The organism is Algoriphagus kandeliae, from assembly GCF_004571135.1.
Taxonomy (GTDB): domain Bacteria; phylum Bacteroidota; class Bacteroidia; order Cytophagales; family Cyclobacteriaceae; genus Algoriphagus; species Algoriphagus kandeliae.
The window spans coordinates 1-57,671 of record NZ_SPSB01000004.1 but is presented as its reverse complement, the minus strand read 5'-3'; the positions used below and the strand labels follow the sequence as shown (position 1 = coordinate 57,671).

Annotated in this window: 52 protein-coding genes, 1 tRNA gene and 1 riboswitch (1 of these 54 running past the window's edge); of the genes, 35 read left to right on the top strand and 18 right to left on the bottom strand. The window is 40.2% G+C overall.

From position 1 onward, the window contains the following. The 5 genes in view from E4S40_RS12470 to E4S40_RS12450 are tightly spaced (at most 45 nt apart) and all read left to right on the top strand, a layout consistent with a single transcriptional unit that may run on beyond the window. Positions 1–1,148, top strand: the 3' portion of a protein-coding gene (locus tag E4S40_RS12470; RefSeq protein ID WP_135074599.1) for an ATP-binding protein. 2,287 nt of this gene lie to the left of the window's left edge; 1,148 of the gene's 3,435 nt are visible here — the last part of the coding sequence; its start codon lies off the left edge, out of view; its stop codon occupies positions 1,146–1,148. A gap of 45 nt (positions 1,149–1,193) precedes the next feature. Next, positions 1,194–2,369 (top strand): hybrid sensor histidine kinase/response regulator, encoded by a 1,176-nt coding sequence (locus E4S40_RS12465; protein WP_135074597.1) that lies wholly within the window; start codon positions 1,194–1,196, stop codon positions 2,367–2,369. A 4-nt stretch (positions 2,370–2,373) separates the two neighbouring features. Further along, positions 2,374–3,006 carry an ABC transporter ATP-binding protein gene (locus tag E4S40_RS12460; protein ID WP_135074595.1) on the top strand — a complete coding sequence of 211 codons (633 nt, stop codon included), beginning with the start codon at positions 2,374–2,376 and terminating at the stop codon, positions 3,004–3,006. After that, positions 3,003–4,262 (top strand): ABC transporter permease, encoded by a 1,260-nt coding sequence (locus tag E4S40_RS12455; RefSeq protein ID WP_135074593.1) that lies wholly within the window; start codon positions 3,003–3,005, stop codon positions 4,260–4,262. The genes E4S40_RS12460 and E4S40_RS12455 overlap by 4 nt, the downstream gene beginning before the upstream one ends. Positions 4,263–4,273: 11 nt before the next feature. Beyond that, positions 4,274–4,717 carry a hypothetical protein gene (locus E4S40_RS12450; protein WP_135074591.1) on the top strand — a complete coding sequence of 148 codons (444 nt, stop codon included), beginning with the start codon at positions 4,274–4,276 and terminating at the stop codon, positions 4,715–4,717. 2 nt (positions 4,718–4,719) lie between these two features. Here E4S40_RS12450 and E4S40_RS12445 read toward each other — a convergent pair whose 3' ends face one another. Continuing rightward, a complete protein-coding gene (locus tag E4S40_RS12445) occupies positions 4,720–5,541 on the bottom strand; it encodes an aminotransferase class IV (RefSeq protein WP_135074589.1) in 822 nt (273 codons plus the stop codon). A 125-nt stretch (positions 5,542–5,666) separates the two neighbouring features. Here E4S40_RS12445 and E4S40_RS12440 point away from each other — a divergent pair, with 125 nt between their 5' ends. Continuing rightward, the gene (locus tag E4S40_RS12440; RefSeq protein ID WP_135074588.1) at positions 5,667–6,092 is read left to right on the top strand and encodes a hypothetical protein; all 426 of its coding nucleotides are present in this window, start codon (positions 5,667–5,669) and stop codon (positions 6,090–6,092) included. Between the two features lies 1 nt (position 6,093). On the opposite strand, the gene E4S40_RS12435 is transcribed toward E4S40_RS12440, so the two are convergent. From E4S40_RS12435 to E4S40_RS12425, 3 genes are read right to left on the bottom strand one after another with little or no spacing between them, the layout of a single operon-like run. Next, on the bottom strand, positions 6,094–6,543 hold the full coding sequence (locus E4S40_RS12435) for a c-type cytochrome (RefSeq protein ID WP_135074586.1): 450 nt from the start codon (positions 6,541–6,543) through the stop codon (positions 6,094–6,096). Further along, positions 6,540–7,196, bottom strand: coding sequence for an SCO family protein (locus E4S40_RS12430; RefSeq protein WP_135074584.1), 657 nt, complete (start codon positions 7,194–7,196; stop codon positions 6,540–6,542). The genes E4S40_RS12435 and E4S40_RS12430 overlap by 4 nt, the downstream gene beginning before the upstream one ends. Before the next feature lie 8 nt (positions 7,197–7,204). Continuing rightward, positions 7,205–7,738, bottom strand: a complete 534-nt coding sequence (locus E4S40_RS12425) for a CopD family protein (RefSeq protein ID WP_135074582.1) — start codon at positions 7,736–7,738, stop codon at positions 7,205–7,207. 105 nt (positions 7,739–7,843) lie between these two features. On the opposite strand from E4S40_RS12425, the gene E4S40_RS12420 reads away from it, so the two are divergent. Both E4S40_RS12420 and meaB read left to right on the top strand, forming a co-directional pair. Beyond that, positions 7,844–8,197: a hypothetical protein gene (locus E4S40_RS12420; RefSeq protein ID WP_135074580.1), complete on the top strand. Its 354-nt coding sequence runs from the start codon at positions 7,844–7,846 to the stop codon at positions 8,195–8,197. Continuing rightward, positions 8,190–9,197, top strand: coding sequence for a methylmalonyl Co-A mutase-associated GTPase MeaB (gene meaB, locus E4S40_RS12415; protein WP_135074578.1), 1,008 nt, complete (start codon positions 8,190–8,192; stop codon positions 9,195–9,197). The genes E4S40_RS12420 and meaB overlap by 8 nt, the downstream gene beginning before the upstream one ends. A 79-nt stretch (positions 9,198–9,276) precedes the next feature. Here meaB and E4S40_RS12410 read toward each other — a convergent pair whose 3' ends face one another. Then, a complete protein-coding gene (locus E4S40_RS12410; protein WP_135074576.1) occupies positions 9,277–10,329 on the bottom strand; it encodes a YncE family protein in 1,053 nt (350 codons plus the stop codon). Next, positions 10,326–12,164 (bottom strand): TonB-dependent receptor, encoded by a 1,839-nt coding sequence (locus tag E4S40_RS12405; protein ID WP_135074574.1) that lies wholly within the window; start codon positions 12,162–12,164, stop codon positions 10,326–10,328. Before E4S40_RS12405 ends, E4S40_RS12410 begins: the two co-directional genes overlap by 4 nt. Between E4S40_RS12405 and E4S40_RS17105 the strand changes: the two genes are divergently transcribed. From E4S40_RS17105 to E4S40_RS12375, 7 genes are all read left to right on the top strand, one after another. Continuing rightward, positions 12,163–12,327 carry a hypothetical protein gene (locus E4S40_RS17105; RefSeq protein ID WP_161971805.1) on the top strand — a complete coding sequence of 55 codons (165 nt, stop codon included), beginning with the start codon at positions 12,163–12,165 and terminating at the stop codon, positions 12,325–12,327. The two genes, E4S40_RS12405 and E4S40_RS17105, sit on opposite strands and share 2 nt — an antisense overlap. Next, positions 12,288–12,491: riboswitch (cobalamin riboswitch) on the bottom strand. It overlaps the preceding gene by 40 nt. 95 nt (positions 12,492–12,586) lie before the next feature. Further along, positions 12,587–13,723, top strand: a complete 1,137-nt coding sequence (locus E4S40_RS12400; protein WP_135074572.1) for an ABC transporter substrate-binding protein — start codon at positions 12,587–12,589, stop codon at positions 13,721–13,723. Next, a complete protein-coding gene (locus E4S40_RS12395; RefSeq protein WP_135074570.1) occupies positions 13,713–14,738 on the top strand; it encodes an iron ABC transporter permease in 1,026 nt (341 codons plus the stop codon). Before E4S40_RS12400 ends, E4S40_RS12395 begins: the two co-directional genes overlap by 11 nt. Next, positions 14,739–15,701, top strand: a complete 963-nt coding sequence (locus E4S40_RS12390; protein WP_135074568.1) for an ABC transporter ATP-binding protein — start codon at positions 14,739–14,741, stop codon at positions 15,699–15,701. Between the two features lie 81 nt (positions 15,702–15,782). Further along, positions 15,783–16,229, top strand: coding sequence for a MarR family winged helix-turn-helix transcriptional regulator (locus tag E4S40_RS12385; RefSeq protein WP_135074566.1), 447 nt, complete (start codon positions 15,783–15,785; stop codon positions 16,227–16,229). Between the two features lie 77 nt (positions 16,230–16,306). After that, on the top strand, positions 16,307–17,311 hold the full coding sequence (locus E4S40_RS12380) for an NAD(P)/FAD-dependent oxidoreductase (RefSeq protein WP_135074564.1): 1,005 nt from the start codon (positions 16,307–16,309) through the stop codon (positions 17,309–17,311). 15 nt (positions 17,312–17,326) lie between these two features. Continuing rightward, on the top strand, positions 17,327–17,650 hold the full coding sequence (locus tag E4S40_RS12375; RefSeq protein WP_135074562.1) for a 2Fe-2S iron-sulfur cluster-binding protein: 324 nt from the start codon (positions 17,327–17,329) through the stop codon (positions 17,648–17,650). A gap of 63 nt (positions 17,651–17,713) precedes the next feature. On the opposite strand, the gene E4S40_RS12370 is transcribed toward E4S40_RS12375, so the two are convergent. Next, on the bottom strand, positions 17,714–18,286 hold the full coding sequence (locus E4S40_RS12370; RefSeq protein WP_135074560.1) for a hypothetical protein: 573 nt from the start codon (positions 18,284–18,286) through the stop codon (positions 17,714–17,716). Between the two features lie 154 nt (positions 18,287–18,440). Between E4S40_RS12370 and E4S40_RS12365 the strand changes: the two genes are divergently transcribed. The 5 genes from E4S40_RS12365 to E4S40_RS12345 all read left to right on the top strand — a co-directional run bounded on the left by E4S40_RS12365 (position 18,441) and on the right by E4S40_RS12345 (position 23,329). Next, on the top strand, positions 18,441–18,821 hold the full coding sequence (locus E4S40_RS12365) for a hypothetical protein (RefSeq protein ID WP_135074558.1): 381 nt from the start codon (positions 18,441–18,443) through the stop codon (positions 18,819–18,821). A 62-nt stretch (positions 18,822–18,883) separates the two neighbouring features. Beyond that, positions 18,884–20,410, top strand: coding sequence for a carboxylesterase/lipase family protein (locus E4S40_RS12360; protein WP_135074556.1), 1,527 nt, complete (start codon positions 18,884–18,886; stop codon positions 20,408–20,410). Positions 20,411–20,422: 12 nt separating this feature from the next. Then, positions 20,423–21,706: a CitMHS family transporter gene (locus E4S40_RS12355; RefSeq protein WP_135074554.1), complete on the top strand. Its 1,284-nt coding sequence runs from the start codon at positions 20,423–20,425 to the stop codon at positions 21,704–21,706. 1 nt (position 21,707) lies between these two features. Then, complete coding sequence (locus E4S40_RS12350) at positions 21,708–23,030, top strand: acyclic terpene utilization AtuA family protein (protein ID WP_135074552.1); 1,323 nt, start codon at positions 21,708–21,710, stop codon at positions 23,028–23,030. Continuing rightward, positions 23,027–23,329 (top strand): AtuA-related protein, encoded by a 303-nt coding sequence (locus tag E4S40_RS12345; protein ID WP_135074550.1) that lies wholly within the window; start codon positions 23,027–23,029, stop codon positions 23,327–23,329. The genes E4S40_RS12350 and E4S40_RS12345 overlap by 4 nt, the downstream gene beginning before the upstream one ends. Here E4S40_RS12345 and E4S40_RS12340 read toward each other — a convergent pair whose 3' ends face one another. The 3 genes from E4S40_RS12340 to E4S40_RS12330 form a co-directional block, all read right to left on the bottom strand. Then, positions 23,330–25,213: a DUF389 domain-containing protein gene (locus tag E4S40_RS12340; protein WP_135074548.1), complete on the bottom strand. Its 1,884-nt coding sequence runs from the start codon at positions 25,211–25,213 to the stop codon at positions 23,330–23,332. 80 nt (positions 25,214–25,293) lie between these two features. Continuing rightward, entirely contained in the window at positions 25,294–27,414 is a 2,121-nt protein-coding gene (scpA, locus tag E4S40_RS12335) for a methylmalonyl-CoA mutase (protein ID WP_135074546.1), read from the bottom strand. Continuing rightward, positions 27,411–28,814, bottom strand: coding sequence for a methylmalonyl-CoA mutase family protein (locus tag E4S40_RS12330; RefSeq protein ID WP_135074544.1), 1,404 nt, complete (start codon positions 28,812–28,814; stop codon positions 27,411–27,413). The genes scpA and E4S40_RS12330 overlap by 4 nt, the downstream gene beginning before the upstream one ends. 377 nt (positions 28,815–29,191) lie before the next feature. Here E4S40_RS12330 and dnaA point away from each other — a divergent pair, with 377 nt between their 5' ends. Beyond that, a complete protein-coding gene (gene dnaA / locus E4S40_RS12325; protein WP_135074542.1) occupies positions 29,192–30,622 on the top strand; it encodes a chromosomal replication initiator protein DnaA in 1,431 nt (476 codons plus the stop codon). 3 nt (positions 30,623–30,625) lie between these two features. On the opposite strand, the gene E4S40_RS12320 is transcribed toward dnaA, so the two are convergent. Together E4S40_RS12320 and E4S40_RS12315 are read right to left on the bottom strand one after the other, a co-directional pair. Further along, a complete protein-coding gene (locus E4S40_RS12320) occupies positions 30,626–31,039 on the bottom strand; it encodes an HI0074 family nucleotidyltransferase substrate-binding subunit (protein ID WP_135074540.1) in 414 nt (137 codons plus the stop codon). 75 nt (positions 31,040–31,114) lie between these two features. Then, positions 31,115–32,563 carry a S1C family serine protease gene (locus tag E4S40_RS12315; RefSeq protein ID WP_135074538.1) on the bottom strand — a complete coding sequence of 483 codons (1,449 nt, stop codon included), beginning with the start codon at positions 32,561–32,563 and terminating at the stop codon, positions 31,115–31,117. A 204-nt stretch (positions 32,564–32,767) separates the two neighbouring features. Here E4S40_RS12315 and E4S40_RS12310 point away from each other — a divergent pair, with 204 nt between their 5' ends. The 5 genes from E4S40_RS12310 (at position 32,768) to E4S40_RS12290 (ending at position 40,234) form a co-directional block, all read left to right on the top strand. Further along, the gene (locus tag E4S40_RS12310; protein ID WP_135074536.1) at positions 32,768–33,934 is read left to right on the top strand and encodes a 1-deoxy-D-xylulose-5-phosphate reductoisomerase; all 1,167 of its coding nucleotides are present in this window, start codon (positions 32,768–32,770) and stop codon (positions 33,932–33,934) included. Then, positions 33,934–35,250: an RIP metalloprotease RseP gene (gene rseP / locus E4S40_RS12305; RefSeq protein ID WP_135074534.1), complete on the top strand. Its 1,317-nt coding sequence runs from the start codon at positions 33,934–33,936 to the stop codon at positions 35,248–35,250. The genes E4S40_RS12310 and rseP overlap by 1 nt, the downstream gene beginning before the upstream one ends. Before the next feature lie 182 nt (positions 35,251–35,432). Beyond that, on the top strand, positions 35,433–37,907 hold the full coding sequence (lon, locus tag E4S40_RS12300; protein ID WP_135074532.1) for an endopeptidase La: 2,475 nt from the start codon (positions 35,433–35,435) through the stop codon (positions 37,905–37,907). 72 nt (positions 37,908–37,979) lie between these two features. Continuing rightward, complete coding sequence (hslU, locus tag E4S40_RS12295) at positions 37,980–39,371, top strand: ATP-dependent protease ATPase subunit HslU (RefSeq protein ID WP_135074530.1); 1,392 nt, start codon at positions 37,980–37,982, stop codon at positions 39,369–39,371. A 128-nt stretch (positions 39,372–39,499) separates the two neighbouring features. Then, positions 39,500–40,234, top strand: coding sequence for an SDR family NAD(P)-dependent oxidoreductase (locus tag E4S40_RS12290; protein WP_135074528.1), 735 nt, complete (start codon positions 39,500–39,502; stop codon positions 40,232–40,234). Here E4S40_RS12290 and E4S40_RS12285 read toward each other — a convergent pair. After that, a complete protein-coding gene (locus tag E4S40_RS12285; protein WP_135074526.1) occupies positions 40,231–40,722 on the bottom strand; it encodes a SixA phosphatase family protein in 492 nt (163 codons plus the stop codon). The genes E4S40_RS12290 and E4S40_RS12285 overlap by 4 nt on opposite strands. A 90-nt stretch (positions 40,723–40,812) precedes the next feature. Here E4S40_RS12285 and E4S40_RS12280 point away from each other — a divergent pair, with 90 nt between their 5' ends. Beyond that, complete coding sequence (locus tag E4S40_RS12280) at positions 40,813–41,004, top strand: cold-shock protein (RefSeq protein ID WP_135074524.1); 192 nt, start codon at positions 40,813–40,815, stop codon at positions 41,002–41,004. Positions 41,005–41,054: 50 nt separating this feature from the next. Here the strand turns inward: E4S40_RS12280 and E4S40_RS12275 are convergent, their stop codons facing one another. Next, on the bottom strand, positions 41,055–43,310 hold the full coding sequence (locus tag E4S40_RS12275; protein ID WP_161971804.1) for a mechanosensitive ion channel family protein: 2,256 nt from the start codon (positions 43,308–43,310) through the stop codon (positions 41,055–41,057). 485 nt (positions 43,311–43,795) lie between these two features. Here E4S40_RS12275 and E4S40_RS12270 point away from each other — a divergent pair, with 485 nt between their 5' ends. Together E4S40_RS12270 and E4S40_RS12265 are read left to right on the top strand one after the other, a co-directional pair. After that, positions 43,796–44,224 carry an Hsp20/alpha crystallin family protein gene (locus tag E4S40_RS12270; protein WP_135074520.1) on the top strand — a complete coding sequence of 143 codons (429 nt, stop codon included), beginning with the start codon at positions 43,796–43,798 and terminating at the stop codon, positions 44,222–44,224. Between the two features lie 141 nt (positions 44,225–44,365). Beyond that, complete coding sequence (locus E4S40_RS12265; protein ID WP_135074518.1) at positions 44,366–45,856, top strand: S1C family serine protease; 1,491 nt, start codon at positions 44,366–44,368, stop codon at positions 45,854–45,856. A gap of 52 nt (positions 45,857–45,908) precedes the next feature. Here the strand turns inward: E4S40_RS12265 and clpX are convergent, their stop codons facing one another. From clpX to E4S40_RS12245, 4 genes are all read right to left on the bottom strand, one after another. Beyond that, the gene (gene clpX, locus E4S40_RS12260) at positions 45,909–47,135 is read right to left on the bottom strand and encodes an ATP-dependent Clp protease ATP-binding subunit ClpX (RefSeq protein WP_135074516.1); all 1,227 of its coding nucleotides are present in this window, start codon (positions 47,133–47,135) and stop codon (positions 45,909–45,911) included. Further along, entirely contained in the window at positions 47,135–47,809 is a 675-nt protein-coding gene (locus E4S40_RS12255) for an ATP-dependent Clp protease proteolytic subunit (protein ID WP_135074514.1), read from the bottom strand. Before E4S40_RS12255 ends, clpX begins: the two co-directional genes overlap by 1 nt. Positions 47,810–47,880: 71 nt before the next feature. Further along, the gene (tig, locus tag E4S40_RS12250; RefSeq protein ID WP_135074512.1) at positions 47,881–49,209 is read right to left on the bottom strand and encodes a trigger factor; all 1,329 of its coding nucleotides are present in this window, start codon (positions 49,207–49,209) and stop codon (positions 47,881–47,883) included. Between the two features lie 91 nt (positions 49,210–49,300). After that, positions 49,301–49,382: transfer RNA gene (locus E4S40_RS12245), tRNA-Leu, on the bottom strand. Positions 49,383–49,536: 154 nt separating this feature from the next. Here E4S40_RS12245 and E4S40_RS12240 point away from each other — a divergent pair. The 6 genes from E4S40_RS12240 to E4S40_RS12215 all read left to right on the top strand — a co-directional run bounded on the left by E4S40_RS12240 (position 49,537) and on the right by E4S40_RS12215 (position 57,475). Continuing rightward, positions 49,537–51,756 carry a RelA/SpoT family protein gene (locus E4S40_RS12240; protein ID WP_135076444.1) on the top strand — a complete coding sequence of 740 codons (2,220 nt, stop codon included), beginning with the start codon at positions 49,537–49,539 and terminating at the stop codon, positions 51,754–51,756. 53 nt (positions 51,757–51,809) lie between these two features. Further along, a complete protein-coding gene (locus E4S40_RS12235) occupies positions 51,810–52,289 on the top strand; it encodes a Fur family transcriptional regulator (protein ID WP_135074510.1) in 480 nt (159 codons plus the stop codon). Further along, a complete protein-coding gene (locus E4S40_RS12230; protein WP_135074508.1) occupies positions 52,286–52,627 on the top strand; it encodes an STAS domain-containing protein in 342 nt (113 codons plus the stop codon). The genes E4S40_RS12235 and E4S40_RS12230 overlap by 4 nt, the downstream gene beginning before the upstream one ends. A gap of 124 nt (positions 52,628–52,751) precedes the next feature. Further along, positions 52,752–54,023 carry an adenylosuccinate synthase gene (locus tag E4S40_RS12225; RefSeq protein WP_135074506.1) on the top strand — a complete coding sequence of 424 codons (1,272 nt, stop codon included), beginning with the start codon at positions 52,752–52,754 and terminating at the stop codon, positions 54,021–54,023. 96 nt (positions 54,024–54,119) lie between these two features. Further along, positions 54,120–56,456, top strand: coding sequence for a PKD domain-containing protein (locus E4S40_RS12220; RefSeq protein ID WP_237563191.1), 2,337 nt, complete (start codon positions 54,120–54,122; stop codon positions 56,454–56,456). Then, a complete protein-coding gene (locus E4S40_RS12215) occupies positions 56,456–57,475 on the top strand; it encodes a PorP/SprF family type IX secretion system membrane protein (RefSeq protein ID WP_135074504.1) in 1,020 nt (339 codons plus the stop codon). The genes E4S40_RS12220 and E4S40_RS12215 overlap by 1 nt, the downstream gene beginning before the upstream one ends. Positions 57,476–57,671 lie beyond the last annotated feature (196 nt).

Sequence of the window (57,671 nt, the reverse complement as noted above, 5' to 3'; positions counted from 1 at the left end):
ATGCTCAGCTTCGAAAATTGGGAATCCTAAGGACGGTCGTAGATCGGAAAGATCAGGAGAAAAGTAGAGCTGAAGAACAATTCAAAAATGTATGGGACAGCTCAAAAGATGCCCTTTTATTAACTATTGATGGGGAAAAGATCATTGCTGCAAATCCTGTCTTCACCAATTGGGTTCTCCGAAAAGGTGAAAATCTGGAGGGCGAAAATTTCCCAGAACTTTTGAATGATTCTACGTTTTATCAAACCTTCCAAGGTATATTGAAAGATCTACCTGAATCGGGGGCGACAATTGAAAGAGAAATTTATTGGCCCTTAGGAAATATGGAGATGGAGATTTATACCAAACGTATTCCATCGAAGTTGGAAAGTGGGCAGTTGCTTCTGACAGTTTTTAGGGATGTGACGGCAGAAAAGGAGATTGAAAAGAACCTTCGTGAGGCAAAGGAAAAAGCAGAAGAGGCAAACCGCTTTAAAACAAGTCTCTTATCCAATGTGAGTCATGAAATCCGTACGCCACTCAATGTTATTTTGGGAGGTACGGAGCATGTGATGATGACTCGTCAAAATGATCCCAAGTTGCTTTCTGAATTGGATATTATTCTTCAGAGCGGAGAGCGATTGTTGGCTACCATTACCTCCATTTTGGATATGGCTAAAATCGAGGCCAAGAAAATGGAAGTTATCCGGACGGAAACTGATATCAATTCATTTATAGAAAAAATAATTCGACCCTTGGATTCGCTCGCATCCAAAAAAGGTCTAAAAATTCAGAGGAGATTTTTGACGAAAAATCTCAAGGGTAAAATCGATCAGCGGTTCACGGAGATGATTCTCAATAATTTGATAGGTAATGCAATTAAATACTCTCATCAAGGAGAAATCACGGTTACGGTTTCCAAAGAGGATGGGAATTTAATTTTGGAAGTTGCAGATCGTGGAGTTGGGATTTCGGAAGATTTTTTACCCAAGGTTTTTCAGCCATTTGAGCAAGAAAGTACTGGCAACCAACGACGGTTTGAAGGTACAGGTTTGGGAATGACCATTACGGAAAATCTAGTGAAAATCCTTGGAGGGACGATTCAATTATCCAGTAAAAAAGGTCAGGGGACAATAGCCCGAGTTGAAATTCCTTTGTCGGATTCATAATTTTTGTATTTTCCCATTGACATTCATTTTGACTTAATCGCGTACATGTTTAGCCTCAAAATCCTCATCGTAGAAGATGACTCTGTTTCCGCACTATTACTTCAGCGAGCATTAGAAAAAAATAACCACGAAATCATCGGTATTGCCGATACAGGGGAAAAGGCTTTAGATATTCTGGAAGAGCAGCAGTCTGATATCGTGATGATGGATATCAATTTGGCTGGAGATCTAGATGGAATCAAAACGACGGAAATCATCAATGAGAAATATGATATACCTGTCGTTTATCTCAGTGCCAGTTCGGATGCTGAGACTTTAAATAAAGTAGTGGGTACCAATCCGAGTGCCTACGTTATCAAGCCTTTCAACATACGCGAACTCAACATGGTGATTGAGTTGGCGATTTTTAAGGATAGAAAGGAAAAAGAACTTCAAAAGTTAAATAACGAGCTAGAGGAAAAAGTACGGATCAGAACTGCCGAATTGTATGAGGCCAATAAAGAATTGACCAAGGCTTTGGAAAAAGAACGGGAAATCAATGAATTGAAATCCCGAATTGTTTTAAACGTTTCTCATGGTTTTAAGACTCCACTGACTTCGATTTTGAGCTCGGCCCAATTGCTTCAGATGTATGCAGAGAAAGACCATCCTTTCAAGCAAAAAATTACCAAGCATGCCTTCAAGATCGAGAATGCCGTCAGGACACTGAACAACTTGCTTACAAGTGTGCTATTTTTCGGAAAAGCGGATGCCAACCAAATGGAATTCAAGCCAAAGAAAATGTTTTTGGGTGCATTCGTGAAGGAATTATTGGATACGGTGAAGGCTGGGGTGGAAAATGGAGTGAAAATCACCACCAATTTGGGAAAGCTCCCCAAGACCATTACTTCTGATTCTGAACTTCTTTATCAAGTTTTTGAAAACTTGCTTTCCAATGCCATCAAGTATTCAAAAGAAGATGGGGACGTAATTTTTTCACTAGACTTTGAAGAAGGTTTCCTAAAGGGAAAAGTGGAAGATTTTGGAATCGGAATTCCAAAGTCAGAACAAAGTCAGCTTTTCGATCGTTTTTTCCGGGCAAAGAATGTTGGAATTGTAGAAGGTTCAGGCCTTGGACTTTCCATCGTCAAAAAGTGTTTGGAAGTGATGGACGGAGATATCACTTTTACGAGTGAAGTAGGAAAGGGAACGACATTCGTGGTTTCCATTCCTGTAAAATAAATCTATGCTTTTCTTTACGAAGAATCTTCAATTTGCCTATCCGGGTCAGACCCGCTATTATTTTCCGGATATCTCTCTGGATTCGGGAGATTCTCTATTGGTTTTGGGCAAATCGGGAAGTGGAAAAACAACCCTATTAAATCTGCTTTCGGGTCTTTTGGTTCCTGATTCTGGTGAGGTTGTCCTAAATGGAGTGATTGTCAATTCCTTAAAAGGAGTCAATGCTGATCGATTTCGAGGGGAAAACATTGGGATTGTATTTCAAAAACCCCATTTGTTGGCTCCTTTGACTGTAAAGGAAAATCTTCAAATGGCCAGACATTTTTCCAAAAGTGAGGGGCTTGATTTAGATAACCTTCTTTCCGAACTCAACCTTTCGCATAAATCAAATTCATCCATTGCCAAATTGAGTGAGGGAGAGGCCCAGCGAGTGTCAATAGCAAGAGCTTTGGTGAATAAACCCCGATTGATTTTAGCGGATGAGCCAACTTCCAGTTTGGATGATGAAAATGCTCATAAAGTGATTTCACTTCTTCAAAATCAAGCTTCGAAAATTGAAGCGGCACTGATTATTGTGACGCATGATCAGCGCGTAAAAGATCAAATTTCAAACTTCATTCAAGTGCAGGCCCCATGAATTTACTGAAGCTTAGTTGGAAATATCTGACCTTTAAGCCTCTGTCCACTGGGCTGAATGTACTGCTACTTGCCTTGGGGTTAGCCATCATTACTGTGTTGCTCTTGGTTCAGGATCAGTTTGAAAAAAAGATGACCCAAGATGCCGCAGGGATTGATTTGGTCGTGGGCGCAAAAGGAAGTCCTCTTCAATTGATTCTTTCCAGTGTCTATCATATTGATTTTCCTACCGGAAACATCCCAATGAATGAGGCGATTCGCTTATCTAGAAATCGACTTGTCAAACAGACCATTCCCTTGGCTTTGGGGGATAATTATCAAGGTTACCGTATTGTTGGTACCAACCATGATTATTTGAAACTTTACGACGCTGGCTTTTTGGCTGGAAATGCTTGGAATGAACCTTTTGAAGTTGTTCTAGGAGCGACTGTTGCTGAAAAATCAGGAATGAAGCTTGGAGAAACTTTTTCCGGAAGCCATGGAATCAGTCAGGGAAGCCATGATCACGATGAGCATGCATTTAAAGTTGTCGGTATCCTAGAGCCTCAAGGAAATGTGTTGGATCGATTGGTTCTTACTTCCATCGAATCGGTCTGGTATACCCATGATGAAAAAGGCGAAGAAACCGAAGAATCAGAAGCCCAGATTGAGGATCATGAAGAGCATTTTCATCATGAAGTTGCAAAAACAGGCTTTCCTCAGACCGATGAAGAACGGGAAGTGACTTCTTTATTAATCCAGTATCGAAGCCCAATGGCGGCTGTTCAATTGCCCCGCATGATCAACTCCAATACTTCCATGCAGGCTGCTTCTCCTTCTTTTGAAATATCCCGTTTATTTGAACTGCTGGGAATTGGAGTAACAATCTTGGAGGGATTGGCTTATGTCCTAATCGTGATTTCTGGTTTGGGAATATTTATCGCGCTTTACAATTCTCTTAAGGAGAGAAGATATGATTTAGCGGTGTTGCGAGCTATAGGTGCCAGTCGAATTGATTTGTTGCTTTTGATCCTACTGGAGGGAATTAGTCTGACTTTCCTTGGGTCAATTTTAGGGATATTATTGGGTCATAGCTTTCTATCGGTGCTAGCATCCCAAAATGAAACAGGTGTTGGGGCTGGATTGGAAGCTTGGATTTTCTTGCCTGCCGAACTTTGGATAGTAATTTATGCGTTATGTGTGGGTCTTTTGGCTTCTTTGATTCCGGCTTGGTCCGCGTACCGAACCAGTATTGCAGATCAATTGACTAGAAAATAATTGAAATGAAAATGAATAGAAAATACCCGTTCTTGATAAGTGCTTTTGCTCTTTTGCTACTTGTTTTTAGCTCTGCAAAAGCTCAGGACACGAATGTCTGGAGGAGTTTAGCTGAGGTGAGTTACAAAATCAGCGAGGATGAATTTGGGGAACTTTATGTTCCTGTTTTTTCTGATAAAATCAAAAAATTAGAAGGGACGGTCGTGGAGGCTGACGGCTATATTATTCCTTTCGAGGGAATGTTTAAACCAGAGCATATTATTTTGTCCAGTTTGCCGCTTGCTGAATGTTTCTTTTGTGGCTCTGGAGGTCCTGAAACAGTAATGGAGGTGATGCTCCGAGATCCGATTAAATACACATCAAAGCGAGTTCGGGTCAGAGGCAAATTGACTTTAAATGCCAAAGACCCAGAAAAGCTCATGTATATCTTACAGGATGCAGAGCTGATTCAATAGCATTACTGTAATTCACTTTCCAATTTCTTGAAACGGTCAAGCAAGTCCATTGAAATAGGACCTGGTTGGCCGTTTCCTATTTTTTGCTCATCGATTTGAGTGACGGGAAGAAGGATCTTGGTAGTGGAGGTGATAAATGCTTCATCCGCCTCCAAAGCTTCAATTAAAGTCAGTGGACGGATATGAACTGGTACTGGAGCTAAGTTGATGATGTTTTTCCGAGTGATTCCCAAAAGAATGTTTTCTGAAGGGGTGATGATTTCTCCATTTTTCACTATAAAGAAATTGCTTCGGGAGCTTTCGCTCACATACTTATTTTGGTGATACAATACATCTTCAGCTCTTTGCTCTTTCCAAATATGGGAATGCCATACTGCTAAGGCATAATTGGTAGTTTTGATCGAAGCTATAGGTCGCACATGCTCCAAGGATAGGAGCTTGATGCCTTTTTCATACTTTTCCTGCGAAGGAAAAATCAGATCTTCGGCAAAGATGAAAAGCTTGCCTTGGGCCGGTGAGAAATGATTTTCTGAAACCCCTCCGCTCAAAACCATTCGGATTCCTCCTTGCTTCAGGTCATTTTTTTCAATTAACTCCCTGATTATAGCACGCAGCTGTTCTCTAGAATAAGGAAGGGGCAAATAGGTTTTCGCAGCAGAATTAATGAAGCGATCCAGATAATCTTCCAAGAAAAGCGGTTGATAATTCACAGTCCGGAAGAAGTCAAAAATCCCATATCCACGAATCAATCCAAGGTCAGTAGGATGGATGGTAGCATCTACTGTCGGGACAAATTTCCCGTCTGCAAAACAAAAAGCCTTCATTTTATTCTCAATTTTTGGTTAAAAATAGCACTAGGAATTTATATTTGCTTCATCAATTTTTATCTCTAAAAAATTTAATTAAAAAAAGAAATAATTGTAAATTACCAGTATAAAAACTCTTAGACATGAAGCGATACACATTCATTTTTACTTTATTGTTTATTTCATTGTTAGTGGCTTGTGGTTCAAGTCTTTCGGAGGAGAATAAAAATCTTAGAGCAGAAGTGATTGCTGTTCATGACGAAGTGATGCCTTTGATGGGGAAATTGAAAAATTTGGAGCGGGAGGCATTGAATCGGGCAGAGGAGTTGGAATCCAATCCCGAAGTAGATTCTGTCCAAGTAGATGAATTGAAAGCTTTGGCTTATGATTTATCACAAGCGCATGAAGGGATGTTTGTATGGATGCGTCAATACGATACTGAGGATGGCGAGCGAACTCCTGAAGAAGTAAAAGCTTATCTAGAGGAACAGATGTCAATGGTTCAGAAGGTTAACGAAGACATCAAAGCAGCTTTGGCAAGAGCTGATGTATTACTAGGAACTGAATAACTCAATAATTATCCGGTTTCGATTTTAGAAATTCTTCCACTTGTGAAGAAGTAATTACACCTTCTTCCATTCCCCAAATATTATAGAGATAGGTGGTGATTTGAGCAATATCCAATGGCTTCAAAGCTGTATTTGGAGGCATCGCTTGATCATATTTTTCCCCATTTACTGTGATTTCTCCGGTTTGGCCATGTCTCATAATCCAGACGGTGCGATGCATGCTTTCTCGGAAATAGTCTGCATCGCGCAGTGGAGGAATCAATTTCCCTAAACCTTTGCCGTCATTTTGATGGCAATTTCCACAGTAATTCTCATAGAGGGTTTTACCATGAATGGCGTATTTCATAACCTCAGGATCAGAAATTTCCGATAGGTAATTTTCCTCTTGGGTACTTTTTGGGGTACATGCCACTATCAAAGCTAGAATAAAGCCCCAAAGGCAATGTTTCATGGCTTAAGCAATTTGGGAATATCTCTCATCAATCGATCGACTTGATCACTTTTTGTGCCGTCATAGACTCCTCGGATGTGACCTTCCCCATCCACAAGGACGAAAGCTCCACTATGCAAGAACCCGCCGGGTTCATTTTGATCTTCCATTGCAGTCGTTAGGTAACTTGTTTGACCGATCTCATAAATCTTTTCTGCATCTCCAGTTAGGAAATTCCAGGTACTAGCATCTTCCACCCCAAGCTTTTCTGCATAGGTTTTTAAAACCTCCTGGGTGTCATGAGTAGGATCGATTGTATGACTTAAGATGAGGAAATTCGGATTGTCCTTATAGGTCTCATAGACGCGAAGCATTTCCTTTTTCATGATAGGGCAAATGGTCGGGCAAGTGGTAAAAAAGAAATCAGCCACGTAGATTTTACCTTGAACATCCTCCTTGGAGATGGTGTCTCCTAGTTGGTTGATGAACTCGAAATCCGCTATTTCATGGTAAACGGTATCGTATAGCATTTTTCCTTCAATCTCAATTTCATTCACATGCCAATTTCCCAAAATGGGAAGCTTTGAATTTTCTTCCTCCTGTGTTGCTCCCTGGCATTGCCAAAATAGAGTTGAAATCAGGGCGATTCCCAAAAAGCGAAATGTATTACTCATAATCCCTGTTATTTTGTTCTGTATTTTTTATAAATCTTGATGCCTGCCATCAAGAGTACCCCTAATCCAATCAGTCCCACGATTCCCCATACCATACTGAGGGTATTTTTTAAAACTATGAGGAAAACAATGGCAAAAAGAAGAAGGGTGGATGCTTCATTCCAAATTCGTAACTGTGTCGAAGTCCAACGAGTTCGTCCTTTTTGAATTTCTTTGAAAAGAAAATGACAGCCCAAGTGGTATGCATATAATAGGACAACAAATCCCAATTTGGCATGCATAAAACCTAATTGCAGGTAGCCCATGCGATAGCTCAAAACCCACAAGCCGAAAATTAAAGTTAGGATAGCAGATGGCCAGGTAATAATGTACCAAAGTCGCGAAGCCATCAAATCCAATTGGGGCTTCAGAATTGCCCGCTCGGATTCTGGTCGCTCCATAGCCTCTGTTTGGTAGATAAATAGCCGAACGATGTAAAAAAGGCCTGCAAACCAGGTGACTACAAAAATGATGTGAAGTGCTTTGATATATTCAAATCCCATTTTCAGAATTTTGGGCTAAATTAAGGCCAATTGTGCTGAACCCCTAATGATTTGAACAAGTCGAGACTTATATTTCTGCTAATCGGATTTTTAATTTTTGCTCTGGTGATTTACATCGGAAAGGAAAGCCTCACTCAGCCGGGTTTGGAGCGCTTTGAAGGCAAGTATGAGGAAATTGGTTTTTACCGAAATGAAAATAATACTGGACCTGTAAAAAGGATTTATGCCATTCACATCCTAGACGAGGACCCAAATTGGATGAAGGAATTTGGAGAGGCTTTGCCACATACTAAATATGGGACTACTTCTGTGTATTTCTTTTCTGAAAAACTTCAAGATGAGATAGCTTTGTCTCCTTCTGAACCTCATTTTCCACAAGAATGGCAACCCTATTTAAAGGCAACTTTTGAAAAAACACCAATGGGTGAAGTCCGATTTACCTTTCAAGATCATGATTAAAAACCGGAAATCTTTAGAAGAGTATAAGGCTGGTATTTTGGAAGAAAATCGAGCGATTTTGGCCCAGGCAATCACCTTGGTTGAAAGTAATCTTTCCACAGATTCGGAGTTGGCCAGTTCGTTGGTTCAAGAAATTTTACCTTTTTCTGGAAATTCAATTCGGATTGGAATTACTGGAGTCCCGGGAGTGGGAAAAAGTACATTCATAGAGGCTTTTGGGAAAATGCTCTTAGAGAAGGGTAAAAAAGTGGCTGTTTTGGCGGTCGATCCTTCCAGTCAGAAGACCAAAGGAAGTATTTTGGGTGATAAAACCCGGATGGAAAAATTAGCTGCTGATCGTCGGGCTTTCATTCGGCCTAGTCCTTCCGGTTCTACTTTGGGTGGTGTCAGTGCCAAAACACGAGAAGCCATGCTTCTTTGTGAGGCGGCTGGTTATGATGTGATATTGGTGGAAACCGTAGGAGTGGGACAGTCAGAAACAGCTGTCAAAGGGATGGTCGACTTTTTCCTTTTGTTAATGCTACCTGGGGCCGGAGATGAGCTTCAGGGTATCAAAAAAGGCATTATGGAGATGGCTGATGGAGTTTTGATCAATAAGGCAGACGGAGAAAATATTCAAGCTGCTAAAAAGGCCAAAACTCAATATCGGAATGCACTTCATTTATTCCCCCCATCAGAAAATGGTTGGTATCCTTCTGTGATTACGGGTTCATCTTTGACAGGAGAAGGACTTGATGAGTGTTGGGAAATGGTTGAAAAATATCAAGAGAAAATGCTTGATTCCGGATATTTTGAATTAAACCGAGCTGAGCAAAGGCTAAGATGGCTGGATGAATATGTGCAATATTTATTGGGGAAGGCTTTCCATGAACAGGCAAAAGTCCAAAACTTATTAGCTTCAGAAAGGGAACATGTCAAAGAAGGTAAGATCAGTCCTTTAACCTTTGCTCGAAAGCTAGTGAATGTGTTTTTTGAAAACTTTCAAATCAAGAATTCTTAGAATTTAATTCTTGACTTATGCCTATCAAGGATATTAAAAAAGCCTCTTTTCTAGTTAAAAAGAGGCTTTTTGTTTAAAGTTATCTCATCAAGAATCCAGAAGGTCCCCTTCCTGATTCAAAGCTTCGAAGTTCGGTTCCATTTTCATCCAAAACAGTAATAGTTCCGTTGCCTTGAAATCCATTCGTGTTAGCTAAGTATAATTCCCCTCTTTCTTTATCAAATCCGATTCCGTAAAAGCCAGAGCCGCTGTACCAGTTTGGATTCAATTCTGGACCTAAAACAGAAACTTGGGCGATTCCATCTCTGTATTCTGGCCATCCTGAACTAGTCAAAAGATACATGATGTCGTTATTTCCAAAGGCTATTTTTCCTGTTGCATTTGGAATAGGGTAAATATTGGTCGTCGCTAAAGTAAAATTGTCCAAGTGAAAGCTGTAAAAATAAACTTCATCGGATCCGGTTGAATAAAGCCAAATCTTTCCGGCTGCTTCATAAAAAACAGCCGGGCTTCCTTCTACCTCTATTGTCTTAATAACTTCTTCCTTTTCTGCGTCAATTACTTCAACTTTTCCTTCTTCCGAACCTGCGACTAGAATATAATTCCCAAAAGAAATCACATCCTCAGGTTTCCTTGAGACAGGAATTTTTTTAGCTACAACTCCTCCTAAGCTATTTCTTACCACTGCAATGTACGAGCTAGGGGTGCCATAGCTTTGATCGTAAGGGCCATAGTCAGAGATAAAGAGCTTGCCGGAATTTACGGTCAAGGATCGCGGTTGATCTAAATCGGAGGTGATAGCACCCAAACTTGTAAAATCTCCTGGATTGACGATCTCAATCTTTCCTGTATTGGCTACTAGGTATAAGTTGTCATTTTCGTAGATTATATCTTCCAGAAGACCTGCAAAAGGCCTTGCGTTGGCAGATTCGAAAATATTTGTTTTGAGAGTTCCTGTGGAAGGGTTAAGGTGAAAAACTTCTCCGTCGTTAGCCCCAAAAGCTCCTTCGTTCATAATTAAAATTCCCGAATCAAATTCTCCCAAGGGCCTTTCGGGATCATTTTCTATACAGGAAAACAAAAGGAGGGAAAGACTCAAGGATTTTCCGAGTCGAATTAAATTAAACTTCATAGTTGTATGGATAAATTGAGATGAAATGATCTTCTTGGCATGGGGCGCAGATAAAGTACTTGATACTCTTCATTGAAGAGGTTTTGAATCCGAAACTGAAAACTGGTTATAAATGACCCTAACTTGATATTTTCATAACCCAGATACATTTGAGCTAGGAAATATCCCTTCATAAGTCGCGCATGATCTAGGGTAGTTGCTCGTGTTCCTATATATTGAGAACTTAGCTGAAGCGAGATTTTTGATCTCGAAAGTCTCAGGGAACCTTGAGCCTGATGTTGGGGAGTGTAGGGAAGTTGCTTGTCCCAAAAAGAAGCTGGTTCTTCGGAATTTGGCAAGTTCACCGAATGGGTAAAAGTGTAAGCCCAATTCATGTGAAGTTCATATTGTCCTAAAGTAGTATTCAGTTTACTTTCCCACTCAATTCCTTGATTTTGAACTTCCCTGAGGTTTTTTGGAATCCAAATAGATCCTTCTGGCAGCCAGATGATCCAATTGTTTACCTTCATCTTATAATAGGTGAGCTGGGAATTAAAATTTCCTTTTTGCCACAGAAATCCCATTTCTCCTTGCCAGCTTTCTTCAGGAAGTAGGCTGGGATTGCCTCCTGGCTCCCAAAATCGATCATTAAGTGTCGGGATTTTAAAACCTTTTCCTACCGATGTTTTAAATAAAAATTCATCGGATACCCTCCAATCCACTCCAAGGGATGGGATAAATGGAACGAGCTTATCACGGTATTTCAGTTGACGTAAATTGAATGAGAAATCCAGTTTATTTACCCCGGAAAAGTTGAGGAATTGATATGTTTCTATTCGAGTTTCTTCTGCCGAATAGGTCGATAGATTTCCGGAAAAAAAAGACCCTCTGCTTCCCACTCGAACTTCCCAGTTGGGAGATTGAGTAAAAGTCCAATCTGCATTGAGAAAAAAACTTGAAGTCTCATTTCTTATTTGGTTAAAAAACTGAAGATCCTTTACCCAGCCTGAGCGAATCTCAACTATTCCTTTCCTGCGAAGTAGCAAATATTGAAGTGAAATGCGATGACTCTTATCTGATTGAGAGTCCCGAATAGAAGAACCCATGACAGGTTGGATTTCACGATTTGCTTTATTCCACCAATAGGAAGCTTTAAGTTGTTGATTGGGGTCAATTTTCCATTGAAAATCTTGCTGAAAACCCTTCTGTTGAAAGGCTGCATGATCCTGTTTTTTTATTGGGGAGCCTACTTCCGAAAAATCCCGGTAAGTATATTCGTTGGGATTATTTTGATAATAAACTTTGTTTTGGAAGCCCAGCTTTTCAGTAGAATATCCTCCTTTTAGGCCTACATGATATTGGCCAAAACTTCCGATTTCCTGTTGTAGGGTTATGTTCGGTGATTGATTGAAAATAGGAGCGCTTTCTAAATGAATGGCTCCTCCCAATGACTCATTTCCCAAAAGTGCCCCTTCTGACCCAAAAGTAAGATCGACTTGATCGGCCACGATCAAAGGGAGAATTGATAAATCACTTTGTCCTAAAGAAGGACTGTTGAGCGGGATTCCATTCCAGAAAATTGCCGTGTGTCCAGCTGATGTTCCTCTAAAATTGGGAGAAGCCAACATTCCCGGTCCATATTGACGGATAAAGACCGGGCTTTTTTCTGCTAAAAGCTCAGCCAGAGATCGACTTGAATAACTCTTTACTATTTCTTTATTCCAAGAAACACGCTTTTTCCCCCGCCCATATTCTTGGTAAGCCGGGGCCTCAATTTGTATTTCCTGCAAACCTAAAGTGTCTGACTTTTCGACTTCTTGGCCGAAAAACATCATGACCCAAACAACTAACATCATGCCTGATCGAATGAATGTGGTTCATTTCGATTCGGGCTTGAAAGAAATGGGAAGAAATGGAACGTGGAAGAAACTCAGGGAGTCTTCTTTGGCATGTCTTCTCAGCTTTTCCTCCGAAAGCACAGAATCTATCGGAATTAGGCAGGTCTCCTGGCTCGTTTGACTTTTGCTGCCTTCTCAAGCCGATCGCTAACGGCTCAATGGCTTTGCTTGCAAAAGCTTTTTTCAAACTTACAGTTGCGGGGACAGCTCCGGTTTTTCACCGGATTCCCTTTTAATCCATGACTTTTATGGAAAAAGTCAGGAACCTATTTCCATATCAAACATACGTTCATTTCTGATTCTGAAGAAAGGGATGACTAAAAAAAATTTTACCATGTAAGGATATAGCCTTACTTTGAGACAGCTAAACACCTAAAAGCTTGAAGTATTTACCAGTATCTTTCATTATCCTAATCGTTTTTTGGAGCTGTGCACCAAAATCTGAAAGGTTACATGAAAAATTAGAAGTAATTCCCCTTCACTACGCAAAAGGCTTTTCCCTCCAAAAAGGAGATGGCTTTTGGGTAATTGACGTGTTACAACCTTGGACCGGAGCACAGGAAAGCTTTCGCTATTTGGTGCTTGAAAATGGGAGCCAAACTCCTGCGATCGAGGTGGATGCGGTGGTTCAGCTACCAATCAAAAAAGTGATTGTGACGTCTACTACACATATTCCTCACTTGGACTTATTGGATGAAACAGAAGCCTTGGTTGGGTTTCCTAATTTGGATTTAATTTCATCTCCTTCAGTTTGGGAGGAGATTGAAAAGGGAAGCATTCAAGATTTGGGTTCAGCGCCTTCAGCTAATGTCGAAATGATTATTGATCTTCAGCCGGATTGGGTAATGATTTCCACATTAGGTGATGATTTGAAGCAAGTAAACCTATTGAAGCAAGCCGGAATTCCGGCATTGATAAATGGAGAGTATGTTGAGCAGCATCCTTTGGGAAGGGCTGAATGGATAAAATTCACGGGAGTCCTTTTTGGAAAATATGAGGAGGCTGAAAAGGTTTTTCAGAGTATTGAAAATTCATATCTGGGTGCTTTGGAGTCCGTAAAAAATTTGGAGGGTTCATCGAGGCCAAATGTCCTTTCTGGAGTTTTGTACGAGGATAGCTGGTTTGCTCCAGGAGCAGATAGCTGGGGAGCTCAAATTCTGAATCAGGCAGGAGGGTACTACGTCTTTTCAGATCAAGCGGGAACAGGTAGCGTTCCGCTCAGTTACGAGTTTGTAATAGACCGGGCAATCGAATCTGAATATTGGATCGGTTCAGCGGATTTTGAGAGTTTGGAACAGATGAAGAAGATGGAACCTCGATATGATATTTTTCGAGCATTTAAGGATGGAAATGTATTTACCTACAGCAGGAAAAAAGGACCTCGAGGAGGTTTTGAGTATTTTGAGTTAGGGTATGTCCGGCCTGATTTGGTCTTAAAGGATTTAATAAAAATTCTACACCCGGAATTACTACCTGATTACCAGTTATACTTTTATCAAAAGTTGAATGAAAAGTAACAGAACCGCCTTTCTTTTTTTGGTTTGTCTGCTCTTTCTGGGGTTGATGTTCCTCCTCAATCTGAGTTTGGGTTCTGTGAAAATTGGGTTTTCTGATGTTTTTATGGGGCTTTTCACCAATAGCTGGGAAAAAGACTCCTATCGAGAGATCATTCTTAATTTCCGTCTTCCAAAAGCTTTGGTGGCTATTTTGGTTGGTATTGGATTAAGTTTAAGTGGGCTCCAAATGCAAACATTTTTCCGAAATCCACTAGCAGGACCCTATGTTCTGGGGATCAGTTCGGGTGCAGGTTTTGGTGTTGCGATTTTATTGTTGGCAGGGTCTGCCATGGGATTTACATTCACTGCAATTTCTCCATGGAGCACTGCATTTGCAGGAGTTTTTGGAGCTGGAGGTATTTTATTATTGGTGAGTGTGGTGGCTTGGCGAGTTAGGGATAGTATGACACTTTTGATTGTTGGAGTCATGTTTGGGGCGGCGGTTTCGGCCTTGATTTCAGTTATGTCTTATTTTTCCCAAGCAGAATCTCTCAAACTTTATACAATTTGGTCCTTAGGAAGTCTTGGGGGATTAAGTTGGAATCAGGTAATGATTTTGGCGGTTTTGGTTTTATTAGGAGCTCTTCCGGTTATTGCTTCGACCCGTTCATTCAATGCGCTTCTTTTAGGTGAATCCTATGCTGAAAGTATGGGAATTAATTCTCAAAATTTACGTTGGTTGGTTATCCTAAGTACCGGGGTCTTGGCCGGAGGAATCACCGCCTTTTGTGGACCGATTGCATTTGTCGGGATCGCAGTTCCTCATTTAGGTCGCTTACTTTGGAAAAGTGCAGATCATCGAATTTTATTCCCGGGTTCCGCTTTAGTAGGTGCGGGTCTTATGTTAATCTGCGATACGATTAGTCAATTACCGGGCTCGGCTCAAACCTTACCCATCAATGCTGTGACTTCTTTGATAGGTGCTCCCGTTGTGATAGGATTGGTAATCAAAAGGAACTTTAGCAAGGAGTTTTAAATGAAAAAGCAAGTTCTCATCGGTAAAAATCTATCTCTGGGATATGAAGCCGGAAATCAACAAAAGACAATTTTGTCCAATCTAGATTTCGAATTGCTTTCCGGACAAATGACTTGCCTATTAGGTCCGAATGGGGTTGGTAAATCTACCTTGATAAAGGCGATCATGGGAAAAATTGAGCCTTTTAAGGGTTCAATTGAATTGTTTGGTTCGGCTCCAACGTCCTATCACCGGGATGATTTATCCAAAAAACTATCAGTAGTTTTAAGCGAACCGATATTTCCGGCTCAAATGACAGTAAAGCAACTAGTTGCTTTGGGTCGTACACCTTATTTGAATTGGTCAGGAAGACTTTCTGATCAGGATAAAAATGAAGTTTACAAAGCCTTGGAAGCGACTAAGTTGGAATATCTGAGGAAAGAACGATTGGGAGAATTATCAGACGGGCAGCGACAAAAAGCCATGATAGCAAGAGCATTGGCACAGGATTGTCCATTAATGGTATTGGATGAACCTACTTCCCATCTCGATTTGGTCAATCGATATGAAGTGATGCAGTTGCTTCAGGATATTGCCAAAACCCAAGAAAAAGCAGTACTTGTTGTAACCCATGATTTGGATATAGCTATTGAGACGGGGCAACAGCTTTGGATTCTCAATTGTGGAAGCCCTTTGATTTCAGGGACTCCTGAGGATTTGATCCTACAGGGGGAGATTAATCAGTTGTTACCATCAGATAAATATTTTTTCGATTCAAATAGAGGAAAGGTTGTGATGCACCATCAAACAACCAAAATTGAAATTGAAGGTCCGGATGAATTGGTGTATTGGGTAGAAAAGGCACTTATCAAAAGTGGAAAGCATCTTCCAAAAGATTCTATTAGAATTTCTGAAAACCCATTTCGAATTTTTTGTCAGGGAAAGGAATTTACCCGGATTTCAGAATTAATTGAAATTCTCTAAAGTCAGAATTTTGATCCCAAAAAGCTGGGTTTTATTAGAATCATCTATAAAATTCATATATTTGTCACACTAACTATTTGTATGACACAAGAGCAGTTTGCCAAATATTCCTTTCTCCTCGATCGTACCGCTCGAAAAGTAAAGCAATATGCCCAGCAGCAGTTTAAGCAGGGTAATTTTGACGTGACAGTAGACCAATGGATTGTCTTGAAAAACCTTTCCGAAGGTGGTGACATGAGTCAGACTGAATTGGCGAATTTGGTTTTCAAAGATCATCCCACGCTTACCCGAATCATTGATCTGCTTGTTAAAAAAGGATATGTGGAGAGATTACCTCATCCGCAAGATAGAAGAAGTTTTCAGCTTCATTTAACTGATTCAGGAGTGTCAAAAGTCACTTCTCTTCGTCCCAAAATCCTCCAAATTCGCGAGAAAGCTTGGGAAAATTTGGATGAGCAGGATTTCGAAGAATTCAAGCGAATCCTAAACACTATCTACCAAAATTTGGGAGGGCAGATTTTAGAGTAAAAAATAATTAGTATACGAATAATATTTATACGAACAATTTGATTTAACGGAGGGTTTTCCCTTAAAAGAAATTCAACATGATCCAGACCGATATTTGTATCATAGGAGCAGGCCCGGTTGGGCTTTTTGCCGTATTCGAAGCAGGATTGCTCAAAATGCGTTGTCATTTGATCGATGCCCTTCCTCAAATTGGCGGGCAGCTATCTGAAATTTATCCGCAAAAACCCATTTATGATATTCCTGGCTATCCTGAAATCAAAGCTCAGGAATTGGTGGATAATTTGATGGAGCAAATCAAGCCATTCCAGCCTACTTTTACCCTTGGAGAGCGAGTGGATCATTTGGATAAGCAGGAAGATGGTAGCTACATGATTACCACCAATGAGAAAACAAAGGTTCATGCTAAGGTGATTATCATCGCCGGAGGTTTGGGTTGTTTTGAACCGAGAAAGCCTGCTTTGGACAATTTGGAGGAGTTTGAAGGCAAAGGGGTTACTTATATGGTAAAAAATCCTGAGACTTTCCGTGACAAGCGAGTGGTTTTGGCCGGTGGAGGTGACTCTGCTTTGGACTGGACGATTTATTTGGCCAAGGTTGCAAAAAAAGTTACGCTGGTCCACAGAAATGAGACCTTCCGAGGTGCTCCGGATTCCGCTTCCAAAGTATTCGATTTGGCGAATAAGGGGAAAATCGACTTGATCCTATCCGCCAATTTGAAGGAGATTTCCGGTAACGGAAAGCTAGAATCCATAACCTTAGAGGACAAGTCAAAGGCTGAAATCAAAATTGATACTGATTACTTGATTCCACTTTTCGGACTTAGTCCGAAACTAGGCCCAATAGCTGATTGGGGACTTTCTATTGATAAAAATGCTATCGAGGTAGATACCCGAGACTATTCAACCGGAGTGGAGCGAATCTACGCCATCGGTGATATCAATACTTATCCTGGAAAATTAAAGTTGATTCTTTGTGGATTCCATGAGGCAGCAATCATGATGCATTCGGCTTTCAAATACGTCTATCCAGATCAAAAGCTCAGCTTTAAATACACTACCGTAAACGGGGTCAATGCATTTTAATTCTATCTTTGCGCCATGGTAAAATTTACAGTAGAAGATCAGGACGGAAATCGGCAGGAAGTCGAAGCCCCAATGGATATGGGATTAAGCCTGATGGAGGTTTTGAAGGCTTCTGATTATCCGATTTTGGCTACTTGTGGAGGGATGGCATTGTGTGCTACCTGCCATGTAGAGATTTTGGATGGTCCAAGTGAATTGGGAGAAGCTACCGATGTTGAATTAGATCAATTGGAAAATCTCCCGGAATATTACCCAACTTCCCGACTATCCTGTCAGATTCGGATCAGTGACGAATTAGATGGTGCTGTGATTAAGTTGAGGGGAGAAGACGTAGTTTAAGACTTATAAGATTAAAATAATTAAACCACCTAGAGATAGGTGGTTTTTTAGTTTCTATTCATTTCAATAATTAAAAGCAGGTGATCCAAACTCAAACCGATAGGTGACTTCTGTTTCTACAAATTCTTCAGTCACGAAGTCATAAAATTGCTGGTTAGCGACAAGATTGATAGACTCCTGTCTAGGGAAAAACTCCAGCTTTTTGATTTTAAAATAGGTGTTTATTCTATATGGATCCGTGTAATAAGTACCGTCATCGCCGAAAAAACTCAATTCTAGGTTGTTATTAGCACCCAGCTGTACGATTCTTCTTCTGACTCCGCAGCCCATGATTGTTTCTTCTTCCATGATTCTTTCATTATACCATCTGTGGAAGTCAAAATAGTCAAAATCCATGATGGGAGTTTTCTTATTCATGCGCCATTCGATCGAATAAAACTCACTGCAATAAGCGAAATCGTCTATGTGCTCTGTAGTCTGCCGACCGGACCTTGAAATATCGATCGGAATAGCAGTGGAAATGGAAACTGCGTTGTACACACCAAAAGGTCGTTCTTGAATATCGGGTAATTCAGTTTTTGTACAGGCACTCAAAAAGAAGAAGCCGAAAATCAAAAAGAAAAAATTCTTTTTCATAGTCCGAGTTTACGATAAATTAGATGAATAGTTGTTGATTAAATTTGAAATTCCTTTGATTCTCAATTTTTTGCTCATAAATGCAAGAAATCCAGGTTTTTTGTATCGATTTTAAATAAAGTATCGTCTCTAGCTAAACTGTTTTCTTATTTCTATGAGAGTTAATTATTATTTGGTTTCGCTATTTTTCCTTTCATCCTGCTTTGCTTTTGATAGTGAGAAAAAGGTAGATTTTTCCACTGAATTGTCCTTACTTCGTCAAGAAATCGAAGAACTTGCTGAATCTTTGGCCTGTACTGATCCGGCGAAATGGGATTTTGTGGCATTGGGAAGCAAGCCTTGTGGAGGTCCTTGGGAATACATTGCTTATCCCAAAAGCATTAATGTCCCCGAATTTTTAGCTAAGGTAAAACGCTACAATGAGCTTCAGGAAAAAGATAATATCCAGAATAATCGTTTTTCGGATTGCATGTTTGTATCCCCTCCAAAGTCAGTGACTTGTGAAAATAATAGACCTGTATTAGTTTATGAGTAAGATTATTGTCTCGTTTTGAAACAATATTTTTTTTGATTTTCTTGATAGGCTAATCCAGTCCTATGAGAAAACTATTCTTCTTCGCCATCCTGATTGTTTTGGCTTCCTGCCAGAAAGAACCTCAAGAAAAAACCATTACGGTAAGTAACGTCTCGGTTACAGGAGGCCTGATTGCAGGAAAGCTTTCCGATGATCAATCCATTAAAATTTTCAAAGGAATTCCTTTTGCTGCCCCTCCGGTAGGAGATTTAAGATGGAAAGCTCCTCAACCTGTAATCCCTTGGGAAGGAGTATTGGACGCCAAGGATAATCCAGCATCATTTACACAAAATCCACCTGTGCCATTTTTTGCTTGGTCTGAGGAGTTTTTGATCCCAAAAGAGCCGATCTCTGAGGACGGTTTGTATCTCAATGTTTGGACTCCTGCTCAAAAAACTGCTGAATCATTACCCGTAATGGTTTGGATTCATGGTGGAGGTTTCAGTGCTGGCTCGGGAACTGTGCCTTTGTATGATGGCGAAGCTTTGGCGAAAAAGGGTATCGTGGTAGTTACCATCAATTATAGACTTGGGATTTTTGGATTTTTGGCTCATCCTGAACTCAGCCAAGAAAATCCGGACGGTGTATCTGGCAATTATGGGATTTTGGATCAAATCGCTGCCCTAGAATGGGTGAAAAATAACATTAAAGCCTTTGGAGGTGATCCTTCTAATGTAACCATTGCTGGTCAATCGGCTGGAGCATTTAGCGTGAATGCTTTAGTAGTTTCTCCAAAAGCAAAAGGCCTTTTTCACAAAGCCATTGCAGAAAGTGGGGGGATGGTAAGTCGAGGGAGTGGTCTGGTTTCAGGTTTGAGAAGTGCAGAAATCAGAAATGCGGAGATTTTAGCAGAAAATGGAATTACTTCTTTGGAAAGCCTCCGTCAAATTTCAGCAGATAGTTTATTGAAAATTTCGGGAAGGTTTTCACCGGTAGTGGATGGAGTAGTTATTCCGCCTGTGAAAAAGGCAATTGAAACTGGTCAATATTCAGATGTTCCTTTGTTAACTGGTTGGAATGCTGATGATATGGTTGGATTAGGTCCTGAAGAAAGCCCAGCTTTATTTCGTAAAAATGCCCAAAAGCAATATGGAGGAAGAGCAGGAGAATACTTGGAGCTTTTTCCTGCCAATGATGAGGAACAGCTTTTGGCTACTAGGCAATTGATTGCGGAATTGTTTTTTGGGTTGCAGAATTATACCTGGGCCAAACTTCAGGCTGAATATGGGACACATCCCTCTTATTTGTATTACTTCACCCGAATTCCTCCGGGGGAACCGAATTATGGAGCATTTCATTCTGCTGAATTTGCTTATACCTTACACACGCTGAAATATTGGAATCGACCTTTTGAGGAGGTGGATTATCAACTAGAGGAGACCATGTCTTCGTACTGGGTGAACTTTATCAAAACAGGAAATCCAAATGGGGAGGGATTACCAGAATGGCCACAATTTGACCCTGAAAACCCACTGGTCATTGAATTGGGTGAAGAAGTAAAATCCACGGCGGTACCTCATTGGAGACAGTTGAAATTTCTAGAAAGCTAAAGCCAATAATCTATGCTAGCTCTTCTTGGTGTCCTTACCATTGCGTTGCTTCTCTATTTGATCCTTACCAAAAAGACATCTGCGGTTGTCGCATTGATACTAGTACCAGTGATTACCGGGATTTTAGCTGGGAAAACGACTGAACTTCCCCAAATGATTTCCGAAGGAATTACTTCTATTGCTCCTACTGGGGTGATGTTCGTTTTCGCTATTCTGTTTTTTGGAGTTTTAATGGATGCGGGCACTTTCAAACCGATTATTTCCAAACTCCTTCGGTTGGCAGGAAATGATCCTTTGAAGATCGTTATGGTAACTGCCATTTTAGCCATGTTGGTACACTTGGATGGCTCCGGAGCGGTTACTTTTCTTGTGGTAATTCCAGCCATGTTGCCAATATATGATCAGTTGGGAATGAGTCGTCTAACCCTTGCATCCACCACTGCTTTAGCTGCTGGTACAATGAATGTGTTGCCTTGGGGAGGACCGACTATTCGTGCTGCTTCTGCCCTGGAAGTCTCGGTGACAGAATTATTCAATCCGGTATTTATTCCTTTTTTGGCTGGCTTGCTGACAGTTTTGGGGATTGCCTATTTCCTGGGAAAAAAAGAACGAATTCAATTTCAGTCTGGATCGCCAATAGAAATTGAAATCTCAGATACAGATGAAATCAAGCTTCCCCAATGGAAATTTTTGGTAAATATTGGATTGATTTTATTAGCTGTGACCTCTATTGTTTTGGGTTGGGCACCTCCCTATGCAGTATTTATGATTGCTTTTGGTTTGGCACTTGTATTTAATTTTCCCAAAGTCGCTGATCAAAAGGAGCGTGTAGATGCACATGCCAAGGAAGCTTTGCTCATGGCAAGTATTTTATTCGCAGCTGGGTGCTTCACCGGCATTCTAAAAGGAAGCGGAATGATGGAGGCTATGGCTAATGGAATTCAAGTAATTCTCCCGGAATTTATGGGGAAGCAATTACCGCTTTTGACTGGAGTGTTATCCATGCCAGCTAGCCTGGTCTTTGATCCAGACTCATTCTATTTCGGAATTTTGCCTTTGCTTTCCTCAACAGCAGAGTCTTTTCAGGTTAGTGGTTTGGAAGTAGGACAAGCTGCAATTTTCGGTCAAATGACAACAGGTTTTCCGGTCAGCCCCTTGACTGGTTCTACTTATTTATTGGTTGGATTGGCTGGAGTGGACTTGGGAGATCATCAGAAAAAAACCATCCCGCTAGCTCTTTTGGTAACTCTTGTCATGTTAGTGGTAGCAATCCTAATCGGCGTAATCCATATTTAAGATGAAAGAAAAAATCAGAATCGGTTGTGGTGCAGGTTTTTCAGGAGATCGTATTGAGCCCGCATTGATCCTTACTGAAAATGGAAATTTGGATTACTTGGTCTTAGAATGTTTAGCAGAACGGACAATCGCTTTAGCTCAAAAAAGAAAATTGCAAAATCCAGAACTTGGTTACGATGTCCTATTGGAAAAGAGGCTAAGGGGTTTGCTTCCTTTATTGCTTGAGCATAAGACTCGCCTAGTTACTAATATGGGTGCAGCAAATCCAATTGCAGGGGCAAAGAAAATTCTGGAGCTAGCTAAGGCTCAAAATCTCTCGATCAAGGTAGCAGCGGTTTTTGGAGATGATGTATTTGAATTTCTCACCGGTCAGGAGCATTCCATTGAAAATAATCAACCCATTCAATCTTATGGCAAGCTGGTTTCTGCTAATGCCTATTTGGGTGTGGAGGCTATTTTACCAGCTTTAGAGACCGATGCCAATATAATAATTACGGGAAGAGTGGCTGATCCTTCCCTTTTCTTAGCACCCATGATTCATGAATTTGGATGGGAATTGGATCAATTTGACATGTTGGGAAAAGGCACCGTTTTGGGACATCTTTTGGAATGTGCTGGCCAACTGACAGGAGGATATTTTGCTGATCCAGTTTCTAAACCTGTTCCTGAATTAGACCGATTGGGTCATCCTTTTGTGGATGTTTTTTCAGATGGAAGAGGAATTATTTCCAAGGTAGAGGGAACCGGTGGAATGATCTCTGAGCAGATTGCAAAAGAGCAGTTGCTGTATGAGGTTTTAGATCCTCATCATTATTTTACACCTGATGTGGTTGCGGATTTTTCTACTGTTCAATTTGAAGAAATTGCCTTCGATCAACTTCAAGTAAGTGGTGGAGGAGGAATTGAAAAACCTGAAACATATAAGGTTAGTGTAGGATATGAGGCAGGTTTTAAAGGGGAAGGGGAGATTTCTTATGCAGGGGCCCATGCAGTTGAGCGAGCGAAGTTGGCAGGTGAGATCATCGAAAAGCGAATAAAGGGACAAATTACCAACCTTCGTGTCGATTTAATAGGCCTGAACTCTCTTCATCCAACTGAATTGTCCAAGAACTCCAATCCTTATGAGGTTAGGCTTCGAGTTTCGGGGATGTGTGATACTATGGAGCAGGCACAACTAATCGGAGAAGAAGTCGAGGCTCTTTATACAAATGGACCTGCGGGCGGAGGAGGTGCCAGAAAAATGGTTACTCAAGTGATAGGAGTTGTTTCTACACTTTTGAATCGTGATCAAGTCAAACCTAGCTTTCAATTGTTTTCAGTATGAAAAGATTAGCTGATATAGCCCATAGTAGGGCAGGGGATAAAGGGAATATTTTGGTGCTTTCACTGATTCCTTTTGATGAAAAAGATTTTGATTGGCTAGTTCAAAATATAACCGCTGATCGTGTGAAAAAACATCTTCAAAATCAATTGCAAGGGAATGTGACCCGCTATGTGTTGCCTTCTATAAAGGCGCTACAATTCACTTGTGAAGATGCCTTGGCAGGAGGAGTTACTACATCGTTGGCTTTGGATTCTCATGGGAAAAGTTTGAGCTATGCGCTGTTGGAAATGGAAATCTGATCAATCAAAAACCTTCACTCCTAAAGTCAACTCCAATTCGATAGGTTGGCCTACCATAGCCTCAATTTCTTTTTTTATTTCAAGGTAATCGGATTCTTGAAGTTGTTTATCGGAGAGAATTGTCACTGAAATCCGAAGGGGGTTGATTTCTAAAACATTCACTTCCCGCATCAATCCGTGTGGTATTTCTTTTCCACTTAGATTTTCAATGAGGGTGTTTTCCTCTACCATGTCACGAAAACTCAAGACCAGAGGAGCTGTAATCAAAACCAAAATCAAAACACTTACGATAAGTCCTTTTTGAGCTAATTGAAAAGGACTATATCCCAGTAGTAAAAATGTCAAGGCAGCAGCCATAACAATTCCTGCAAGGTTGGTTCCGAATAGGAGTGAGGCTCCCCAGCATACGTTCCAATTGCCCCAACCCAATCCAATTCCTGCAACTGCTAAAGGTGGAACAAGAGCCACAGAAATAGCTACCCCAGCCAAAGTTTTTGCAATTTCTTCTCTTGAATGTGCATAGGCCCCTGCAACGCCAGCTGCTACAGCTACTCCCAGATCCAAAAGATTCGGCCGAATTCGTGCTACTATTTCAGAGTTAAGAATTTTTAAAGGCGTAATCCACGTAATAATTACTGCGAAAAACAAACCGATAAGAATCCCCAAAAAGATGGTTGCAAGGCTGTTTTTGACTAGAATTCCATCTTGGCGAAGTGCACCCATGGCCAAAGAAATAATCGGCCCCATCAAAGGAGCCAAAATCATCGCTCCGATAACTACCGGGCTGGAATTTCCAAAAAGTCCAAAAGTGGCAATCAATGTCGATAGGGCCATCAATACCAAAAAACTGCTGGATGCTTTGGAATTTTGTCTAAGCAGGGTAAACAATTCCTTGAATTCCTCTGTAGTGGCATGCCGTACCCAGGGAAGGTGTCGTCGGGTTAACTCTTCTAACAGGTTTCCTGTAGGTAGTTTCTGTACATTGATTTCTCGCTGTTTGGTTTCCTTTGTTTTTTCACTTTCAAAATTGGGGAGTATCCGTAACTTTTTTTCAGAAAGTTGAAGTTCGATTTTCGATCCTTGATGCTCCTCTCCATCGATAGCAAAAGGAATTTCTTCCCCAATCTCTATAGTCATTTTTGGAGTAGAAATATAGGTCAGGAAGCTCGGTATGGTACTTCTTCTGAATGGAAAAAAAAGTGTTTGTATCCCAAAACTGATAATGGAAAGGAGACTTTTTGGAGAGACCAAGATGATATGAATCATGGAATCGCTCAATCCGCTTTGAGGAATAAGACGCTTGAAAATCAAATTGCTTTCGCAGTGAGGTACGACCAAAACCCCCATTGCGGCTGTCTCCAAGTTTTTTTCTTCTTCGCCAGATTGGTAGGTGATTCGGAATTTTTGAAGATCTACTTGTCTGAAAAGTTTGAAAAAGCGAGAAAATCTATCCTTCAAATTTTGAAAAAAACCTTTTCCAAAAGAGTCATATAAAACACTAAGTGAATCGCCAATCACCAATGAGTTTAGACAGAGCTCACCATTGATTTCTAATAAATCAAATGCTGGAATTTCTTCTACTGCCTGAAAATTTTTAAATGCCGTTTCTTTCGAGTTTGGAACACCAAGAGATTTTGCAATCAATTTCAGTTCTGGTTGGGGAAGGAAAATAAGCTTTGGTCCCTCCTCAGGAAAACTGGTCAGGATTTCTTTCCCTTGTTCATCATTTACCCATAGAAGAAGAAAGTCTTCTTTCGAAAAATCTGACCAATTCAGAGAATCTATACTTAAAGTGCTTTCAGGTCGGGGATCGAGTTTTTCGAAGAAATTTTTCCGCTCCCCTTCATCCAAATTTGGATCAAAAAAAAGATGGTATTTTTTCATAGTGGGCTACCAGAACTTACTTCTTTAAGGTAGCCCAAAATTCTTCAAAGCTCAAGTGAAAGACGATTCAATAATCCCCTCTATGCCATTAATTTGTGTAAAATCTTGATGGCTGCTTCCGAAAGAACAGTTCCTGGACCAAACACTTCTGAAACTCCTGAATTGTAAAGAAATTCGTAATCCTTTGGAGGAATTACTCCTCCTGCCACAACCATAATATCTGGCCTTCCCTGCTTTTTGAGCTCTTCGATAAGTTGCGGGATAAGAGTTTTATGACCAGCTGCCAGAGAAGATGCACCTACGATATGCACATCATTTTCTATCGCTTGGGTTGCTACTTCTTCAGGAGTTTGGAAAAGAGGGCCAATGTCTACATCGAATCCCAAATCGGCAAAACCGGTTGCAATGACTTTTGCTCCGCGGTCATGTCCATCTTGACCCATTTTCGCCACAAGGATTCTAGGTCTTCGCCCCTCCATAGCAGAGAATTGATCAGATAGTTCTATAGCTTTTTTGAATGAATCTTGATTTTTCACTTCTCCAGCATAAACACCTGTGACAGATTTGGTTTGAGCTTGATGTCTTCCAAAAACCTTTTCCATGGCCTCTGAAATCTCACCTAATGTAGCGCGATTTCGAGCCGCTTGAACTGCTAAATCTAATAAGTTTCCGTTTTTTTCCTGAGCTGCTTTGGAAATTGCTGCTAAGGATTTTTGTACTTCCTCTTCGTTTCTTTTTGCTTTAACCTCCTGAATTCGTTCAATTTGAGAAAGTCTCACCGACTGATTATCAACCTCTAAAAGTTCGATGTCAGAATCTTCTTCAACTTGGAATCGGTTAACTCCCACAATGATATCTTGACCGCTGTCAATTCGAGCTTGTTTTTTGGCAGCTGCTTCTTCGATTCTGAGTTTTGGAACGCCGGCTTCTATTGCTTTTGCCATACCGCCTAGACTTTCCACTTCCTCAATCAAAGTCCAGGCCCGTTGGACAAGTTGGTCAGTAAGATATTCTACGTAAAGAGAGCCACCCCAAGGGTCCACTACCTGCGTTATTCCAAGCTCTTCTTGAAGAATCAATTGAGTGTTTCGAGCAATACGAGCAGAAAAATCCGTTGGGAGTGCAATGGCTTCATCCAAGGAATTGGTGTGGAGGGATTGGGTATGTCCCATGGCAGCTCCAAGAGCTTCTACTGCCGTTCGGGTGATATTGTTGAAAGGATCTTGCTCGGTCAATGACCAACCAGAAGTTTGGCAATGCGTTCGCAGTGCCATTGATTTTGGGTTTTTAGGATTGAACTGCTTTACAATTTTTGCCCAAAGCAATCTTCCTGCCCTCATTTTGGCAATTTCCATGAAGTAGTTCATTCCAATCGCCCAGAAAAATGAGAGTCGAGGTGCAAAGTCATCAATATCCAATCCCGCCTGAATCCCTGTTCTTAAATATTCCAATCCATCTGCTAAGGTATAAGCCAATTCCAAATCTGCTGTTGCCCCGGCCTCCTGCATGTGGTAGCCGGAAATAGAAATGGAATTGAAGCGAGGCATGTTTTTCGAAGTATATTCAAAAATATCTGCGATAATCCGCATGCTTGGAACAGGAGGATAGATGTAGGTGTTGCGAACCATGAACTCTTTCAAAATATCGTTTTGAATGGTTCCGCTTAGCTTTTCTGGAGAAACTCCTTGCTCTTCCGCTGCAACAATATAAAAGGCCAAAATTGGAATTACAGCCCCATTCATCGTCATGGAAACAGACATTTGATCTAATGGAATTTGATCAAAAAGCAGTTTCATGTCCTCTACCGTATCAATGGCTACCCCTGCTTTTCCTACATCTCCAACAACCCGCGGATGATCCGAATCATACCCTCGATGAGTTGGAAGATCGAAGGCTACTGATAAGCCTTTTTGGCCTGCAGCTAAATTTCTTCTATAAAAAGCATTGGATTCTTCCGCAGTTGAAAATCCTGCATACTGCCGAATGGTCCAGGGCCGCATGACATACATGCTGCTGTATGGACCGCGCAAATAAGGTGGAAGGCCAGCTGAAAAACCAAGATGGCCTAATTGCTTTATCTCCTTTGGGTCAAAAGTCGATGGCACATTTATTTTCTCAGGTGCAAGCCAAGATGAAGAACTTTCTTTCTGAGCGGACTTCACTTTTGTATTTATTTTCCAATTGCTGAAATCTGGTCTCATGCCTGAAGGGTTTCTTGTTCGATAAGATAACTTTCTCTGCTGGGGAGGAGCTGAAATTCTTTTTCTGGGATGGGCTTAAATGGTAAATTATTGATCAATTTACCACTTGCTAGGTAGCGATTAACACCGACCTCGCTAAGCTGATTTTCATAAATGGCTTTTTGGATAGCTTCCCGCTCTGCGCGCACGAGCTTGTGAATTTCTCTTTTTTGGAACGCTTTTAACCAGCCTCCTTCTGCCTCTATTTTGCTAATTTCATCAATGCATGAATTGATAAAATCTTTCATCAGTGATTCTATATAATAACTTCCGGCAGTCGGATCCATAACTTTATCTAGATGACTCTCTTCACGAAGTATACTTGAAATGTTTCTTGCTACCCGCTTTGAAAGTGTAGAAGCGTTTTCTCCTTCAATCGGCCTAATCCAAAGGGTGTTACATCCCCCTAAAATGGCAGAGATTGCCTCGTAGGTTTGACGGATGAAGTTATTATTTTGATCTATCAGACTTTTCGTCCAAAGGCTGGACGAGACAATCAAGTGAATTTGGGAAGGAGAAACCGTTACTCCGAATTTTTCTCCCAGAGCGGGAATCAAAACTCGAAGGCTTTTGAGCTTGACCATTTCAGGAAAATGGTCTCGTCCTGCACAAGAATGAAAAGCCAAGTTTTCAAAAATGACCTTAGGAGACAAACCTGAATTCTGAAGTCCATCGACTAGCTCGATTAATTCTGATAATCCTAGGAATGTTTCTGTTATCCCGCTTGCACCTGCATTAGCGTAACGAGCAAATTTGATGGTTAAAGCCTGAAAATGGGGAAAGTCCTTGGATGATTCAATCAATTTTTGAGCTAGTTCCAGATTTTTATTCCAATCTGAATTATTCTCAAAAAGGGCATCAGCTGGAGACCAAAGAATTGCACCTTTCAGTTTTTCTTTTGGTAGTCCTGATTTTTCTATAAAGTCAAAAAACTCAAAAAGAGATTCAGGCTTGTCGGAATCGGGCGTGATATATATATGGATGTATTCCAATAGTACATTCTTCAGGACCTTTTCCCAATCCATTGATTCTTGGCAATGAATTACCAAGGCATCAGCCCCATTTTGAAGGTGGTTGAGAATTTCCTTGTTAGAGGAAAGTGAGTCGCTTGGGAAAATTTCCACCGCATTTGTCCAGTGTCTCGGACCCAATGCAGGGATTTCAACCGGTTCATGGAAATCCATTGCAGTAGCAAGGAAACTTGTATCAGAGGAATCATAATAAGGGTGCTGTTTGATTTTCCCCCAAACAGTACTCACTAGGGTCTTTTCAAAATCTTTTCCTTTCAAGTCTTTTTCAACTTGACTTTTCCATTTTGATTTGTCGGAAGGGGAAAAAGGAAAAAAATTCGGATCAGTCATTATTTGGTTTTTGGGTTTGTATTCTTTCTAAATCGTTAGCTATTCAAAATTAATGAAAGAGCCGGGATTGTATGAAAAAGAATTTTTTAATGGAAAAATCGCTTTTCGAAAAGCCTTCATAAGATCAATTTGGAGCAGGAAATTGATCATTCCTATGATGAGTGAAATTGTAACTGATTCAGTCGTTTTTTATCTCTGGATTTTATCGACGAAAAAATAAAGATTGAATTTTATTGAACTGTATAATAAAGAATCCCGCACCAGTCCAAATTTTCAATATTTCAAGGGCTTTTCAATTTTTAATTTAATTGATTTTTGTTCAAATTTGACTCCCTTGTCAAAACCCTACCGGTTGTAACTTTTCAGAAAACCTTCGAATGAGTTCAGAAGCTAGCGCAGTATGGAATGAGTGTCTACGTGTCATAGAGCAGCACGTTAGCGAGCAGAGCTTTTCTACTTGGTTTAAACCCATAAACCCGGTCAAGTTGGAAGGGACTTCCCTGACAATTCAGGTTCCTAGTCAGTTTTTTTATGAATGGCTGGAAGACAATTACATACAAGAGCTGAAATTAGCCATCAAAACTGTCTTGGGGCAAAGTGGACGCTTAGAGTACGCCGTTGTTGTGGACAGAGGCAATTCAGCAAATCAGCCTTATGTCGTTTCTTATCCTCAGGGAAATCATGGTGCCAAAAAGGCCAATGTTACTGCTGCTACCAATCAGGATACTAAAAAAAGTCCTTTCCAGATGGAGAGTTTGGGTGATGACATGTTGACCCAAAGCAATCTGAATCCTAATTATACCTTCAGCACCTACATTGAGGGAGATTGTAATCGCTTGGCTCGGTCTGCTGGATTTGCAGTAGCGACTAAGCCGGGAATTACTTCATTCAACCCACTGATGGTATATGGAGGGGTGGGACTTGGCAAGACACACTTGGTTCAGGCCATCGGAAACGAAATCAAAAACGGACCCGAAGATAAATTTGTCCTGTATGTTTCCTCTGAGAAATTCGTCAACCAATTTATGGATTCCATCAAGGATGGAAATGTGAAGAGTTTTACGAATTTCTATATGCAGGTGGATGTCCTGATTATCGATGATATTCAATTCCTAGCAGGAAAGGATCGCACTCAGGAGATGTTTTTCCATATTTTCAACCACCTACACCAAAGTAAAAAACAGATTATCATGACTTCGGATTGCCCTCCGAGAGACTTGAAAGGTTTGGAAGAGCGTTTGCTTTCCCGATTTAAGTGGGGATTGACAGCTGATCTTCAAATGCCTGATTTTGAAACAAGGGTGGCGATTATCCGGAGAAAAATGCAATCAGAGGGGATTTTCATTCCTGATGATGTGGTTGAATACCTGGCTTATACTGTAGATACCAACGTGCGAGAGTTGGAGGGAATTTTAATCTCTTTGATCGCACATGCATCGTTGAATCGAGTAGAAATCGATCTGCAGTTAGCCAAAGCAGTCATGAAAAATATCATCAAGGATATCGAGACTGAGGTTGGCATTGACTTCATTCAAAAAACCGTTGCAGAATATTTCAGCATTGAATTGGATGATTTGAAGGCAAAAACGAGGAAAAAAGAAATTGTAATTGCCCGGCAGGTTGCCATGTATTTTTCAAAAGAATTCACCAATCATTCGCTCAAATCGATTGGTTATCATTTTGGGGGAAGAGATCACTCCACAGTAATCCACGCATTGACTACCGTTAATGATATGATGGATACTGATACAAACTTCAAAAACTCAGTCAATGAGTTGAAGAAGAAGTTTAAAATGCGCTCTTATTAAAATTCAATAGAGCTTTTTCTCCATCGTATCCTCAAATTTTTCAAAAAGTTGGATGTATTTATGGCAAATATTATCCAAGAAAGTCTTCTGTGTATCTAAATCATAAATTGGATTATACTGAATCCGATCAATCACAATATCTAGCCAGGCTTTTCCATCATCAATTAAATCAGCATGAAAGGCTTCCACGGTCAAATCTCTAGAACCTGAGAAAGGCCCCTTACCTTGATTTTTCAGATAGGTTTTGATGACTTTTAATGCGAGCTCATGGGCTACTTCGAAATTCGCGATAAGTTCTCGGCTATAGACTTCAGAAAGTTCCTTATTCTTTGATTGCTGAACAAAAAGACGAAGATCTTCCAGGGCTACTTTAAATTGTTCAAAACACTGTTCGCAAGATGGTGGGAGTGATTTCATAAATCGGCACTTTCTTAAATCTAAAGAATATTTTGATAGGATACCAAGGAAAAAGAGAAGGCTGAAGCCCTCTCTTTATCTAACAGTATAACTTTGCATGAATGGTTGACCATTCGGTGCAACGCCCTCTAAAAGCAGTTTGCCACTAAAATCTTCCAAGAATTTCCCTACTTTTTCTGGATCCTTGGCTGGTTCTCGATTGATTTGAGTCAATACAAATCCATCACGCAAGCCTAAGTCTCTCAGATAACCTCTTGTAAGGGCTGTAATTTTTATTCCATAAGAAATATCAAGTCGGTCCTTTTCGATCGCATTGACGGCTTCTAATCTGGCTCCCAAAAGTCTTGAACTATAATATTCCCGTTTTAGAATTCCTGTTCCTCCTTCCAAATTTTGAAGGGTTAGGGTTGCGGAGTTAAGTTTTCCTTCACGAGTGAAGGAAACTTTGATTTGATCGCCCGGATAATGGTAGGAAAGGGCCTCTTCAAAACTTCCCATTCCAGTGATTTTTTGATCATCGATCTGTACGATCACATCACTTCTTTTTATGCCGGCTGACTCAGCTGCTCCCTCCCGTATCACATGAGTGACGATAACACCGTCAAGAGATTCAATATCCATTTCTTCAGCCAACTCAGGTGTGATTTCAACGGCCTCAATTCCTGGAATGGCTTTTTGAACCTCTCCATATTTGATGAGGTCATTGGCAACTTTCATGGCAATGTCAACTGGTACAGCAAACCCATACCCTGTGTAGGAACCAGTTCGGGAAAGGATAGCAGTATTGATTCCCACCAATTCCCCTTCTACATTCACCAAAGCGCCACCGGAGTTACCAGGGTTAATGGGAGCATCAGTTTGAATGAAACTTTCCAATGGAAAATCACCACCAAGAATATTGATTTGTCGTTCTTTAGCTGATACAATTCCAGCAGTGACGGTAGAAGTTAGGTTGAAAGGGTTTCCCACGGCAATAACCCATTCTCCGATTTGTAAATCCCGAGAACTTCCCCGCTTGATAGCAGGAAGGTTTTTTGCATCAATTTTTAAAACAGCTATGTCTGTATTCTTGTCAGTTCCAACTAATCGAGCCTGATAGGTGCGTTTTTTATGGATGACTTCAATAGTCTCAGCCCGGTCAATTACATGGTTATTGGTGATAATGTAGCCATCATCGGAAATGATTACCCCTGAACCAGTACTGACTTGTTGAGTAGGACCTGTTCCGAAGAAAAAGTCAAACATACTATACCTTCTTGGGTCGCTTCCTGAAAAGTTTTTGATGAAGACCACTGATTCAGTGCTGTTTTCCGAAGCAGCAACAAAGGAAATTGGAGGATTGGTCGAAAAAGTCCGAGGTACAGGCTCAAAATCTTCAGGAACAGAAAGCGAACTGCTTTCTTCAATTTTGATGGGCTTGGTTACAGGAGATTCCTCTGGAGAAAGGTCAGTGACACTCCAAAAGGCAGCTCCGGCTATTCCCGCCATGAATCCAATTGCTGTAGTTTTAAGTAGGTTTTCCATGCTTTTCCGTTTTTCAACCTGACGATCAAAATTCATTTCCGTTGGACGAATTCACATCTTTTAAGGATATTCCGTCTCAAAAACTTTTCCGAAGGGGAAAAACTGACGAATTGTACAAGGAAAAGTCTCGGCATCTTGTAATTTTGTCAGCCATCACCAAAACTTTCCTTTTTAAGGGCTGGTTAATTTTCAAAATATAATTACATGTCAGAATTGAAGCGCGTAGCCATCTTGGGTAGTACCGGAAGTATTGGTAGACAAACCCTAGATGTGATTCGTCAGCATCCTGAGGACTTTCAGGTAGAAGTATTGACCGCTCAAAACAATTGCGATTTACTTATTCAACAGGCTTTGGAATTTCAGCCCAATGCGGTAGTCATTACCAATGAAGCTAAGTATCAAGTAGTAAAAGATGCCTTGATCCCTCATGACATCAAAGTTTTTGCAGGTCCCAAAGCATTAGCGCAGGTGGTGGAGATGGAAACCATTGATGTGGTCTTGACTGCATTGGTTGGTTATTCAGGGCTAATTCCTACTGTTCAGGCTATTCGGGCTGGAAAACAAATCGCTTTAGCAAATAAGGAAACGTTAGTAGTTGCTGGTGAAATCATTACCCAACTTGCCAAAGAAAACGCTGTCAATATTTATCCGGTTGATTCTGAGCATTCGGCAATTTTCCAATGTTTGGTAGGAGAGTGGCATAACCCAATCGAAAAAATCATTTTAACTGCCTCGGGAGGACCATTTAGAGGAAAAGACCGCCAGTTTCTTGAATCAGTAACCAAAGAACAAGCCTTAAAGCATCCTAACTGGGATATGGGGGCGAAAATCACCATTGATTCTGCTTCGCTGATGAATAAAGGTCTGGAGGTGATTGAGGCAAAATGGCTCTTTGGTTTAGATACCGATCAAATAGAGGTAGTTGTCCATCCTCAAAGTATTATTCATTCCTTGATTCAGTTTGAAGATGGATCCATTAAAGCACAACTCGGACTTCCCGATATGCGTATCCCTATTCAGTTTGCTTTGAGCTATCCTCACCGACTGAAAAGTGATTTTGAGCGGTTTGATTTCTTAAATTATCCCAATTTGACTTTCGAACAACCTGATTTGAAAACCTTCCGGAACCTTCAACTGGCTTTTGATGCTTTGGAGAAAGGAGGAAATGCTCCTTGTATGCTCAATGCAGCCAATGAAATTGCCGTGGAAGCTTTCCTCAAAGATCAGATTGGATTTTTGCAAATGTCTGAGTTGATTGAAAACGCAATGAACCGTGCGGATTTCATCAGTCACCCAAGCTTGGAGGATTATGTGGCGAGTGATGAGCAGGTTCGAACTATTTCCAAAGAATTAATAAAACAGTACGTATAATGGATACATTGATTATGGTGGGCCAGCTTTTACTTGGATTGTCTATCCTGGTAGGATTACATGAGTTGGGACACTTATTAACTGCCAAGCTTTTTGGCATGCGAGTAGAAAAATTTTCGATTGGATTTCCTCCCAAAATCGCTGGGTTTCAGTGGGGTGAGACAGAATATTCCATAGGAGCGATTCCTTTGGGTGGCTTTGTGAAAATTTCCGGCATGGTCGATGAGTCCATGGATACCGAGCAATTGTCCTCTGAGCCTCAACCTTGGGAGTTTCGGTCCAAGCCAGCTTGGCAGCGCTTGATAGTGATGCTAGGAGGCATCATTGTGAATGTGATTACTGGTATTATCATCTTCGTGTTTTTAGTTTACAGCAATGGAGAAACCTTTTTTTCCAGAGATCAAATCATCGAAAACGGCATCGTAGCATACGAATATGGAGAGTCAATCGGTCTTAAAACAGGTGACAAAATCATTGATGTAAATGGGCAGCCTTACCAAAGCTTGAATGAATTGAGCAGTGGTAGTGTATTGCTTGCTGAAAATGGATATTACACTGTAGATCGAAATGGTGAGCAAGTAAAGGTAGAAATCCCTCGAGGATTTATCAATTCCTTCAATTCTGAAGAGGCTTTTTCCAAATTTGTTTCCATTCGTTATCCTTTTAATTTGTTTGCAGTCGCACCGGAAGAATCAGCAGCGGAAGCTGGGTTGAAAAAGGGAGATAAAATCCTAGCTGTAAACGGAAAGCCTATCCAATATTTTGATGAATTGCAATCAGCCTTGGCTGATTTGAAAAATCAAGAAGCCAACTTGGTGGTAGAGTCGGAAGGTGTTCAAGATACCATAGCTGTTGCAGTTTCTGCCGAAGGTACAATCGGAATCGCAGCCAATCCTTTGATTGAGCCAGTGAAGCGAAAATATGGATTTGCAGAAGCATTGAGCAAGGGAACAGAACGAGCATTTAGCGTGGTGATTATCAATGCCAAAGCTTTGGGTAAAATGTTTACCGGTGAGGTTTCTGTCAAGAATGTCAGTGGCCCAATCGGGATGGCGAAAATCTATGGTGATTCCTGGGATTGGGGTAAGTTTTGGAGTATTACCGGTTTGATTTCCATGATTTTGGCCTTTATGAACCTACTTCCTATCCCGGCATTGGATGGAGGACATGTAATGTTTCTTTTATACGAGATGGTTTCAGGAAGAGCTCCTTCTGATAGATTCCTGGAAAATGCTCAAAAAGTAGGGATGGCCATTCTATTGGTCTTGATGGTTTTCGCTATTGGAAATGATATTTTGAAATTTATCACGGGTTAACCGTAATTAGGATTTAGTAGCTAATTTAAACCGGGCTGAAAGGCTCGGTTTTTTTGACTCTGCCAATATGACCCCATTTCCCTTTGGCATAAGGCTTGAACCTTCAATGCCTACGCAGAGAATAAAGAGTTTTAAATAGAAAATTTGCATTAAACCGACAGCTTGTCTGTCAAAATGTCTATATGAGCCAATTTGAAAAGTCCTTATTTGAAAATCTGATTGTCGGAGATTATGCCAATGAAGGGGATTTGATCCAATTAATTACCGATGAAGAGGATGGTCAGCAAGGTACCGAAGATTTTAAAGAACAAATACCGATTTTATCGGTCCGCAATACAGTGCTTTTTCCGGGTGTGGTAATTCCTATCACAGTTGGTAGACAGCGATCCATCAAACTGGTCAAAAAAGCCCAAAAAGGTGATAAACTCGTTGGGGTTTGTGCTCAAATCAATCCTAACGTAGATGACCCAAGTTGGGAAGATATTTACCAGGTTGGAACAGTTGCCAAAATCATCAAGATGATCGTATTGCCGGATGGGAACACTACGATTATTATCCAAGGGAAAAAGCGCTTCCAGATTGAAGAGCAGGTTACAGATGATCCTTATTTTGTGGCTAATGTGAAGTATTTAGATGAAAATTTTCCTAAATCTTCCAAAAGAGTAAAAGCCTTAGAGGAATCCTTAAAAGAAGCTGCTACCCGAATATTGCACTTGAATCCTGAGATTCCTCGGGAGGCACAGGTTGCTTTGGATAATATCGACAATACGCCTTTTTTGACCCATTTTCTTTCCTCCAACATTAATGCACCTGTAGAGTCCAAGCAAAAATTATTGGAGATAAATGATGGTGTAGAAAGGGCTACTTTGTTGCTGGAGTTTATGCTGAAGGATATTCAAATGCTGGAGCTCAAGTCAGAGATTCAGAAAAAGGTTCATACCGATATCGATCAGCAGCAACGGGATTATTTCTTGCGACAGCAGATGAAAATCCTTCAAACCGAATTAGGTGAAGAAGGTCCCGAAAAAGAAGTAGAAGATTTACGTGCTCGAGGAGCTCAGAAAAACTGGTCGCCAGAGGTAAAAAAGCATTTTGAAAAAGAGCTGGATAAAATTCTTCGAATTAATCCTTCCGCAGCAGAATATCCTATTGCACTCAACTATGCGGAAACCATGGTTGAATTGCCATGGAATGAGTATACTCAAGACAATTTCGACCTGAAGCATGCTCGAAAAGTGCTGGATACTGATCATTTTGGATTGGAAAAAGTCAAAGATCGAATCATCGAATATTTGGCGGTCTTGAAGTTGAAGCAAGATTTAAAAGGTCCAATTCTTTGTTTGTATGGCCCTCCTGGAGTCGGAAAAACTTCTTTGGGTAAATCCATAGCAGCTGCTTTGGGAAGAAAATATATTCGAATGTCTTTAGGTGGTCTTCATGATGAAGCTGAGATCCGAGGACATCGAAAAACCTACGTGGGAGCGATGCCTGGAAAGATTATTCAGAATATGAAGAAGGTCAAGACATCCAATCCTGTTTTTGTATTGGATGAAATCGATAAGCTTTCTTCGGATTTCAGAGGAGATCCCAGTTCAGCTTTCCTTGAAGTACTGGATCCGGAGCAGAATTTTGCTTTTATGGACAACTTCTTGGAAGTAGAGTATGATTTGAGTAAGGTCCTATTCATTGCTACAGCCAATTCTTTGGATACTATTCAGCCTGCACTTCGGGATCGAATGGAAATCATCGAAGTGACCGGGTATACCCAAGAGGAAAAGGTCGAGATTGCTAAGCGTCATTTGGTGCCCAAGCAGCGAAAAGAACATGGCTTAAAGGCCAATCAAATTCGATTCGACAAATCTGCTTTGGTGAAAATCATCGAAGATTATACTCTTGAATCCGGCGTTCGGAATTTGGAGCGTGCAATTGGAAAAGTGGTCCGTCATGTGGCAAAATCCATTGCAATGGAGGAAGAGTATGATCCAAGAATCAATTCCGAAACTGTTAGAAAGGTTTTGGGTGCGGAGATTTTCGATAAGGAAACTTATCAGGATAATTCCATAGCTGGTGTAGTTACTGGACTGGCTTGGACTAGTGTAGGAGGAGAAATTCTATTCATAGAATCCAGCTTGAGTCGTGGAAAAGGGCGTTTGACTCTTTCCGGACAGCTAGGAGATGTGATGAAAGAATCTGCCATGACTGCGCTTTCTTATCTGAAATCAAGAGCTGAGGAGTTGGGAATAGATTACCGCATCTTTGATCAATATGACTTGCATATCCATGTGCCTGCGGGAGCGGTACCGAAGGATGGCCCATCTGCTGGAATCACTATGTTAACAGCCATGGCTTCTGTCTATACACAGCGAAAGGTGAAATCCAAATTGGCGATGACAGGAGAAATCAGTTTGATTGGAAAAGTATTGCCAGTGGGAGGAATCAAGGAAAAAATCTTGGCTGCTAAACGTGCTGGAATCCGCGAGATTATCCTCTGCAAAAAGAACAAGCGGGATATTGATGAAATCAATGAAAATTATCTTAAAGGGTTGGAATTTCACTTCGTAGATTCAGTAAGTGAGGTTCTTGACATAGCATTACTCAAATCAAAAGTTAATCATCCCCTTCACTTCGTTTTTCAAGAGGAGAAATCCTCTAATTGAAAAAAAATAACTAAAGGGAGAAATAGATTTTCTTACCCTTGTGGTAAGTATTGATTTTTAAAAATTAGAAATATGAATCAGACATTTTCACTCACTCCTCGACAAATTGTAGCGGAGCTTGATAAATATATTATCGGTCAGGGCGATGCCAAGCGAAATGTGGCAATTGCCTTACGAAACCGTATCCGTAGGATGATGGTCAAATCCGATATCCAAAAAGATATTGTTCCTAATAATATCCTCATGATCGGTTCGACCGGAGTGGGTAAAACCGAAATAGCTAGAAGGTTAGCGAAAGTGGCGCAAGCTCCATTCACAAAAGTGGAGGCTTCCAAATTTACAGAAGTTGGCTATGTGGGCCGGGACGTGGAGAGCATGGTTCGGGACTTAGTAGAGCAGTCAGTTCATTTAGTTAGAGAGGTTAAAAATGAAGCCGTTAAAGCACGCGCTGCTGAAGCTGTTGAAGAGCAGATCTTGGATATTTTGATTCCGCCAGTAAAAGGTGCTGGTTTCAGAACTCCTGTTTCAACCACTCAAGAAGAAGAACCTGCAAATGATCAGGAACTTAATGAGCGAACACGTGAACGATTTCGGGAGAAACTCCAAAATGGCGAGCTAGATGAACGAAAGATTGAAATTAATGTAAAGGCATCTTCACCGGTTGGAATTGGAATGATCGGAAACGGAATGATGGATGATGCTAGCATGGCCGGGCTTCAGGATATGATTTCAGGTATGATGCCTAAGCGCACTAAAAAAAGAAAATTGAGTATCGCAGAGGCTCGGAAAGTTTTACTTGAGGAGGAGATTTCCAAATTGATCGATTTTGATGAAGTCAAAGAAGAGGCAATCAAACTTGCTGAGAATAATGGAATCATTTTCATTGACGAAATTGATAAAATCGCTTCCAAGTCCGGTAAAAATGGAGGTGGGCCTGATGTGAGCCGGGAAGGTGTACAACGGGATTTGCTTCCAATCGTGGAGGGTTCCTCTGTAAATACCAAGTATGGAGTGATCAATACCGATCATATTTTATTCATAGCTGCAGGAGCATTCCATGTAAGCAAACCTTCAGATTTGATTCCAGAACTTCAGGGTCGTTTTCCGATTCGCGTGGAGTTAAATAGCCTTACTCAGGAGGATTTTTCCAGAATTCTTAGAGAGCCTAAAAATGCATTGACCAAGCAATATCAAGCTTTATTTGAAGCAGAAGGGGTTTATTTAGAGTTTAATGAGGAAGCCATTGATGAGATTGCACGAATTGCATTTTTGATCAATCAAGAAGTGGAAAATATTGGTGCGAGAAGACTTCATACTGTGATGTCCCATCTTCTCAATGACTTTCTATTTGATGTGCCGGATAGTATTGAACCGAATTCCCGAATCATGATCACCAAAGAAATGGTTCAGGAGCGATTGAATTCCCTGGTTAAAAACAGAGATCTTTCTCAGTATATTTTATAATCATTTGCCCCGGTTTTCAACCGGGGTTTTTTTATGAAAACAAATTAAGCCTAAAGCAATTTTATCGATTTTTGATTTTTGGGACGATCCTTGCTAGTAGTAAATCATCATCCTGATTTTCTTTACTTATGAACAAGTCTCTTGTCGTTATTACCGGTCATTCCAAAGGTTTAGGAAAAGCTCTTATGCATCATTATTTGAGTCTAGATCACTACGAGGTGATTGGGATTTCAAGGTCAACTTTGGATGTGGAGTCACCAAAACTTCGACAGGTAAGTTTAGATTTATCTGATTTAGATATTTTAAAAAATGAACTAGAAGAGGTTTTTCCAAAGGAGGATTATCAGGAAATTATTTTGATTAATAATGCTGGTTGGATAGGAGAGATAAAGCCCATTGGCAATATGCATCCGAGAGAAATGCGGATTCAGGTAAATGTCAATCTTCTGGCTCCTATGTACCTTACCAATGCATTCATAAAAGCCTACAAAAATCACCCTTCCAGAAAATTAGTATGTAATATTTCCTCAGGCGCTGCCACTCGACCTGTTGCAGGTTGGGGAGGATATTGTAGCACCAAAGCAGCTTTAGCTATGTTTACCATGGTGGCAAACAAAGAAAGTGGCTCTTCTGATTTCCGCTTTTTCAGTTTAGCGCCAGGTATTGTGGATACGGAAATGCAAGCAGAGATTCGAGAAGCTGCTGAGACTGATTTTCCAGAATTGAAGAAGTTCTTGGAGTTTAAAGAGCAGGGAGAATTGGTGAACCCAGAGGACGTAGCTAAAAAAATCGAATATCTTCTCAGTAATCCAGATCAGTTTCCAGAGGTATCTCAGGATGTCCGGCATTATGAAATCTCCTAGGCTTTTTTCTTGGGGTAATCTAAATAGATCATCTTAGTTTTTTTCGGTTTAAAGTCCGACCAAGAATTTTCCTTGGATTCAAATCCACAAATTCCAGCTGTAGGTAAGTTGTCTAAGTCTATTCCGAGATGGTGAATCAACTCATTCATGCCCGGATTGTGGCCTATTACAAAAAGACAGTCTATTTTATCATCTTGCTGCTGGATAAAATGGAGGTAAGTACTTGCTGAGGCATGATATAGCCTACTTTCAAAATCAATTTTTTTAACCGGAAATTTTAATTCTTCTGCAATAAGTTCTGCTGTTTCTTTTGCTCGAAGTGCTGTAGAGGAGATGATTTTATCTGGAATAATCCCCTTCAATTTTAAGCGTTTTCCCATCTTGGGTGCATCTCTTAAGCCTCGAGGGGCAAGAGGCCTATCATGGTCATTGGACCAAGGTTCTTCCCAGGATGATTTTGCATGACGGATTAAGTAAACTTTTTTCATGCTTCCGAAATAGAATTTTGAATTTTTTGATATTTCTAAACAAATATTTACATTACTTGCATATTCATTTACAATTTATATTAATTTATTATGTTTACCGGTACAGTAAAATTTTACAATGAAGCCAAGGGTTTCGGTTTTATCGTGGACGATGAGTCTCAAAGTGATATCTTCGTTCATGCGACCGGATTGGTGGACAAAGTTGCCCAAAATGACAAAGTAACCTACGACGTCAAAGATGGCAAAAAAGGTCCTAATGCCATCAACGTCAAGAAAGCATAAAAGCATTTTTGATTTGAAAAATTGATCCCCGGCTAGTCCGGGGATTTTTTTTATTCTTTTTGATCGTCCTGATCCTCTTTTTCCGGAGAAGGATTGCTAGGTTTAGTGATCGTCTCTTTCCAGCCAAAAGGAAGAGACTTGAGATAAAGATCTCTTTTTGGATACGGAATTTCGACTCCATTCTCTTGGAAAATTTCAAAGATCGAGGTCATGACATCAGACCTGATTTCAAGCCATACATCCATACTTTCTACCCAAAAAAGCAATCTAAAATCAACAGAGGAATCTCCAAAGTTCTGCATGAAGACTCTCGGAGGAGGAGATTTTAGAATATTGTTTTTTATGAGCGCATCGGTCAACAGTGTTTTGACCTTTTTCATATCCGATTCATAAGATACTCCAATAATCAATTCAATTCTACGTCGCTTATCAGAAAGTGTCCAGTTGATTAAACTTTGAGACAGGAGATCGCCATTGGGTACCACTATTTCCGATCCATCATAGGCTAAAATCTTACTAGCTCGAATCCCTACTTCTTTTACGGTTCCTTTATTCATCCCGACTTCGATTTCATCCCCAATTTGGATAGGCCGCTCAAATGCGAGGATAATTCCGGATACCAGATTGTTGATGATGGTTTGCAGACCAAAACCAATACCTACGGATAGCGCTCCCAATACAATAGTGATTCGGTCTAGAGGGATTTTGGCAGCAGTCAGAGCTATAAAAAAGCCTATAATAATGACGGCTAGTCGGATTAGTAATACAGAACTTCCCAGTCGGTTTTTTCTCGAGGTAGCGTTCCGCTGATCCATAGTTGAAAAAAAGTAGGCAATACTGTTTGCTAAGAAGGAAGAAATCAAAAGTATGATTAAGAACAAAAAGATCGTTCCAAATGTAAATGTGGTGTCTCCTAGGATATATTCTTTGGAAAGAAAAATGGTAGCATATTCGTAGGCAATGTCAAAATAGCCTAAGTGAGTTAAGAATCCATATAACCAGATTCCTAAAGCAAATAATTGTAGAATTCCTGAAAATCTTTTTTCTAGTTCTTTAAAATCAATAAAACTAGAAATCATATCAGTATTCTTTTTGGATTCTAAGACAAGGAAAAAAGACTGCATCACCAGATGGGTAAAGATGTAAAGTGATACACCTCGAAAAAAACTTGTAACGCCCGTAATTGTGTAAAGCTTTGCTATACTTATTCGCCCCAAAACATTGGCTCCAAACGAGAATAATTGTGTAAAAAACAAGAATAGAATCAGTGCTCCTAAAACCTTCTTTCCTTTGAAGGATTGTCCTTTGATTTTTTTGTAGCTCAAAAGGCCAAAGAGGACTGCTAGGAAGTTGACTACAATCAGAAAAAATCGTTCATCATAATTTTGTTCCCAATTCACCCCAAATGTAGGTCCAATCAAACTTAGCGGTAAAAAGATCCACCAAATACGACGAAATCCATCCGAAAAATAGTCTTTAATAAGCCATGAACTGAAAAACACGAATATCAGGGATAGTACTGAGTTGAAAGCGAGTGGAGGTCGGTCAAATACAAGAAAGAAAAATGGTACAATGATGAGAAAAGATGAAATAATTGGAAATTTTTCAACTGAGGAGCCTTTTGAGAGAATAGTATGGCTGAAGTCCTTTTCATTCTGAATTTTTCTAACAGTCCTTTTTAGCGAAAACCCTAAAACAAAAAGAACGATAAAGAAGGAAATCAGCTTCCCCAAATTCCTTTCAAAAAAATACATAATGAAAGTGCCATTGGCAATTAGGGATTCTTTTAAGATTAATAAAGTTGACTTTTTTGACCCAAAAGTTTCATCTCTAGGTTCCCAGAGAAAATTGACCTCTTTTTTCCACATTTTTCGATTTAGCTCAATGGACTTTAGACGGAAATACTGACCGATAGATATAATTCTACTAGTCAAATCATTGAGCTGTACCTGAAATCTCGTCAAAGTTATTTCTTGTCGAAAAATCTCATTCTCTATTTCACTAATTTGGCTGCGAAGTAATTTTACTTCGTCAAAAAGGTCAGGCGCAACTTGTAGATTTTCCTCACTAATATTGAAAATTGAATCCTGTTTGATTTGGGCTAAATCTTCATTTGCCTGTAGGATTAGCTTTACTCGATCATCGATAATCGACTCGTACTTTTCGATTTCGACCATGATCCCTCCAAGGAGGGTAGTGATTCCTTTTAGATAGCGGATATTATCTTGACGTATGGTATCCTGAACCAAGATCCTCATGGAACTAACTGCTCGATCTATTTCAGGCAGATTTTCTTTAATTTCCATGGTATCCAAGGGCTCCTTTAATCCAATTTTTATTCTGCTAATATTAATTGAATAGCGTTTGGATTTTGAAATCAATTGGGATAAAACCAAACCTAGCTGATTTTCCCTTTTAACACCTGTATCAATTTGTGGCTTAGATTCAATATCCTTCTTAAAATTTTGAATTGATTCTGAGCTATCTAGCTTATTAGAAACGAAATTAAGGTCTTTTCTAACTGCATTTTGTCCGTGAAGGCCAGTGGGAAAAAGCAGGAGTATCAGAATGATTGGAACTAATAAATAGGAGGATTTCATATCGAGAAGAATGATCCTTTAAATTAGAAAAAATTAGCTTCAAAAAAATAAGTAAAAAAACTGCCCTTTTGTCATTAAATAGATGGGTTTTCTCCGAAACCAAGTCAAAATGTCCCTCTAATTTTGCTGGTACGAAAATTTCTAATATCAAATCAGATGTTTTAGAATATTAATTAACAAAGGAGGATAATATGAAACTCGCAAAGTATAACCAACTAGACTCTATGTTTCCTGCTGATCTTGGAGGACTATTTGAAAGGTTTTTCAATGAATCTTTAGGAAACGAAACACGGAAATTTAATCCTGCTGTGGATATTTCCGAAGATGACGAACAGTTTGAAATTCAGGTTGCTGTTCCCGGTATGAAAAAGCAAGATTTTCATGTGGACTTGACAGAGGGAAGATTGACAATTTCCGGTGAGCGTAAAATCGAAGAGAAAAAGGAGGGGAAAAACTACCACAGTTTGGAAACTCAATATGGTTCCTTTTCCAGAGCATTCTATGTTCCAGATAATGTGAATCCAGAAAAAATCGAAGCAGTTTATGAGGATGGAATCTTGAAGATTTTCCTTCCTAAAGCAGAAAAGAAAGAAAGAAAAGCTTCGATCGAAGTGAAATAATCAAGGAGTGGGTTAACCCCACTCTTTTTTTTGAGTTAAAAAGAAGTAAGCCCGGTTAAAACTGGTTAAATTGATATTCACTTTAGACTTTATTGAATAAAATTTGAGTTAATCAGAAGAAACAAGAACAGGAATATAATTATGAACAAAAGACAATTCTTTCTAGGAATGTTGTTGGCCTCTCTTATCGGAGGCATTGTTGCTTTGGCTGGAGTGAGTTATTTCATGCAGTCGCAGGAACCTTCAAGTTTCGATGAAAAGCAGAAGGCAAGTTTTGTAAACTTACTTTCTGGAGAAAATTTTACCGTACCAGAGGGAATCAATTTTGTGGCTTCCGCTCAATTGGTTACCCCAGCAGTAGTTCACGTGAAAAGTACCATGGGCTTTGGTGGAAATACTCCAAGAGATCCCATGCAAGAGCTATTTGGATTTCCTCCAAGAGGAGATCAGGGATTTAGAGGAGCGATGAGCTCTGGATCTGGTGTGATTATTTCGTCAGATGGCTATATCGTGACCAATAACCATGTAGTCGAAAATGCTACCCAAATTGATATTTCTTTGGATAACAACAAACGTTACATAGCGAAAATAATCGGAACAGACCCGACTACTGACTTGGCTTTATTGAAAATTGATGCAGATGGATTACCATTCGTCAAATTCGGTGATTCTGATAACACAAAAATTGGAGAATGGGTATTGGCTGTTGGAAATCCATTCAATCTAAACTCAACGGTAACTGCTGGAATTATTTCAGCTAAAGCCCGGAATATCGGAATCCTCAGAGGAGTCGAAAACAATCTTCAGATCGAGTCATTTCTTCAAACTGATGCAGTGGTAAACCCAGGAAATTCTGGAGGAGCCTTGGTGAATTTAGCAGGAGAATTAATAGGAATTAATACGGCAATTGCATCCAACACAGGGACATTTGCTGGTTATTCATTTGCTGTTCCAAGTAGTCTTGTAAAAAAAGTAATGGATGACTTGATGGAATATGGTGCTGTTCAGCGTGGTTTGCTTGGAGTAACAATTCGAGATGTTAGTCCAGAGTTAGAGGACGAATTGAATGTTGAATTACCTGTTGATCAGGGAGTTTACATTAATGGTGTAAATCCAGATAGTGGAGGAGAAGAAGCTGGACTAAAGCCTGGAGATATTATCGTCGGGGTTGATGGTCGGGAAACTACCTCTGTTTCTATCCTTCAGGAAATGGTGGCTAGAAAACGTCCAGGAGATCAAGTCAACGTCGAATATATCCGAGACGGCAAAAAAATGGAGACGGTAGCTACGCTTCGGAATTTTAATGGAAACACCAATATTGTTGAGAAGGAAGTCAAGAAGACTTATGAATTTGATGGGGTTCTATTCGAGAATATTTCCGACGAGCAAAAAGAAAGATTGGGAATTTCAGGAGGAGCCATGATCACAACTGTAGGTAGATCAGGTTGGAGATCTGCAGGTGCTAGACCTGGATTCATCATCACCTCAATCATCAGTGAAGATGGAAGAATCCGCATTTCGGATGCTGACAGACTAATTGAAGTATTGAATGATCTAAGTGGTCAAGAAGTGGTAGTACTCGGAATGTTCAATGATGGAACAGAATACTACTTCGAAGTGGAAGTAGATTAATCAGAAAAATCCAATAAAAAATCCCGATGATTGCTCATCGGGATTTTTTTATTTAAGCCACTTGAAGCCGTTTGAATTTTGATTTATCAAACTGGGATTTAGCGTAAGCTTCATCGATTACAAGTTCTTTGATGCTATCATCAGATGGAAGCTCGTACATCGCGTCAGTGATGATTGCTTCACAGATAGATCGCAATCCTCTTGCTCCTAAATTGTATTCGACGGCCTTATCCACGATGAAATCCAAACCACTTTCTTCGAATATCAATTTAACCCTCTCCATTTCTAGAAGTTTGGTGTATTGCTTCACCAAAGCATTCTTTGGTTCAGTCAAAATACGTTTCAATGCTTCTTTATGAAGTGGATCCAAATGAGTAAGTACAGGTAATCGGCCGATAAGTTCTGGAATCAAGCCGAATGCTTTTAAATCTTGAGCAGTGATATATTGAAGTAAGTTTTCCCGGTCAGCTACAGCTGAACCTGCCGCTTTGCTGAAGCCTAAAGGTTGGGTATTCAAACGTTTCGCAATGTGTCTGGCAATCCCATCAAATGCTCCACCGCAGATAAACAGAATGTTCTCCGTGTTTACGGCAATCATTTTTTGATCAGGATGCTTTCTGCCACCTTGTGGAGGAACATTTACCACAGTACCTTCCAAAAGCTTTAACATCGCCTGCTGAACGCCTTCCCCGCTTACATCTCTTGTGATAGAAGGGTTATCCGATTTCCGAGCGATTTTATCAATCTCGTCAATGTATACAATTCCTCTTTCAGCAGCTTCAACATTATAGTCAGCAGCTTGTAATAGCCTTGTCAAAATGCTCTCAACGTCTTCCCCTACATATCCAGCTTCTGTAAGAACAGTGGCATCGGCAATGCAGAAAGGAACTTCAAGAATCTTTGCAAGGGTTTTTGCCAAATAGGTTTTTCCGGTTCCTGTATCACCAACCATGATGATGTTAGATTTTTCGATCTTCACATCATCTTCATCAGCTTTCTGAAGCAGTCGTTTGTAGTGATTATAAACAGCTACGGTAAGGACCTTTTTTGCATCTTCTTGTCCAATCACATATTGGTCCAAGTAGGAGGTAAGTTCCTTTGGCTTCTTGAGTTTGAATTTGGGTTTGGATTGAGAAGATTTTTTGGTTTTCTCCTCTTCTCCCAAGATCATATGTGCTTGCTCAATGCAGAAATTACAGATATGAGCAGATATGCCTGAAACCATCAGGTCAACATCTTTTTTGTTTCTTCCGCAAAAAGAGCAGGTAACTTGAGCCATTAAACTGATTTTTTAACTAATACTTCATCGATTAAGCCATATTCTTTAGCTTCTGGAGCTTTCAACCAATAGTCTCGGTCAGAGTCTCTTTCGATTTCTTCAAATGTTTTTCCAGTATGATTCGCCAAAATCTGATAGAGTTCCTGTCTCATGGAAAGGATCAACTTAAGTGAAATCTCCATGTCTTTAGATTGACCTTGCATTCCTCCGGAAGGTTGGTGAATCATTACTCTAGAATGTTGTAAAGCAGAACGCTTGTCTTTTGCTCCGCCTGCCAACAATACAGCTCCCATAGAGGCAGCAATTCCTGTACAGATGGTAGCAACATCAGGGCCGATGTATTGCATGGTGTCATAAATGCCAAGTCCAGCTGTCACAGATCCTCCTGGGCTGTTGATGTAAAGAAGTACATCTTTTTTAGAATCCACCGATTCCAAGAAAAGCAACTGTGCTATGATGATATTAGCGATATGGTCATCTACTGGTGTTCCCAAAAAGATGATGCGATCCATGATCAATCGGGAGAAAACGTCGATTTCCCGGAAGTTGGAAGGACGCTCTTCAATGACTGCCCGAGTCATGTTTTCGATATGCTGTGTGTACTGGTCAAAAGCTGATCCACTCACTCCTTGGTTGTGGATGGCGTATTTTCTGAATTCCTCTTTGTTGATCATAATTTGATAAATGTGGTTAACAAAAATAAAAAAAGCCCTTAAATAAGGACTTTTTTAGATTCTTAATCAATTTACTTTTCCAAAAGTTCCTTATACTCGTCAAGGCTGATCTCCTTTTCTTTCAGGGAAATTTTCTCCTGAGCAAAGTCCAAAACTTTATCATTTTGTACTGAGGTCAGCATGTTCATGTAGTTTTGACCCTCATTTCCTTTCAGATAATTATCTACGAAAAGATCCATGCTGTCTTCCAAAGATGCTCCCAACCCAGAAGATGCAAATTGCTCTCGGATCATTTCTTTGGTTTTTTCAATTACATCCTGATGCTCGGCTTTGATTTCATTTGCTCTTGCGATTTCATTTGAAACCAAAGACCAAACTAATTGACGAGCGTAAATTGGGAATTCGTTTTCTACGTCTTGCTCGGTAACTTTCCCGTCATTTGCTTTCAGTAACCATTCCTTCAAGAATTCCTCAGGAAGGTCAAGATTGGCTTTTTCAACCAATATTTTCTTCAATTCTTCCTCTGTGAATACCTTAGCCTCACGATTGTAATTTGACTGAAGCGTTTCGCGAACTTTATTCAAAAATTCTTCTTCGGATTTCACTTGATCAGGGCCAAAGATTTTATCGAAAAACTCCTGGTCCATTTTAGCTTCTTCAGTTCGGTTGATGTTCTTGATAGTAAAAGTCAAGTTATCAGAGATGGAAGCAGCTTCTTCTTCATTCAAACCAAAAGCTTCTTCCCACTGGCCCTTCTTCACATCCTTTGCTGCGAATTCAACCACTTCATCCTTTCCTTTTCCGATAAACTTGTCTGCAAGCTTTTTAGTGATTTTGGAAAGGTCAAGAGAAACAGTCTTAGAAAATTCTCCTTCTGCAGCAGCTAAGTCCCCATAAACATGGTCTCCTGCTTCAGCAGTTTCAGGATTGGTGCTGTTTCCATATTGAGATTTTAGATTGGCAACAGTCTCGTCTACCAGTTTGTCATCAACCTTAATGCTATATTTATTGGCTTTGATTGACTTATCTAGAGGAAGTTCAAAATTTTCAATGAAGCCGATTTTATATTCAAAATCGAAATCCTTCTGGTTTTTCCAATCAATTTTTTCCTCAACCTTTTCAACTGGAAGTGGGTCACCCAATACTCTAAAGGTTTGTTCCTTCAAATAGTTGTTAAGTGATTCACCTAAGATATTGTTGATTTCATCTACCAAAACAGAAGTGCCATAGATGTTTTTGACCATACCAAGGGGAGCTTTTCCTGGGCGGAAACCTTTGATATTCACCTTTTTGGCGTAGTCTTTCAGTTTAGCATCAACCTTGGTTTGATAATCTGCCTCAGTTAGTTTAATTTTAATAGAGGCTTGATTGGCGGAATGCTTGTCTAGTGTAATTTCCAAAGCGCAATTATTTATGATAAGTCTGAACTAAAAACCCTCAATCTCTTTCCCGAATTCTAAATTCAGGTAGTGATTGAGGGTCCGATATTTGTGCGGATGGAGGGACTCGAACCCCCATGCCTCGCGGCGCTAGATCCTAAGTCTAGTGCGTCTACCAATTTCGCCACATCCGCTTGAACTCACGCAACACGTTCGTGCGTTTTTCAATTGTGGATGCAAAGGTAGCTACATAAAAATAATTTACAAGCATGCCCATAAAAAAAATTATCAACGTGCATTTCGAATTCTTTCGAGCCATATTTGTTATACAATTTCTGATCAATGACCATGATCCAAGTAGATATTGAGGAGGAACGGAAAGAAATTCTAAAGCGGTACCGAAAACTGCTGCGGGAGGCGAAGCCATTTCTAAAGCCTGGTGATGCTAAAATCATCAAAAAAGCATTCAATGTGGCATTGGAGGCTCATAAGGATATGCGTAGAAAGTCAGGTGAGCCTTACATCTACCATCCTTTGGAGGTGGCACTGATATGCGTGGAAGAAATCGGGTTAGGTACTACTTCCATTGTTTCGGCTTTGCTACATGATGTAGTCGAAGACACGGATTGGGAATTAGAAGATATTGAGCGGGAGTTTGGTCAAAAAGTTATGACTATCATTGATGGCTTGACCAAAATCGCTGGAGTTTTTGATTATGGAAGTTCGCAGCAAGCTGAAAATTTCCGGAAAATGCTTCTTACTCTTTCAGATGACGTCCGGGTAATTTTGATCAAAATCGCTGACCGGCTAAATAACATGCGGACTTTGGCTAGCATGCCTCGTCACAAGCAATTAAAAATTGCTTCTGAGACCATGTATTTATACGCTCCGCTTGCGCACCGATTGGGGCTTTATGCGATCAAATCCGAATTGGAAGATTTGTATTTGAAGTATACCGATACGGCGACTTACAAGGATATTGTTCAGAAGATCAATGAATCCAAATCCTACCGTAACCGCTTTATTAAAAGTTTTATCCAGCCAATCGAAGAAGAATTAACTAGACAGGGTTTTAAATTTAGCATAAAAGGTAGACCAAAGTCCGTTTATTCCATTTACAATAAAATGAAGAAACAGGGAATCCCATTCGAGGAGGTTTATGACCTTTTTGCAATCCGGATTATCCTGGAATCTGAACTGGAAAATGAAAAAGCGGACTGCTGGCAGGTTTATTCCATTGTCACTGACTTTTATCGACCAAATCCAGACAGATTAAGAGACTGGATTTCTACTCCTCGTTCTAATGGCTATGAATCTTTGCATACCACGGTCATGAGTAATTCAGGTCAGTGGGTAGAAGTGCAGATTCGAACCCAGCGCATGGATGAGATTGCGGAGCGAGGCTATGCGGCCCATTGGAAATACAAAGAAAAAGACCATAGTTCAAGAGGATCTTCCGGCCTTGATGAATGGATTACCCAAGTAAGAAGCATGCTGGAGTCAAATGAAGGCAATGCAATTGAATTCATGGATGATTTTCGCGGTAATCTTTTTCAAGAGGAGGTTTTTGTATTTACTCCTAAGGGCGATTTGAAGGTTTTGGCATTCGGAGCTACTGCTCTGGATTTTGCTTTTGAAATCCACACGGAGGTTGGGGCTCGCTGTATAGGTGCTAAAGTCAACCAAAAGTTGGTGCCGATTACCCATAAATTGAAAAATGGAGATCAGGTTGAAATTCTAACTTCCAACAAGCAAAAACCTTCGGAAGATTGGCTAACCCATGTGGTTACCTCTAGGGCGAAAGCTAAAATTAAAGACGCTCTACGAGAGGAAAAGAAATCAGCTATTTTGGATGGGCGAGAAATTGTTCAGCGGAAGTTAAAGCAGATGAAAATGGAGTTTAATTCGGAAACCGTTGAAAAACTCCGGGCCTATTTTGAGCTGAAGACTGCTAATGATTTTTATTACCGCGTAGGAAAGGGTATAATCGACCCAACCACTATTAAGTCCTTCAAGGATTTTAAAGAAAACCAAAAGTTAAAACACAAAGCCATTCAAGAAAAGGTTAAGGACGAATCCACCTTTACCAAGGAAATAAAAAGCCTCAAAGGTCCGGACCACGATCAGCTCTTAATTGGTGAGGATATGGATGTGGTGGATTATATTTTGGCCAAGTGTTGCAATCCCATTCCTGGTGATGATGTGTTTGGCTTTGTTACTGTTAATGAAGGGATCAAAATACATCGAACTTCTTGTCCTAATGCCCTGGAGCTTCTTTCGAATCATGGTAATCGTGTCATCAAAGCTCGCTGGACTAGCCAGAAGGAAATCGCCTTTTTGGCAGGATTGCATATTGTGGGTACCGATAGAGTAGGTCTGATTAATGATGTGACCAAGGTAATCTCAAATGAATTGAAAGTGAATATGCGTTCGATTACAGTGGATTCTGACGCAGGAATATTTGAGGGTACAATCAAACTCTATGTTCACAGTACCGAGCACCTGGAAACATTAATTAAAAATCTGCGTCAGGTAGATGGAATTATCAAGGTATCCCGCTTTGATTGAGTTTTGAATCATATATTCCCTTCATCAGTTATATTTGGAAAAATTAGCCGAAGATGTCTTTGAATACAGCCCATTTTGAGGAAGTAAAGAAAATATTTACTGCATACTTAGAGAATCAAAAACTTCGAAAGACTCCCGAGCGCTACGCTATTTTAGAGGAGATTTACAGCCGAACCGGACATTTTGATGTGGAGGGTCTCTACATCAGTATGAAAAATAAAAATTACCGAGTCAGCCGGGCAACCGTTTATAATACCCTGGATTTATTGGTAGAGTGCGATTTGGTAACCAAGCATCAGTTTGGGAAAAATTTGGCTCAATTCGAGAAATCCTACGGTTATAAGCAGCATGACCATTTGATCTGTGTGGACTGTAATCAGGTCTTGGAATTTTGTGATCCTCGAATCCAAAATATTCAAAATACCGTAGGAGATATTCTAAACTTCCAAGTGTTGCATCATTCCTTGATTTTATATGGGAATTGCAACAAGGAAAATTGTGAAAACAGACCTGAAACACCCAAATCAGCATGAAACTGAATTATCAAACTGAAAAAGACGAAAAAGCTTACTACTTACACATTCAAGGCGACTTGATAGGAGATGAAGTAGGACCAAAGCTAGTTGAAATAGTTTCGGATGCTATCCAAGAAGGAGCCAAAACCTTTGTGGTGAATTTGAGTGAGGTTCGGTATATCAGTTCCAGCGGAATCGGTTTGCTTATCACCATGCTTACTAAGATGCGGAATGTGGGAGGTGAGGTTTATCTGACTGCACCATCCGAGCATGTGAAAAAATTGCTAATCATTACCAAGTTGAACAATATTTTTACTGTATTTGACTCTGTGGAGGATTTTCGGGCAAAAAATTGATTCTTGGTCATACCTTCTTTCTGCCTAAGATTAATATTAAAATCTAATTCACTTGGTTTTCTTTAGGCTAATTGCAAATTTCGGCCTTTAAAAACTCATTACTGCATTTATTAATAGCATCAATATGAAGATGGATGTGCTGCTTGGTCTCCAATGGGGAGATGAGGGCAAAGGTAAAATTGTCGATGTTTTAGCTCCTGAATATGAGATCGTTGCGAGGTTTCAAGGTGGTCCAAATGCGGGTCATACGCTTGAGTTTGATGGGATAAAGCACGTTTTACACCAGATTCCATCAGGGATTTTTCGGTCCCAAATTTTGAATATTATCGGGAATGGAGTTGTACTTGATCCCATTATTCTGAAAAAGGAAATCGATGGGTTGGGTAAATTCTCCATCGATTACATGAAAAACTTGGTCATTTCCAAGAAAGCTACCATCATTATCCCAACTCACAAACTTCTTGATGCTGCTTACGAAAAATCTAAAGGTGATAAAAAAATCGGTTCTACCTTAAAAGGAATTGGTCCTACCTATCAAGATAAAATTGGTCGATCAGCTCTTCGTATTGGCGATGTGCTTGCTGCTGATTTCAAAGAAAAGTACGATACGCTGGTATCCAAGCATCAGACCATCCTTTCATTTTACAATTACCCATTGGATGAATTGGCTGAAATGGAAAAGCAATTTTTTGAGGCGGTAGAATTTATCAAAGGTTTAAACCTGATTGATAGTGAATACACTGTAAATGATGCGCTTCAATCCGGAAAAAGGATTTTGGCTGAAGGGGCTCAAGGTTCTTTATTGGATATTGACTTTGGATCCTACCCTTATGTGACTAGTTCCAGTACCATGACCGCTGGTGCTTGCACAGGTCTTGGTGTAGCTCCAGCTAAAATCGGAGAGGTCTTTGGTATTTTCAAGGCCTATTGCACTCGAGTTGGAAGTGGACCTTTTCCTACTGAATTATTTGATCAGACAGGAGAAGCCATGCGGAAAGAAGGGAATGAATTTGGAAGCACGACTGGCCGTCCAAGAAGATGCGGTTGGTTAGATTTGCCGGCACTTCGTTATTCCATCATGATTAATGGCGTAACGGAGCTTTTCATGATGAAGGCTGACGTATTGAATATTTTCGAGGAAATTCAAGTATGTACGCATTATGAATTAGCTGATGGAAGCCGGGTTGATCGTTTGACCTATGAGATTTCGGATTCTGATGTGAAGCCTGTTTACAAGACTATGAAGGGATGGAATTGTTCCTTAGATCATGTTCGAGATTATGCGGATTTTCCTCAAGAACTCAAAGATTATGTAGCTTATTTGGAAGAGGAACTTCAGGTTCCAATTCGATTAGTTTCTGTGGGTCCAGATCGCACTCAGACTATTAAACGATAAGAATAATAAACTTAAAGCAAGCCCTGAAGGAATTCCATCAGGGCTTTATTTTTTTAGGGGCTGTTTTGTAATTTGCCAAAAAAGAATGAGTTGGATTTGAAGAGATTTTGGATTTTTCTGATAGGTTTTTTCGCATTTTTAATGGAGGCCAAAGCACAATTTGGTTTTCCGTATTGTGAAACTTTCCAGACCACCACTACCCAGGCAAATACTGTTTTTGGTGGGAATGCTATATTGGTAGATGGTGTTTTGCGGTTAACTAATAATCAAAATAACCAAGTTGGGTACGTTTATATCGATGTCCCATTTCCATCAGCTTATGGTATAAAAGCTGAATTTGAATATTTTTCATACGGTGGAGCTGGACAATTTTTAGCGGATGGACTTTCTATTTTTCTATTTGATGCAGCCACTCAAAATTTTTCTCCCGGAGGTTTTGGAGGTTCACTTGGCTATGCTCAGCGAAATGAAGAACCAGGATTAACCAATGCCTATTTAGGAATCGGTTTTGATGAATTTGGGAACTTTGGAAATCGTGCTGAAGGAAAAAATGGTGGATTTCAAGGTATAGTAGATGAATTGGTGCCCGATGCGATTGTGGTGAGAGGACCTGGGAATGGGTTTACGGGATATCCCTTTATTGTAGGGAGAAAAACCATGGCTTCTGGTGCTGATAAAGATGGCTTCAATCCGGGAGCTCAATTTCCGATAAGTTCTGGAGGAGCAGGAACTTTCCGGGTGACCGATCCAAATCAGCCCGGTTATCGAAAAGTTTTTCTGGAACTTCAGCCGGATCCTGATGGGGTGGGATATTTTTTGACTTTAAGAATGCAGGTCACCACCGAGCCTAACCAACCTCGAATGGTCACCATTTTTGATCGCCCTTATGATTTCCCTGCACCCAACGAATTAAAAATCGGATTTGCGGCATCCACCGGAGGATATACAAACTTTCATGAGATCCGGAATTTAGTAGTGGAAGTTTCTGCTGATGATTCGTTGAGGGATCCTGTTGGAGTGGATTTTTCGGATGTTGCTTCCTGTGAAGGTCAGGAGAATCAATACTATATCACAGACGAGGAGGTAGTTCTTCCCAATACAGGTTCACAGATTCGTTGTCTTCAGTTTTTTGAGAGTTTAGAGGATATCCAAGACAATAATTCAGATCGGTGTAATCAAGGAAAGTGTTTGGAGGAAAATCAGGTTTTGGTTTTACCTCAAGGAACATTGAGGGCTGGAGAACTGGGGGCCTATACCTTTTTCCCAAATCCCGGTACCAGGGATCAATCGGTTGAGGTTTATTATACCATTACTGATAATTATGGAAAGACTTCCTCAGGGAATAAAATCACGCTGAATATCCAAGAATCCCCTGCTCCTGTACGAATTCTTGCTTCAAATCAGGCAAATCCACTGGAGGAAAGCTACAATTTGTGTCCCGGTGAGTCAGTTCGTTTTGTATCTGAGGGGGATGAACTCTATGAGCGCTATGAATGGTATCGAGATGGGGAATTGTTAGAAAATGAAGTTGAGGCAGATCTAGTAATTGAAGAACCAGGCTTGTATGAAATTTGGGCGTACAACCGAAAAAATTGTCCCGCAAAATCAAATCAAATCGAAGTCAAATATCCTGAATACCCAAACCTCCAAATGGCAGGGACAGTGGTCGGTTGCGAACCCGGAGAGTCAGTTGATGTACTTAATGGCCTCTTGACTTATGATTCTGAAAACTATGACTATCGATTAATTGGTAATGGGTTGACGCTTTTGAATGAAGAAATAAGGTCAGTTTCCTTTTCAGGGGGGTATTTGCTTTCTGCTAAACCTAAGGACTTTGATTGTTTTGGAGATCCAATAGAAGTGGAGGTTTTTATTCAGGATATTCCATTAAGTGTGGATTTTGAATTCGCTGTTGCCGGTACAGATATAAAGGATGATGCTGGTGGAGGAATTTTTGCAGATGATCCGATTGCCTTTGAAGACTTATCAGATGAACGTGCAGTAAAGTGGATTTGGGATTTTGGAGATGGAAATACTTCAATTGAGCAGAATCCTATTCACATATTTGGGAAAAAGGGAGAATTCGAAGTTCAGTTGACAATTGAGGATGAGTACGGGTGTCAAGTTTCGATCAGTAAAGTTGTGTCGATCACAAAAAGCTATCGAATTATGGTTCCTACAGGTTTTACACCTTTGGAAGAAGAGAATCAATTTTTCACTCCAAAATACAAAGGCTTGGTTTCTGTTGATTTAATGATTTTTAATTCTTGGGGAGAATTGATTTATCGATCTAATGAACTTGGAGGGCAAGGTTGGGATGGTACTTTCCAAGGTGAGTTATTAGATGCTGGGTTTTATGTTTTTCGATTTGATGGGGTCAGTATTGATGGAGAGAAAGTGACTCGTGGTGGTAAATTTAGACTGATCAGATAATGAAAGGCAAAGTTCTTTTTTTACTTTTTTTAATTAGCTATGCCTTTTCATCTAAAGGACAAGATGTCCAATATTCTCAGTTTTATGCAAATCCGCTTTATTTAAGCCCTGCTTTCGCAGGAAGCACAGATCAAACTAGGGTAGGGTTTAATTTTAGAAATCAATGGCCAGCTTTAGAACAGAGTTTTGTTGCATTCACTGCATACGGAGATCATTTTTTTGAAAATTTTAATAGCGGTTTGGGACTTATTATTTCTGGTGCCAGGGAAAGTTTTACCCAAAGTCAGCAAATGGATATTGGATTGGTTTATTCCTATCGATTGCGATTATCAGAAGATAATTTTCTTCAATTCGGAATGCAGGGAAGTTATTCGGCTCGAGATGCATTGTTTGATGATATTATTCTTGGAACCCAATTGGATATCAATCGGGGGGTAATCTTAGGAAGTCCCGGAGATGGATTTGAGGGAGATAGTAAATTGAGTGCCTTCGATGCAAATGCAGGGATTCTTCTTTATGGAAACAGCTATTGGTTTGGATTTTCTGCCTTTCATCTCTTAGAGCCACCAATAAGTTATCTCGATATTGAGAGTAACTCTTTACCGGTTCGATACAATTTACATGGAGGGTACCGCATCAGTCTTCCTCCCGGTAATATCAATGATTATTACAATAATACGGATCAGGAAAGAAGTTTGGCGCTTGCTTTTAATTACAAAAGACAGGGGCTGTTTTCGCAACTAGATCTAGGGGCTGAGTTTTATTTTGAGCCGCTGATTCTGGGAGTTTGGTATCGAGGCCTACCTACCAAGTATCAATTACCCAACAATGAATCATTAATTGCACTTGTTGGCTTAAGCTTGGATTCAGGTTTGGAAATTGGATATAGTTTCGATTTTTCAATTTCAATATTAGGCCAATCCGTTTCGGGTGGAGCTCATGAATTATCTGTTAGATATTTAATTCCTGTTAATCCTAAGAAGAGAAGGTTTTTTAATTCTCCAGGCTTCAAATTTTAAATACTTATTTTAAAAAATCGATTAGGAACCAAATTCTATTGATTTAGGTTAAAATATTACTGTTTAAAGAGAGTTAAAATTTTTTCCATGCATTTTCTCATTCTGTATCAGGGTTTTAGTGATTGGTGTAAAAAAAGGTTGTTGTTTATGCTTGCGGAGGAGAAAAAACCTCCGATATTTGTGGTCCCAAAAGCGC

Coding starts and splice junctions, on each gene's coding strand:
- E4S40_RS12435 (WP_135074586.1), bottom strand. CDS start 6,543: ATGAAACATTGCCTTTGGGGCTTTATTCTAGCTTTGATAGTGGCATGT.
- E4S40_RS12280 (WP_135074524.1), top strand. CDS start 40,813: ATGTTTACCGGTACAGTAAAATTTTACAATGAAGCCAAGGGTTTCGGT.
- E4S40_RS12430 (WP_135074584.1), bottom strand. CDS start 7,196: ATGAGTAATACATTTCGCTTTTTGGGAATCGCCCTGATTTCAACTCTA.
- E4S40_RS12385 (WP_135074566.1), top strand. CDS start 15,783: ATGACACAAGAGCAGTTTGCCAAATATTCCTTTCTCCTCGATCGTACC.
- E4S40_RS12365 (WP_135074558.1), top strand. CDS start 18,441: ATGAGAGTTAATTATTATTTGGTTTCGCTATTTTTCCTTTCATCCTGC.
- E4S40_RS12330 (WP_135074544.1), bottom strand. CDS start 28,814: ATGACTGATCCGAATTTTTTTCCTTTTTCCCCTTCCGACAAATCAAAA.
- E4S40_RS12355 (WP_135074554.1), top strand. CDS start 20,423: ATGCTAGCTCTTCTTGGTGTCCTTACCATTGCGTTGCTTCTCTATTTG.
- E4S40_RS12275 (WP_161971804.1), bottom strand. CDS start 43,310: ATGGAAATTAAAGAAAATCTGCCTGAAATAGATCGAGCAGTTAGTTCC.
- E4S40_RS12450 (WP_135074591.1), top strand. CDS start 4,274: ATGAATAGAAAATACCCGTTCTTGATAAGTGCTTTTGCTCTTTTGCTA.
- E4S40_RS12290 (WP_135074528.1), top strand. CDS start 39,500: ATGAACAAGTCTCTTGTCGTTATTACCGGTCATTCCAAAGGTTTAGGA.
- E4S40_RS12395 (WP_135074570.1), top strand. CDS start 13,713: ATGAAAAGTAACAGAACCGCCTTTCTTTTTTTGGTTTGTCTGCTCTTT.
- E4S40_RS12230 (WP_135074508.1), top strand. CDS start 52,286: ATGAAACTGAATTATCAAACTGAAAAAGACGAAAAAGCTTACTACTTA.
- E4S40_RS12405 (WP_135074574.1), bottom strand. CDS start 12,164: ATGATGTTAGTTGTTTGGGTCATGATGTTTTTCGGCCAAGAAGTCGAA.
- E4S40_RS12360 (WP_135074556.1), top strand. CDS start 18,884: ATGAGAAAACTATTCTTCTTCGCCATCCTGATTGTTTTGGCTTCCTGC.
- E4S40_RS12345 (WP_135074550.1), top strand. CDS start 23,027: ATGAAAAGATTAGCTGATATAGCCCATAGTAGGGCAGGGGATAAAGGG.
- E4S40_RS12350 (WP_135074552.1), top strand. CDS start 21,708: ATGAAAGAAAAAATCAGAATCGGTTGTGGTGCAGGTTTTTCAGGAGAT.
- E4S40_RS12440 (WP_135074588.1), top strand. CDS start 5,667: ATGAAGCGATACACATTCATTTTTACTTTATTGTTTATTTCATTGTTA.
- E4S40_RS12460 (WP_135074595.1), top strand. CDS start 2,374: ATGCTTTTCTTTACGAAGAATCTTCAATTTGCCTATCCGGGTCAGACC.
- clpX (WP_135074516.1), bottom strand. CDS start 47,135: ATGGCTCAAGTTACCTGCTCTTTTTGCGGAAGAAACAAAAAAGATGTT.
- E4S40_RS12320 (WP_135074540.1), bottom strand. CDS start 31,039: ATGAAATCACTCCCACCATCTTGCGAACAGTGTTTTGAACAATTTAAA.
- E4S40_RS12240 (WP_135076444.1), top strand. CDS start 49,537: ATGATCCAAGTAGATATTGAGGAGGAACGGAAAGAAATTCTAAAGCGG.
- E4S40_RS12285 (WP_135074526.1), bottom strand. CDS start 40,722: ATGAAAAAAGTTTACTTAATCCGTCATGCAAAATCATCCTGGGAAGAA.
- E4S40_RS12375 (WP_135074562.1), top strand. CDS start 17,327: ATGGTAAAATTTACAGTAGAAGATCAGGACGGAAATCGGCAGGAAGTC.
- meaB (WP_135074578.1), top strand. CDS start 8,190: ATGATTAAAAACCGGAAATCTTTAGAAGAGTATAAGGCTGGTATTTTG.
- E4S40_RS12235 (WP_135074510.1), top strand. CDS start 51,810: ATGTCTTTGAATACAGCCCATTTTGAGGAAGTAAAGAAAATATTTACT.
- E4S40_RS12255 (WP_135074514.1), bottom strand. CDS start 47,809: ATGATCAACAAAGAGGAATTCAGAAAATACGCCATCCACAACCAAGGA.
- hslU (WP_135074530.1), top strand. CDS start 37,980: ATGAATCAGACATTTTCACTCACTCCTCGACAAATTGTAGCGGAGCTT.
- E4S40_RS12270 (WP_135074520.1), top strand. CDS start 43,796: ATGAAACTCGCAAAGTATAACCAACTAGACTCTATGTTTCCTGCTGAT.
- E4S40_RS12410 (WP_135074576.1), bottom strand. CDS start 10,329: ATGAAGTTTAATTTAATTCGACTCGGAAAATCCTTGAGTCTTTCCCTC.
- E4S40_RS12215 (WP_135074504.1), top strand. CDS start 56,456: ATGAAAGGCAAAGTTCTTTTTTTACTTTTTTTAATTAGCTATGCCTTT.
- E4S40_RS12380 (WP_135074564.1), top strand. CDS start 16,307: ATGATCCAGACCGATATTTGTATCATAGGAGCAGGCCCGGTTGGGCTT.
- E4S40_RS12370 (WP_135074560.1), bottom strand. CDS start 18,286: ATGAAAAAGAATTTTTTCTTTTTGATTTTCGGCTTCTTCTTTTTGAGT.
- E4S40_RS12445 (WP_135074589.1), bottom strand. CDS start 5,541: ATGAAGGCTTTTTGTTTTGCAGACGGGAAATTTGTCCCGACAGTAGAT.
- E4S40_RS12265 (WP_135074518.1), top strand. CDS start 44,366: ATGAACAAAAGACAATTCTTTCTAGGAATGTTGTTGGCCTCTCTTATC.
- E4S40_RS12425 (WP_135074582.1), bottom strand. CDS start 7,738: ATGGGATTTGAATATATCAAAGCACTTCACATCATTTTTGTAGTCACC.
- E4S40_RS12340 (WP_135074548.1), bottom strand. CDS start 25,213: ATGAAAAAATACCATCTTTTTTTTGATCCAAATTTGGATGAAGGGGAG.
- E4S40_RS17105 (WP_161971805.1), top strand. CDS start 12,163: ATGCCTGATCGAATGAATGTGGTTCATTTCGATTCGGGCTTGAAAGAA.
- E4S40_RS12465 (WP_135074597.1), top strand. CDS start 1,194: ATGTTTAGCCTCAAAATCCTCATCGTAGAAGATGACTCTGTTTCCGCA.
- E4S40_RS12225 (WP_135074506.1), top strand. CDS start 52,752: ATGAAGATGGATGTGCTGCTTGGTCTCCAATGGGGAGATGAGGGCAAA.
- E4S40_RS12310 (WP_135074536.1), top strand. CDS start 32,768: ATGTCAGAATTGAAGCGCGTAGCCATCTTGGGTAGTACCGGAAGTATT.
- rseP (WP_135074534.1), top strand. CDS start 33,934: ATGGATACATTGATTATGGTGGGCCAGCTTTTACTTGGATTGTCTATC.
- dnaA (WP_135074542.1), top strand. CDS start 29,192: ATGAGTTCAGAAGCTAGCGCAGTATGGAATGAGTGTCTACGTGTCATA.
- E4S40_RS12455 (WP_135074593.1), top strand. CDS start 3,003: ATGAATTTACTGAAGCTTAGTTGGAAATATCTGACCTTTAAGCCTCTG.
- lon (WP_135074532.1), top strand. CDS start 35,433: ATGAGCCAATTTGAAAAGTCCTTATTTGAAAATCTGATTGTCGGAGAT.
- E4S40_RS12315 (WP_135074538.1), bottom strand. CDS start 32,563: ATGGAAAACCTACTTAAAACTACAGCAATTGGATTCATGGCGGGAATA.
- E4S40_RS12390 (WP_135074568.1), top strand. CDS start 14,739: ATGAAAAAGCAAGTTCTCATCGGTAAAAATCTATCTCTGGGATATGAA.
- scpA (WP_135074546.1), bottom strand. CDS start 27,414: ATGAGACCAGATTTCAGCAATTGGAAAATAAATACAAAAGTGAAGTCC.